Genomic DNA, 56870 nt, shown 5'->3' on the forward strand with positions numbered 1-56870 from the left:
GGTTTATTCAGGGGGGGGCACCGGGCGGGGGGGGTGTGGTCCCCGCGGCGCCCCCCCCCCCCCCCCGGGGGGGGGGGGGCCGGCGGGCCCCCCCCCGGGCGCCCCCGCGCCCGGCCGAACACGCGTCGCGCACCGGTCCGGTCCGTAAAGTCGATCACGCCTGCGCCACCTGTTTCACCGATGATTCACGCCTTCTTCACATCACTCGATATCGTCACCCCACCACGAACCATCCCTGGGGGGACCATGTCGTACAGTCGGCCGCCGCACGAGATCGAGCGGCCACCCGTGACACCCGGATCCGCGCCGGAGCCGGCGAGAACCCGCTGGGCGCGGAAGCGTCATGTGCTGCCGGCGATCGCGGTCGCGGTCCTCTTCGGCGTCACCGCCTGCGGCAGTGACGGCGGTGACCAGAGAAACGGCACCACGAAGGTCGCGGCCGCCAAGGTGCGGCCCACCGTGACCGTCACCGCGACGGCCACCGTCACCGCCACGGTGACCGCGGAGCCTGAACCGGCACCGACGGTGACCGCGACGAAGACGGTCAAGGTGAAGGTCACCGTCACCGCGCGAGCCGCATCGAACAGCGGCTCCGGAGGCGGCGGCAGCGGCGGAACCAGCACGGGCACCTGCTCGATCACGTCCAACGCCGGGAACTGCTACTCGGCGGGCCAGTACTGCCGCAACAGCGACCACGGCGCCGGCACGACCACCGCGGGCGGCACGAGGATCACCTGCGCATACCGGTCCGGCGGGTGGCGCTGGACGTACAGCTGACGGTCTGCCGCAGTACGGGTACGGCAGCGCCCGACAGCAGCGAGCCCTGCCCCGGTGCATCACGCCGGGGCAGGGCTCCAGCAGCATCCCCGACTTGTTCGTCGTTGAATGCCTGATGGGATCAGCGTAGCGGCGGCCACTGACAACGCCTTCGGAACGCCGGTCCGGGCGACGGGCTCGGACTCCGGGCTCGGACTCCGGGACAGGGGTCCCGCGCTCGTCACGGTGATGTCAGCGGCCACGACTCGCACGAGGGATCCGCGACGCAGTCGTCCACGGACTTCCGGTCCCGCGTGGCGCGCTCCAGCTCGGCCTCCGAGAACATCTTCAGCTGATCCGGCAGCCCATCGCACTCACCGGGCCGGGAATCGACGCTGTCGCCCGGGTCGTAGTCATCCGCCGACATGACCCCGACCCAGGCGTCCACGCAAGCCTGGTGGTCCCGTGCGGCCGAGGCCGCGGAGGGTTTCGCCCCGGCGACCGGCCCGCCGGGACCGCTGTCGCCGCCGAGGCCGGAACAGCCGGCGAGCGCGAGCCCGGCGGCGGCGAACAGGGCGGTGACGGAGCAGCGCATGGATCCCCCCGGGGTGACGCGGTGTCGGGGTCCGGACGCTAGCGGCGGTGAGACGGCCGGGTCCGCGTATGGGCCGGGCGTCACTCGGCCGTGTGTCACCCGAACGGGGAAGTTCCCCGGCCGGCAGCGGGTGGCGTCGAGCTGGAGGCGCCCCGACGGCGCAAGCTCTCCCTACCCGTATCTGCGGGCCAGCTCGGCGACGGTCCCGGCGATGCGGGCGCGCAGTTCGGGCGGCTCCAGTACCTCGACGGCGGTCCCGAGCCGCAGGAAGTCGTCGTGGGCCTGGTCCAAGGACTCGACGGGGACGGTGGCCAGGGTCCAACCCCGTTCGTCCGTAAGGCCGTCGGCCTCGACGGCCCGTCCGGCGGGACCGCTCAGGTCGGTTCCGGGCGCGATCCGCACGACCGCCTCCGCCCGGTGCAACCGCTCGTGGAAACCCCGCTGGTAGGCGGTCCAGTACTCCGCCAGGTCGAATCCCTCGGGCCGGGTGAACTCCGCTTCGGACGAGTGGAGTTCAAGGATCTGGTCCACCCGGAAGGTGCGCGGGCCCGGGCCGGCGACGACGTACCAGCGGCCCGCTTTCAGGACCAGGCCGTACGGCTCCAGCCGACGCTCCACGTCGGTGGGTTCGCGCCAGCGGCGGTAGCGGACGTCGAGGACCCGGCCGTTCCAGACGGCGTCGGCGACCGCGGTGAGGTACGGGGTCTCGTCGGCGTCCGCGTACCAGCCCGGCGCGTCCAGGTGGAAGCGGCCGCTCACCCGGTCCGCGTGCTCGCGCAGTTCGCGGGGAAGGGCGGCACGCACCTTGAGCTGGGCCGCGGCGAGCACCGAGCCGAGTCCGAGTTCGGCGGCCGGCCCGGGCACGCCGGCGAGGAACAGGGCCTCGGCCTCCTCGGTGGTGAGGCCGGTGAGACGGGTCCGGTAGCCGTCGAGCAGCCGGTAGCCGCCCGCGTGTCCCGCGTCGCCGTACAGCGGGACGCCCGCCGCGCTCAGCGCCTCGACGTCCCGGTACACGGTCCGGACCGACACCTCCAGTTCTTCGGCGAGCTGGGCGGCGGTGAGCCGGCCGCGGGTCTGGAGCAGCAGCAGGATCGAGATGAGACGGCTGGACTTCACTGACACAGGATGTCAGTGAAGCGGACCTAGCGTCCTGCCATGACTTCAGCCACGTCCACGCCTTCCACGGCCCCCGCGGCGCCTGCGGGCCCGGCGCCTTCCGGGCTCCCCGCGAGCTCCGGCGCACCCCCGGCCCCCGCCGCCTTCCGGGAGAAGTTCCTGACCGTGCCGCCGCCCGTCGAGACGGCGGGACGGCGGATCAAGCGGTACCACGTGACCGCGGACCCCGCCGGAATCGAACCGGAGGTCGAAAGGGCGGCCTACGCGATGCTGCCGCGGCTGCTTCCCGAGCCGGACGGCACCCCGCCCGCCACGTTCGCCGTCCTGCACCGGGGTGGCGACGACAGCGCCTACCTCTGCGCGTACAGCTGGGTCTGGGACAACGTCCTGCACTTCCGGGCCGCCGCCGCGGGCCAGCCGGTGCTGGGCTGTCCCGACCGGGACCCGACGAACTTCGCCGTCACGGAGCTTCCGTGGATCGGCTGCGTCTGGGAGCTGCCGCCGATCCTGCACGAGCGGAACGCCTGGGTACGGCATCTGCTCTCCCCCGAAGTACCCGACCTCGAGGCCTACTTGGCCGACTCGCTGCCCGAAGGAACCACAGGGGACCGCGCATGAACGACGCCCGCGACAACGCTCCGGCCGCGCACGACTTCGACTTCCTCCACGGTGACTGGGACGTCGCCCACCGCCGCCGTACCGACTTCCTCGACCCGGACAGCGACTGGGAGGAGTTCCCCGCGGTCAGCCGCTGCCGGCCCCTGTTCGGCGGTGCGGCGAACCTCGACGAGATCGACGTGCCGAGCCAGGGGTGGACGGGCCTGACGCTGCGGCTCTTCGACGTGGAGACCGGGCTGTGGTCGCTGAACTGGTCGTCCAGTCGCAGCGGTCGGCTGTTCCCTCCGGTGTTCGGGCGGTTCGGGCCGGACGGGCGCGGCGAGTTCCACGGCGACGACACCCATGACGGGAAGGAGGTGCGGGTGCGGTTCGTGTGGTCGGGGATCTCGGAGACGACGGCACGCTGGGAGCAGGCGTTCTCCGTGGACGGGGAGGAGACCTGGCTGACCAACTGGACCATGGACTTCACCCGGAGGAAGGCCGGCTGACGTCCGGGTCCGGCCCCGCTCCCGCACGTTCACCGCCTGCGATAGGCCCGCAGGGTGAAGTCCGGTTCGCGGCGCGGGACATCGGGGCCCGGCAGGGTCTCGACGCGCTCGGCGAGTCGGGGTCCGCCTGCCGCGTAGAGCCGGCCGCTGCGGATGTACTGGGCCACGCGACGCGGGGTGCGGCCCTGGCCGTGGCCGCGGAAGATGGCCGTGCCGCTCGGGACCAGGCCGTGCCCGGCGGCGTACTCCGTGATGCGTTCGGTCCCGTCCTCGGCGTGTTCGGCTCGGCAGTCCGCGGTCAACACGTCGATGTCGCTGCCGACATGATGGGACGCGTCCTTGTCGACGGTGGTGACGAACACACCGCCGGGACGCAGGAGGCGTGCGGCCTCGGCGACGACGGGCCTCGCGTCGTCCAGCAGATGCAGCAGCCAGACGGCGCACACGACGTCGAACGAGCCTGCGGGGAAGGGCAGTCGACGGGCGTCGGCGCGGACGACGGCTCCCGGCAGCCGCTCCGCCGCCCGGCGTGTCATGCCGTGGGCCGCGTCCGCTCCCGTCACCCGCAGCCCCGGCCGCGCGGCGGCGAGCCTGCTCGTCACGATGCCGGTGCCGCAGGCCAGGTCGAGCAGGTCCCGGGCGTCGTCCGGGACCAGCGCGAGCACGGCGGCGGCAGCGGCGACGGCCCGTGGCTCACCGCCCCGCGTCGCGTCGTACCCGTCCGCTTCCCTGTCGTAGTCCAGCACGGCGGTCAGCTCGCCCCGTGCGCCGGCGCGAGTTCCTCCACGCGGCGGGCGAGGTCGAAGTCGAGCGTGGTGACGGCGCCGCCGACGCTGTGGGTGTTCACGGTGAGGGCGATCGTGTTGTAGCCGAGGGTGAGGTCGGAGTGGTGGTCGAGTTCCTCCTGCACCTGGGCGATGTGCACGACCATCGCGGTCGCCGCGAAGTGGGTGCCGAGCCGGTAGGTGCGGGCGAGCCGGTCGCCGTCCAGTGACCAGCCGGGCAGCTCCGCCAGCCGCTCCTCGATCTGCTCGGGCTCCAGCGGTTCGACGGCCATGGACGTGATCCCTTCGTACGGCGGGTGAGGCGTGCGGGGCGGTGGGTCCGAGGTGGAGCGCGGGGTGTCGGACCGGCGGCGAAGGGCGACCGGAGCAGCCCTTCGCCCAGCGTGCCACAGTCGGCATCCCTCGGCAGGACACACACGGCGAGGTGGCTGACCTGCGACGGCCGGACGGGGTGCCCGCCGGTCACCGGCCGGAGGACCGCGCCGGTGACGGGGCCGCCGCCGGCTTCGCCGTGGCGGGCGGCCGACGGGCCGCGGCCCGCGTCCTCGGGTGGGCCGGACGGCGGACTCGGGGGGCGGACGGCGGGCTCGGGGGCAGAGGGCGGACTCGGGGGCAGAGGGCGGGCTCGGGAGACAGAGGGCGGGCTCGGGGGCAGAGGGCGGGCTCGGGAGACAGAGGGCGGGCTCGGGAGACAGAGGGCGGGCTCGGGAGGCAGAGGGCGGGCTCGGTTGCTCCGCCGCCCGGCGAGTCGGCCGCTTCGCGAGCCGGCCTCGGCGCTCCGGGCGCGCCCGGGTGCACTCCGGGCGTACTCCGGGCTCGTTCGAGCTCCGCTCCGGTCCCGCTCCGGGTGCGTTCACCTCCGTGCGGGCTTCCGTCCGGAGCCGTTCGCCCGGACCGTGATCGTGGGGCGGGCCCCGGTCCGTCGCGTCGGCTACGGTCGTCGCATGAGCATCGACCCGTCCGGTCCCGTCACCGCCCCGAGTGCCGCCACCGGCAGCGGTGTCGGACCGCTGTTGCGCGGCTGGCGGGAGCAGCGGCGAGTGAGCCAGCTGGAGCTGGCACTGCGGGCGAACTCCTCGGCACGGCACATCAGTTTCATCGAGACGGGCCGCTCCCGCCCCAGCGAGGAGATGGTGCTGCGGCTCGCCGGACATCTCGACGTACCGGTCCGGGAGCGCAACGCGCTGCTGCTCGCGGCGGGTTACGCCCCGCACTATCCGGAGACCCCGCTCGACGACCCGTCGATGGACGCGCTGCGCGAGGGCATGGAGCGGCTGATCCAGGGCTACGAGCCGTATCCGGCGCTGGTGGTCGACGCGACGTACGACGTTCTCGTCGCGAACCGCGGCATCGCGATGCTGCTGGACGGTGTCCCCGAGCGGCTCCTCGTGCCGCCGCTGAACGCGATACGGCTGACCCTGCACCCGGAGGGCCTGGCGCCGCGCATCCGCAATCTGCGCGCGTGGCGGGACCATCTGCTCGCCCAGATGAACCGGCAGATCGCGCTGCGCCGTTCGGAGCCGCTGCGCGCGCTGTACGAGGAGGTGGCGGCGTTCCCGGTCCCGGACCGGGACGCGGCGGTGGACGACGACGGGCCGCTCGGCCCCGCCTCCCGCTTCGCGCTCCCGTTGCTGATCGAGCACGAGGGCCGGGTGCTGTCGTTCCTCTCGTCCATCTCGACGTTCAACACCCCGATGGACGTGACGGTCTCCGAGCTGGCCATCGAGACGTTCCTCCCGGCGGACCCGGCGACGGCCAAATACCTTCACGCGATGAGGTCATGACGGTTGTCCACCGGCGGCCGGTGGCCGTCGGCGGGCTGATGCGGCAGACGGACGCAATGGCGTACGGTGCATCAAATCGCCCTGGGTGTCGATGTGTTGGGGTCAATCGATGATGGTTCCGCACGGACATGGCACACTGCACGCATACTTCGGCGCGTGGGGAGGCGTGGCGTGAGTGAGCGGCGGCCGGCACCCACGGTGGGGCAGGTGGTGCTGGGGCGGCGGCTGCAGGAACTGCGCGAGGCCGCGGGTCTGAAACGGGAAGAGGCGGCGCGTGTCCTGCGGGTCGCGCCGGCGACCGTGCGGCGGATGGAGACGGCCGAGGTCGCCCTCAAGATCCCTTACGTACAGGTCCTGTTGACGACGTACGGTGTCGCCGACGACGAGGCGGAGACCTTCGTCGCGCTGGCCGAGGAGGCGAACGAACCGGGCTGGTGGCAGCGGTACCACGACGTGCTGCCGGACTGGTTCAGCATGCACGTCAGCCTGGAGGGCGCGGCCCGGCTGATCCGCAGCTACGAACCGCACTTCGTGCCGGGGCTGCTGCAGACGGAGGAGTACGCGCGGGCCGTGCTGGAGGCCGGGACGGTCGGGCAGACGGGCACCGAGGCCATCGACCGGCATGTGGCGCTGCGCATGAAGCGGCAGGCGCTGCTCACCCGCGAGAACCCTCCCCACCTCTGGGTGATCATGGACGAGACGGCGTTGCTGCGTCCGGTGAGCATCCGGGGCGAGGTGATGCGCGACCAGATGGACCGGCTCCTGGAATGGGTCGAGCTCGATCATGTCACCTTGCAGGTCGCCGAGTTCGCGGCCGGTCCGCACCCGGGGACCTACACGTCCTTCGCGCTGTTCCGCTTCGCCGAGCGGGAGCTGCCCGACATCGTCTACAGCGAGTACGTGACCGGCGCGCTCTATCTCGACGCGCGGGAGGAGGTGGCCCTGCACCTGGAGGTGCTGGACCACATGTCCGCCCACGCCGCTTCCGCCGAGCGCACCAAGGACATCCTCCGGGAGTTCCGCGAGCGCTACTGAGCGGCCCCCGGACCACCGGGTCCTCGGCCGTCCTCGCGTTCCTCGTCCACGATCTCCGCGTCCACCACGACGTCGTCCTCGCCCGCGGCCTGCTCGGTGGGCGACCCCGTGGGCGACTCCGTGGGCGGCCGGTCGTGCGGGGCCGACTGCTGCTGGGCCTGGGCGTACATGGCCTGGCCCATCTGCTGGCTGACGGTGGCCAGTTTCTCGATGGCTCCGCGCAGGGCGGCGGTGTCGGTGGAGGAGTCCCCCAGGAGCTGTTTCAGTTCGGCGGCCGCCGATGCGACCTCGGTCTTCGTGTCCGCGGGGATGCGTTCGTCGTTCTCCCGGACGAACTTCTCCGTCTGGTAGACGAGTTGCTCTCCCTGGTTGCGGGCCTCGGCCGCCTCCCTGCCCCGCCGGTCCTCCTCGGCGTACTGCTCGGCCTCGCGCACCATGCGGTCGATGTCGTTCTTGGCCAGGGCGGAGCCGCCGGTCACGGTCATCTTCTGCTCGCGCCCGGTGGCCAGATCCTTCGCGGAGACATGGGTGATCCCGTTGGCGTCGATGTCGAAGGCGACCTCGATCTGCGGGACACCGCGGGGCGCGGGCGGCAGTCCGGTGAGGTCGAAGACCCCGAGCTTCTTGTTGTACGCGGCGATCTCGCGCTCGCCCTGGTAGACCTGGATGCCGACCGAGGGCTGGTTGTCGGCGGCCGTCGTGAAGATCTCCGAACGCCGCGTGGGAATCGTGGTGTTGCGCTCGATGAGCGTGGTCATGATGCCGCCCTTGGTCTCGATGCCGAGGGACAGCGGGGTGACGTCGAGGAGAAGTACGTCCTTCACGTCCCCCCGGATCACACCGGCCTGGAGTCCGGCACCCAGAGCCACGACCTCGTCCGGGTTGACGCCCCTGTGCGGGTCCTTGCCGGTGAGTTCCTTCACCAGGTCGGTGACGGCGGGCATCCGGGTGGATCCACCGACCATGACGACATGGTCGACGGCCGACAGCTTGACACCGGCGTCCTTGACGGCCTGGTGGAAGGGGGTCTTGCAGCGGTCGAGCAGGTCGGCTGTCAGCTCCTGGAACTGGGCGCGCGTCAGTTTCTCGTCGAGGTGCAGCGGGCCTTGGGCGGTGGCGGTGATGTAGGGCAGGTTGACGGTGGTCTCGGTGGACGAGGACAGCTCGATCTTGGCCTTCTCTGCTCCCTCGCGCAGCCGCTGCAGGGCCATCTTGTCGTGTCCGAGATCGATGCCGTGCGCGGCCTTGAAGCGCTGCGCGAGGTGCTCGACGATCCGCTGGTCCCAGTCGTCCCCGCCGAGCCGGGTGTCACCGTTGGTCGCCTTGACCTCGATGACCCCGTCGCCGATCTCCAGGAGCGAGACGTCGAAGGTGCCGCCGCCCAGGTCGAAGACGAGGACGGTCTGTTCCTCCCCGCGGTCGAGCCCGTACGCCAGGGCCGCGGCGGTCGGCTCGTTGATGATCCGCAATACCTTCAGGCCCGCGATCTCGCCCGCCTCCTTGGTGGCCTGGCGCTGCGCGTCGTCGAAGTAGGCGGGCACGGTGATGACGGCGTCCGTGACGTCCTGGCCGAGATAGGCCTCGGCGTCCCGCTTCAGTTTCTGCAGCACCCGCGCCGAGAGTTCCTGGGCGCGGTAGCGGGTGCCGTCGATGCTGCCCTTCTCGGGGAACCGCCAGGTCACATCGCCCATGTACCGTTTCACGGACCGCGCGGTGCGCTCCACGTTCGTCACGGCCTGCCGTTTGGCGACCTCGCCGACCAGCACCTCGCCGTTCTTGGCGAAGGCCACCACCGAGGGCGTGGTGCGCGCTCCCTCGGCATTGGCGACGACGGTCGCCTCACCCCCCTCCAGGACGGCCACCACCGAGTTCGTCGTACCGAGATCGATCCCGACCGCACGTCCCATGTCCGTCCCCTTCCGCCCCGGCTCTGCCCGCCCTCAAGCACAAAACCTGTGTTCTCGCTTGTCAATGGCGCGGACGGCCGCACAGGGGCGGACATGCCGGTGCCGCGCCCCCACGGACAGGACGCGGCACCGGAGTTCGGACGTCAGGCGAGCTTCGCCGACAGGGTGATCGTCGTGCCGGTCAGGGCCTGGCTGACCGGGCAGTTCTTCTTGGCGTCCTCGGCCGCCGCGGCGAAACCGTCGTCGTCGAGGCCCGGCACCGTGCCCTCGACCGTGAGGTGGATGCCGGTGATGCCCTCGCCGGGCTGGAACGTGACGTCGGCGTTGGTGACGAGCTTGGTGGGCGGCGTCCCGGCACCCGCGAGGGCGTGCGACAGCGCCATGGAGAAGCAGCTGGAGTGGGCTGCCGCGATCAGTTCCTCGGGGCTGGTCTTGCCGTTCGCGTCCTGGGCGCGCGAGGCCCAGGTGACCGGCTGGTCGGCGATGGCACCGGAGGAGTCGAAGGTGACGACGCCGTTGCCCTCGAGCAGGTTGCCTTCCCACACGGTGTGTGCGGTGCGCGTGGTTGCCACGATGATTCCTTTCGGGTGTGGTCCCGTTGCCGGGGTCCGTGACTCCCATCCGATCACACCTGGGCCCGGTACACCCCGCGGTTCGGGCGGCGACCTGCCGGTGCGTGTCCGGGATTTCGCCGGCGAGGACCGCGGCGGGCCGACCGGGGCGGCGCGGCAGGAACTCAGGTCACCCGGAAGACCGGCCCGCGGGCGGTGAACGGGAGCCGTGCGCCGTGCGGCACCAGATAGGCGTGCTCGCGCCGCACCCGCAGCACGTCGCAGTATCCGTCCGTGATCACCAGAACGGGCGCACCCGGCGGGAAGTCGTCGGCGCGGTGCAGCAGATCGATGCCCGGCTGCAGCACGGTGCCGCCCCGCCCGTGCACCCGTACGCGTCCGGCGATCTCCGTGACGGGCAGATAGCCGGCGTCGTGCGGGGCCGCGTCGCAGAACACGACCCGGGCGGCCGGTACGTCGCGGGCCTCGGCGTACGAGGCGATGGCTCCCAGTGCCTTGCCGAGCAGGACGCGGTCCATGGAGGCGGAGGTGTCGAGCACGACGCCGAAGGTGCAGCGGGCGATCTCCTCGGGCGGGTACCAGCGGCCCGCGCGCGGGATGTCCGGGGTGGCCGCCTGCCGGCGGGAGGGACGCGCGTACGACCGCAGCGGCTCGGGCCGGGGCACGAACTCGTCGAACCAGCGGGCGAGCCGGGCGTCCCAGGGCAGCGGCGGGTGGCTGAGCGCCCGGATCTCCTCGACCAGGCCGCCGGGCAGGAAGCCGCGCTCCTGCTGCTGGTGCAGATCGAGACCCCGGGCCAGGCCGCGGCGGTAGAACTCGTCGAGGTCGACGTAGTCGCGCGGCGCGCCGAGGGGCCCGCCGAGAATGTCACCCGTCCCCTTGCCGCGCAGGGTGGCCAGGCGGCGCATGCGGCGCATGTCGCCGACGATCCGGTCGTACACCTCCTCGGCCGACAGATCCTTCAACTCCGGCTCGTGGAGCAGCCCTTCGGGCATCGTGCCGACCTGCATCCCGCACAGCCAGCCGTTGATCACATAGTCGGCGGCGACGTTGAAGAGGTACGGGTCCCGGGTACCGCAGCGGTCCCCGTGGCGCAGGGCGGCGTGCAGCATCTCGTGGGCGAGGACGAACCGCCATTCCTCGTCGCTGAACCGCCGCAGCGGGTTGATGTAGATCTCGGCCGCCGCGGTGTCCACGGCGGCGACGGAGATGCCGTGGGCGCGGGCGAGTTCGGCGTCGGCGACGAGGGTGATGCCCGCCGCGAGGCCGCCGAGCAGCGGGTAGGAGGAGACGAACCAGCTCAGCGCCCGCTCCCAGGGCCGGAGCGGGACGGGCCCCTCGCCCATGGAGGCGCGTCTGCCGCCGGCCACGTCCATCGCGGCGGACATGGTGCTGGTCAGCCCGTGGGCGAAGGCCACCTGCCAGTCGGCCGGCGTGGCACCGTTCCAGACGTTCCAGGGCACGAGCACCTGGTCCGGGTCGCCGCCCGCCGTGCCGCAGTGCTCGTACCGGGGCGGGATGCCGTCGCGGCGCCAGACCGCGGCGAGCCGTTCCTCGTCGCCGTCGGGGTAGGCGGCCGGGAGGTCCTCGGGGGCCGGTCCCGGCGAGAAGCCGAGGAGGAAGCGGTTCACCACGACGCAGCGGGCGGCGAGGTCGAAGCGGTCGGGCTGCTCGCGCGTCCCGGCCGCGGCCGGGACATGGCCGAAGCCCAGATGGATGACGGCGTGCGCCAGGGCCCAGGCCCAGGCGGCGGGTTCGGCGCGGCGGGTGGGGTGGACGTGCAGGGTCCCGTTGGAGTCGACGGTCACCAGCCCGCCCCGGGGAGCTCGGGCGCACGTCTCCTCCCGGCAGACCCGGAAGCCGACGGCGTCCAGCGCCGGATTGGCCCGTGCCAGCCGCATCCCCTCGGCGAACGCCTCGGTGGCGGGATCCGGCTTGGCCTTGGTTCCGGCCTTGCGGGAACGGCTCACCGCCGCGCCTCCACCAGGCGCGGCATGTCCCGGGCCGCCTCCACCAGGAACCACGCGGGCAGGACGGGATTGCCGTCGGCGTCCGAGGCGATGACGCTCTGGGCGACCTCGACGGATATCTCGGCGAGCTGGATGAGCAGGGACTTGGCCCGGTACGCGGTCTGGCGGGAGTTGGCCGGGATGTGGTCCCGGCCGGCCGGGAGTTCCTTGATGAGCCGGCCGCGGAAGGACTCCGCCAGGTAGTAGAGGAGATCGCGGTCCTCCATGTGGGAGGGCCAGCGGGCGTCGCCCTTGAGGATGGCCTCGATGCCGAAGCGGCTGCGCACGATCTTGACGTAGCCGCAGAACGCGACCGCGTGCGCGGGCGTCAGCGTGCCGTGGGCGATCACCCTCAGGGTCTGCTCGTCGATCGCGGGACCGAAGGAGCCCAGCGCGTCGGAGAGCATGTGCCAGGAGCGCGGCGTGGAGAAGGGCTCCTCCGTCTTCGGCGGCTTGGACCACAGGTGGTCGGGGCGGTCGGTGAGGTGGTCGAGCACCCAGGGGTGGATGTCGTTCGCGGCGGCCCAGGCCAGCCAGTCCTTCGGAGAGGCCTCCAGATGGACGTGGGTGAGCCGGTTGACCAGCGCGGAGGCGATGGGGCGGGCCAGCGCGTTGTCCGTCGAGCGGTTGCCCGCGCCGATCACGATGGAGCCCTTCGGCAGTTCGTAGTCACCGATGCGGCGGTCCAGGATCAGCGAGTAGAAGGCCTTCTGCACGTCGGGGGTCGCCGCGTTCAGCTCGTCCAGGAACAGGCAGTACGGCTCGTCGCGGGCGATGGCCTGCGGCGGGCAGAAGACGGAACGCCCGTCGCGGATCTGCGGCACGCCGATCAGGTCCTCCGGCGCGAGCTGCGTGCCCAGCAGGCTCACGCACTCCAGCCCCAGAGATTCGGCGAACTCCCTGACCAGGGAGGACTTTCCGATGCCCGGGGCGCCCCAGAGGAAGACCGGCCGCACGGTGGCGAGACCGAGAAGCAGCTCCGGGACGCGGGAGGGAGTGACGGTGACGGCTGCCTGCACAGGCGAACTCCTCGAAGAGGTGCGAGAGGTGGTGGTGACGGTGCGGGTGGCACGCGGGCGGAGGCGCGACGTGCGATGCCCACAGTGTGGGCACGGCGGCCCGTCGGCCGCCTCCCATTTTCCGGCGTGCGCGACCTCGTCGGCCGGCTGCTCCCCCGTCCGCGGTGAAGCCGCCGCTCGGGCGGCCGGCTGCTCTCTCGCGGTGGGGTCGCCGCTCAGGCGGCCTGTTCGTCCGGGCGGGCCGCCGGGAGCGGTACCTGGGGGCCGTCGCACTCGCCCAGCCAGCGCCGCAGTACGTCGTGCACCCGCTCCGCACCGACGAGTCCGGTGTCCGGGCCCGTGGGTTCGGTGGCCGCTCCGGCCGGTGCGGACAGCGTCACCGGGGAGAGCAGGAAGGGGTGACCCTGGGCACCGCCGAGCCCGCCGTGCGAGCCGATCTGCTCCTCGAAGGCGAGGACTTCGCCCTCGACGGGGTCGCACCAGGAGTTGACCATGATGTCGGCGGCGTGCGGGAACGTGTGCGTGCGCCGCACCGCGGCGGCGGCGCCGGGGCCGAAGTCGGCCAGCGGGCCCGGGTGTTCGTCGTCGAGCCGGTCCACCGGCACCTCGGCTCCGTGCGCGCCGAGCACGAGTCCGCCGTGCTCCTCGCTGCGCACCAGGAGGAAGCCGACGCCGGGGTGGTTGGCGAGCGTGGACAGCAGCGCGGGGTGGCGCCGGTCGATCTCCTCCCGGCTCATCCGGTGCGGAACGTCGGGGAAGGAGACGAGCCCGAGGTTGCCGGAGGCCAGGACCAGGGGCTCGGAGCGGCGCCCTGCCGGTCCGCGCAGGTCCTCGCGCTCCTCGACCGGTCTGCGCAGAGCGGCCCGGACGGCGGTCCGCGCCTCGGCACCGCTGTGGGTGCGCCGCACCTTGCGGGGCACGGGCAGCCCGCAGCCCGCCCGGACCAGGTTGCCGAGGCTGAGGCCGTACCGGGTCTGGAAGGTCTCGCCCGGGCTCTGGCCGTGGTCGGAGAGCACCACGATCCGGTACGGCCGCGGGGCGTGCTCGGCGACCTTCTCGATCAGCGCGAGCGACCGGTCGAGCCGCTCCAGGATCCTCTCGGCGTCCCGGCTGCGCGGCCCGGAGTGGTGCGCCACCTCGTCGTAGGCGACCAGGTCCGCGTAGACCGCGTTGCGTCCGGCGAGCATGTCGCCGATCACCGCGGCGACCACGACGTCCCGCTCGACGACGGTCGCGAAGGCGCGGACGAACGGGTACAGCCCGCCGCGTCCGACCCGGGGCCGCCGCCGCTGGAGGCGGGCCCGGGTGGACTGGCCCGTCTCCCTGAAGGCCTCGGCGACGAACGACATCGCCGTACGGACGGCGTTGGCCGGGTCGGAGAAGTACGCGAAGTAGCCCGCCCGCGAGCGGTTGTCGCGTCCCCGGCGCGCGGCCACGGACAGCACGAGGGCGAGTTCGTCGGCGCCACCGCTGAAGAGGTTGCCGCGGCTCGCGCCGCCGACGGTGAGCAGCCCCGCGTCGCCGGTGTGCTCGACGGCCCGCCGCTGGAGTTCGGCGGCGCTGGTCGGCCGGTTGCAGACCATGACCTCCTGGGTGTCCTTCTCGTACCACCGGAAGGCGGGGACGTCGTGGTTGCTGCCGTGCAGGATGCCGAGCTGACTGGCGCCGGTCTGGCTGGACCAGTCGGTTCTCCACCGGGTGAGCCGGTGGGTGGGACGGGTCCCGTGGAGCCATCGGGCGGCGGTCGGCATCAGTTCCCTGTCGATCGCCTCGCGCAGCACGTCGTGTCCGACGCCGTCGAGTTGGAGGAAGACCACGCCGGGTGTCGAGGGGCCGGGCTGCCCGGCGGCGCGTCTGCGGCGGCGGTCGGCGAGGCGGTAGAGCCTGCGGCGGTACGCGTCGTCGTCCCGTACGGCGAGGGCGGCGCCGGTGGCCGAGGCGACGGCCGACATGACGGCGGCCACGACCACTGCGGTCTCGGGGGCCGCCTCACTGCTCCCGGAGGGGTTGAGCCGCAGGGCGATCAGCAGCAGCGAGCCGTTCAGGAAGAAGACGAGCAGGCCGAGCACGAAGGCGGGGACGAGCAGCAGGGCCCGCACGAGCAACGGCCACACCAGCGACGACAGGAGGCCGAAGACGCCCGCGCCGGCCGCCGCGGTGACGGCGATCCGGGTCGCGCTGTCCCCGCTCGGCGACTGCAGCCGGAAGTCGGGAAGCGCACCGGCGAGGACGAGCATCGTGACCGTGGACACGGCCCACACCGTGATGCTGCGTCCCGCCGCGCTGGCGAGGCGCCTCCACCGTCCCTTGTCCACGCCCAGCCCACCTCACGTCCCGGCCCGCCCGGTCCGCGCGGCCTGCTCCCACCCTGTCACAACGGCCGGAGATCCCCAGAAGTCCCCAAAAGCTGCAAGAAGTCCTCAGCAGGCTTCCCGGGTGCCTCAAGCCCGGGGGCACCCCGGGGAGGAGGTCAACGGCCGTCGTAACCGGCCGTCGGCATCGACAGACGGCGGTGGACGCTGGCCTTCATCTGGGCGTCGTAGAAGGGTTCGGCGGTGCCGACGGTCTCGATGCGCACGCCGCGGCGCGCGCACTCGGCGGTGAACTCCTCCACCGAGGCGAGGGCACGCTCCAGCACCCGGCGGCTGGGCGCGACGAACAGGTCCACGAGACCGGCCTCGACATCGGCCCACAGGCTGCGGTGGTCGGGGCGCAGACCCCGCACCAGCAGTTCCCGCGTGACGACATAGCCCTGCTCGGCGGCCCAGCGGGCGCACATCGCGTGCTGGCTGCGGGAGTCGACGAGAAAGGGGTCCTCGTCGAGCTCCTCCAGAGGTGTCAGGCTCGCGATCGCCGTGACGCGGAGCGACGGCGGGCGCGGCACGGAGCCGCTCCGCTCGTGCGGGCGTGCGAGGGCGTGCGCGCCGGAGGCACCGCGTGCGTCTCTCATGGTGTCCCCCTCACCTCCTGGTTTCGCCGCAGACCCTACTCCTGCCCGTAGGCTCGGGGGGAGTCGTGCGAAGGAGGCAAAGAGGTGCCGGTGGAGATCACCTGGTGGGGGCACGCCACCTGCACGCTGGAGGACTCCGGGACACGCGTGCTCACCGATCCCCTCTTCGCGCGCCGGCTCGCGCACCTGCGGCGCAGGCGCGGGGCGCCGCCCCCTCCCCCGGCGGCGGTCGCGGACGTCGCGCTCGTCTCCCATCTGCACGCCGACCATCTGCATCTGCCCTCGCTGGCGCGGCTGGCCCCCGGTACCCGGCTGCTCGTGCCGCGCGGTGCCCCGCGCTCGGTGCCCGGACTGCGCAAGCTGGACCATCTGCGGCTCACGGAGGTCGCGCCCGGTGACCGCACCCGGGTCGGCGACCTGGCCGTACGCACGGTTCCGGCACGGCACGACGGACGCCGGCTGCCGATCGGACCGCACCGCTCCCCCGCCGTGGGGTACGTGATCGAGGGCGAGGCGCGGACGTACTTCGCCGGGGACACGGGGCTGTTCGCGTCGATGGCCGAGGAGGTCGGACCGGTCGACGTGGCCCTGCTGCCGGTCGGCGGCTGGGGCCCGTACCTCGGGGACGGACATCTCGACGCGAGGCGTGCGGCCGAGGCGCTCGCGGCGCTGCGTCCGCGCAGCGCCGTGCCGGTGCACTACGGCACGTTCTGGCCCATCGGAATGGATGCCGTGCGCCCCCATGAATTCCACGCTCCGGGTGAGGAGTTCGTGCGCCTGGCCGCCGAGCGTGCGCCCCAGGTGGCGGTGCATCTGCTGCGGCAGGGCGAGAGCGTTCGTCCGGAGGCCGCTCGGTGATGTCCTGGTCCGCCGCGGGGGCGGTGGCTCCCTCGGTCGTTCTGTCGGTCAAGAGCGCCGTCGTCCTGTCGGTCAAGGGCACCGCTCCGGTCGTGTTCCTGTCCGACACGGCGCCGACCGTCCCGCCGGAGTCCACTCAGCAGGCGATCGGCTATCCGTCGCTGTTCCTCCTGGTGCTGATCGGCGCTCTGGTGCCGGTGGTGCCGACGGGTGCGCTGGTGAGTTCGGCGGCGGTGGTGGCCTTCCACCAGACGTCGCCCTTCGCGCTGTCGATGGTGTTCGCGGTGTCGTCGGTCGCCGCGTTCCTCGGCGACATGTCGCTCTACTGGCTCGGGCAGCGCGGTATGGGCTCGAAGAACGGGTCGCGCTGGCTGGAGACGATCCGGGAACGCGCCCCCGAGGACCGGCTCGCCCAGGCGCAGCGGAAACTCGCCGACCACGGCATCGCCGTCCTCGTCCTGTCCCGCCTCGTACCCGCGGGCCGCATTCCGGTGATGCTGGCGTGTCTGCTGGCGAAGATGCCGCTGCGCGTCTTCGCCCGCGGAGACGTCCCGGCCTGCCTCGCGTGGGCGGCCACCTATCAGATCATCGGCATCCTCGGCGGCTCGCTCTTCCCCGAGCCCTGGGAGGGCGTGGTGGCGGCGGTGGCGCTGACGGTCGCGATCAGCGTGGCGCCGAGCCTGTGGCGCAGGTTCCGCGGGCGGACCCCCTCGTAGCCACGCGGTCGCCGTCCGTACGGGGGCACGATCGCCGCTTCTTCGGGGACACCGTCCGTACGAGGGCACGGTCACCGCCTCTTGCGGGAACACCGTCCGTACGAGGGCACGTCACCGCCTCTCCGGGAGTCGTGGAGGAGGCACAGGTCATTCCAGCACCCGGGAACCCCCCACCGCCAAGTCCCACAGGTTCTCCCGGGCCAGGCCCGCCCGCTCCCACGCGGCCCGCACCCGCCGCAGGGGCTCCAGCACCGGTTCGGCGGAGAGCACGAACGTGCCCCAGTGCATCGGGGCCATGCGCCGCGCCCGCAGGTCGACGGCCGCCTGCACGGCCTCTTCGGGGTCGCAGTGCACATCGCTCAGCCACCAGCGGGGGTCGTACGCGCCGATGGGCAGGAGGGCGAGGTCGATCCCCGGGTGGCGCTGTCCGATGCGAGTGAACCAGTGGCCGTATCCGGTGTCGCCCGCGAAGTACACACGCGTGCCCTCGGGCGCCGTGAGCATCCAGCCACCCCACAGGGAGCGGCAGGTGTCGGTGAGGGTGCGCCTGGACCAGTGATGGGCGGGGACGAAGTCGAAGCGGACGCCGTCGAGTCGGGCCGCCTCCCACCAGTCGAGCTCGGTGACCCGGCTGAACCGGCGTCGCCTGAACCAGCGTCCGAGGCCGGCCGGCACGAACACCGGTGTGTCGCGCGGGAGTCGGCGCAGGGTCGGTGCGTCCAGATGGTCGTAGTGGTTGTGGCTGATGACGACCGCGTCGACGCGCGGCAGCGCGCTCCAGGCCACGCCGGCCGGGGTGATCCGGGCCGGGGTCCCCACGATCCGGCGGGACCAGACCGGGTCGGTGAGGACGGTGAGCCCACCGATCCGGATCACCCAACTCGCGTGCCCCGCCCAGGAGACGGCGACCGTCCGGGCGTCCACACCGGGCAGCGGTCCCGGCTCGAAGGGCAGCAGCGGGACGTCGGCGAGCGCGTCGGCACGCGGCCTCAGGGCACCTTCGCGGGCGAGCCGCGCGAAGGCACGCACCCCCGGCAGCGGCGCGGTCAGCCGGTCCACGAAGGACCGGGGCCAGACACGCCGCTCACCGAGCGGGCGGGGCCCGGTGAGGGGGTGCGGCTCGGTGAGGGGGTGCGGGGGTGAGGGCGGGGGCGGCAGGACGGTGGAGTGCCCCGGTGCCGGGGCAACCGGTGCGGCCGGTGCGGCACGGGGCACGGGATCGCCGGTGTCCTGGGGCGTCGTGCTCGTGGTGGTCGACTCGGACTGCTGCGTCATCGAGGAGACTCCCGTCGCTGAGCTTCGTCGCGGAGATCGTCGAAGGCCGACTCCAACCGGGTCAACGCGCGGTGCACATGCGGCAGTTCCAGGGGCGAGGGGGACGTGAGCGATTCCTGGCGTTCCTCGTCCGTGGAGCCGAGCAGCGGGCCGGTGCCGAGGCGGACCCGGAGCGCCGCGAGGTCGTCGCCGAAGCGGTGTCCGCCCGGCGCGGGCATGCCGAGCCGGACGGAGAGAAAGTCCTCCAGGTCCTGCGCGTCACCGACGCCGTGCGCGCCGAGGGCGGAGCGGAGCGGGCCGAGGTCGACGTACAGGTGCCGGCCGGCCTGCGGGGGGCGCGCGACGGCCCCCGCCGCGCCGAGCAGGCGGTGGGCGGCCTCGGCCACGCGCGCGTGCAGGCGTACGGCGGCCGTGAGCCGTTCGGTGATCGCGGCGGGCTCGCCGAGCGCGTACGCGGCCGCGGCGGCGACCGGTCCGGCGACGCGCGCGCCCAGCACGGTGAGCACGTCGAGGACCCGGGAACGCAGCGCCGCGCCCGCGTCGTCGTCGGGGAAGCGGGCGACGGCGGCCGGCCAGCCCTGCGGCAGGAAGACACCCGCGAGGTCGCTGATCACGGTGACGTCGTGGAGCATCTCGGCGGGGCTGAGCAGCACGGTGTCCTGCGGCCGGTGCAGGCTGTCGCGCCAGGTCTCGTCGCTGACGATGTGCAGCCCCTCGCCCGCCGCGGCCTCCACGGCCTCGTGCACCACCTCCGGGGGCGCGACGGTGGCGGTCGGGTCGTCGGCGACGGACAGCAGGAGCAGCCGCGGGTCGCCGCCCTCCGCGCGGACCCTGCGGACGGTCTCCAGGAGGGCGTAGGGATCGGGGACACCGCCGCACTCCGCGGGTGTCGCCACATGGAACACGGATCTGCCCAGCAGGCGTGCCTGGGGTGCCCACCACGCGGCGCACGGACGGGGCACGAGGATGTCGCCGCCGAGCGCGCCGGTCAGGGCGAGCAGCAGCGCGGGGGCTCCGGGGGCGGCCGCCACCCGGCCGGGGGCGGCGCGCAGTCCGCGCCGGGTCCAGTAGCCCCCGGCGGCGTCGAGGAGCACGGGACCGCCGCCGAAGGGCTCGGCGTCGTCGCGGTCCGCGGCGGCGGCCAGCACCGAGCGGAGTTCCGGCAGCACGGGGAGGCCCTGGCCGGGCAGGGGCGGACCGTACCGGACCGGTCCGTGGCCTTCCGGGTCCGTCCGCCGCATACCTGCCTCCGCACCGTGGATGCCGCCGTTCCCCGTTCCGGACCCTGCCCGTCCGTACGATTCCGGGTGTCCTCGTCCCCTCGTACAGTTCGCCGGGGGCCGCTCGCCGCCCCGTGCCGTGAGCCGGCCGGTGTCCAGAGGCATGCCGTCCCGTGCGTGTTCCCCCGTGCGCACCCGTCACACCATCGGCTGCCGCGGCGTCCTCCCCGCTAGAACCGCCGTCGGCGCAGTCTGCGCAGCTGGTACGCGGCCGCGCCCACGGCCCCGGCGATCAGCACTCCGCCGATGACCAGCGACGGCACGGAGTCGGTGAACACACCGCCCTCGCCGGCGCGTACGCCCCGCTGGACGGCGGGCGGAGGCGTCGCCGCCCCGGAGCCGGAGCCGGTCCCGGTGTCGGGGCCGTGCGTCGCCGTCGCGCTCCGGGCGACGGAGTACGAGGCGGTCCACTGCTTCCCGTGACCGCCCGGGGGCGCGGGGCAGACCCCGCCGACGTTCCACCGTCCGTCGGCACCCCCGGTGTCGGGGGCGCCCGTGTCGGGGGCTCCGGTGTCGGGTCCCGTTCGGTCCGGGCCCACCGTGTCGGGAACCGCGGTGTCGGGGCCCGGGCCGTCCGGGCCCACGGGGTCGGGAACCGTGTCGGGCCCCACCGTGTCGGGGCCCACGTCATCGGGACCTACCGTGTTTGGACCCACCGTGTTTGGACCCACCGTGTCCGGACCCACGGTGTCGGCGGTCAGCGGGTCGGGGGCCAGGGGGTCGCCTGCGCCGGGAGCGGGCGCCGGGGCGTCGGACACGACGGCGTACGGACCCCCGGCAGCGGGGCTCACCGCACCCGCCGCCCCCTCAGCCGCACCCGCTCCACCGGAATTCTTCGCGTCGGAGGCGTCCGAGGCACCGGAGTCGGAGCCGGTGCCGGTACCGAGCGTCCCGGGACTCACCTCGTCGAAACCGCGCCCCGCGTCGGACCCCTCTGTGGCGGAGTCCGCGTCCTGGCCAGGTCCGCCGGAGGAGACGTGGGCCGTTCCGCTGTAGGAGGCGGCACCCGCGGCGCCCGGGCCGGCGCCCTCGACGCGGTGAAGCTGAACCCTGCCCTCCTGGAAACCCTGCGAACTGGCGTCGATGGAGTCCGGCAGGGTTCCCCCGATCGCGTCGCAGCTGACCGTGACGGTGACGGTGCCGCCGGGTTCGACGGAGCCCGGACTGACCTCCGCGGCCGGATCCGCGGACGCGCCCGACGCGGCGGCGCCGAGGGCTGCGCCGGCCAGGGCGGTGGCGTACAGGGCACGGGCGGTGCGGCGCATGAGCGAGGCTCCTTCGGCGGGGCTGCGGTCCGAGAGTCACGGCCGTCGTGTCCCTCGGGGCCATCAGAGCCCCCCGTACCGCCGGGCGCGAACGGCCGGGCACCATTCGCGGGAAAGCGGGGGCCCGAGCGGGTGACATCGTGGCGGCGCGACGACCGGTTTCCCGGGCCCGCCGTCCGACGGTCCCGCACCCGACCCCGGCCCTCGCCCTCGCCCTCGCCCTCGCCCTCGCCCGGAGCCTGTACGGCATCCCCGGCCAGGTCCTGTCCGACGATTCCTGTCTGCCCGGCGGCGTCATGCACGCCCTCTCGCCGCACCGGTTAAAGATCAAGCTAGGCCGCGTCGCGCATGATCTGGTCGCGCAGGCGGGTGCAGCAGCGGTTGATGAGGCGGGAGACGTGCATCTGGGAGATGCCCAGTTCGTCGGCGATGCGACTTTGGGTCATGTCGTTGAAGAAGCGCATGTAGAGGATGGCGCGTTCCCGTTCGGGCAGGGCCTGGAGCCGGGGTTTGACGGCCTCGCGGTCGATGACGGTGTCGAGGGCCGGATCGGGTGAACCGAGGGCGTCGCCGAGGGAGTAGCCGTCCTCGCCGCCGGACAGTTCGGCGTCCAGGGAGAGCGCGGTGAAGCTCTCCAGTGCCTCCAGACCCGTCAGGACGTCCTCCTCGCTCATACGGGCGTGCTCGGCTATCTCCGCGACCGTGGGCCGGCGGCCCGGGATGGTCTGCGACAGGTCCTGTCCGGCGAACCGCACCCGGTTGCGCAGGTCCTGGACCCGGCGCGGCACGTGCAGGGTCCACATGTGGTCCCGGAAGTGGCGCTTGATCTCGCCGGTGATCGTGGGCACCGCGTAGCTCTCGAAGGCGTTGCCGAGCCCGGGGTCGTAGCGGTCGACGGCCTTCACCAGCCCGAGCGCCGCGACCTGGCGCAGATCCTCGTAACTCTCGCCGCGGCTGCGGAAGCGGCCCGCGAGCCGTTCGGCCATCGGCAGCCAGGACTCGACGATCTCCGCGCGGAGCGCCTCGCGCCGCTGCCCCGCGGGGAGCTCGGCGAGCCTGCGGAATGCCTCACCGGTGTCGGGGGCGTCGTCGTGCGGATGGTGCGTCGCGCTCGCTCGAGTTCGCATGGTGCGTCGCAACTCCCTTGATGATGCCAGGTGATGGACGGTCATCGTGGGAACGCACCCGTGCTCCGGACGAGTACACCCATGGCGCGGATAGCCGCTCCCACGGACGTGCCTCCTGTCCGAAGCACTGCAACTGCGTCTGCCCCACGCCCTGCGGGACAAACACCCTCCGATCCTCCCTGACGCCCGGCCGCCCGTCCTCCCGGGGTCCGGTTCTCCGCTCCCCCGGGTCAGGGCCGGCGGCCGACCAGGCAGAGCAGTTTCGTCTGGACGTCGGCGCCGGGCGGCGGCTCCTCCGGGGCCGCGAAGAGCCCGCTCTTCTCCAGCTCCGCCGCGTGCGGGGTGACCTCCCGGACCGCGAAGGACAGGAGGTCCTCGGGGAGTTGTTCGTCGGCGCCGATGGCGCGGGACAGGTCCCAGGCATGGACCGTCAGATCCGTGACCAGCTGCGCGCAGTAGTCACCCGCCGGCATGTCCCCGAACGAGAGGTGGACCGTGCGGTCGAGCGCGCCCGGCTCGGCGAACACCACGCGGGAGGCCTCGGCCACGGACTCCCAGGCGGCGACCGGGTCGGAGCCGAGCAGGTCGCCCTCGACGCTGTCGCCGACCCCGTCGACGGTGGCGCCGTCCCGGACCAGCGCGGGCACCCACGCCTGCTCGGAGACGAGGTGCCCCACGAGGTCGCGCACGCTCCAGCCGGTGCACGGTGTGGGGGCCTCCCACTGGTCGTCGTGGACCGCGTGGACCCGGCGGCCGAAGAACTCCAGGGCCTCCGCCTGCCGGGCCAGGATCGGCTGCGGGTCGCTCATGCCGGCGGCACCCCCGCGGGTCCGCGATCCCGGGCGCCGTCACGGGTGCGGCCCGCCGCGACGGGCCGCCGCGGATGGCGGCGCAGGTACTCGCCCTCCAGCTGTGCCATGCGCACGTTGTGGGTGTGCAGCGCGTCGTTCGAACCGTGCAACAGCGTGTCGTGGCGGGTGCGGTGGATGGCCTCCAGCTCTTTCATCAGCTGCTGGTCGTCCAGCCGGCCCGGGTCGACTCCGGTCATGGTGCTACCCCGCTCGTCGTGGCCGTCGGTGCGGTCCGGGCGCCCGCCCCGGGCAGACACTGCCCCGAGCGGCGTCCGGGAGGAAGCCATGGATCGAGACCCACTCCCTCCACTCTACGAACATCCGGGGTACCGGGCCTCCCCGGGACGTACTCGGCGCCGCCGCGGGCCCGCGCCCGGAAGCCGCCCGGCGCCCCGCCGCAGGCCCGTGCCCGGGCCCTCCTGCCGCTCCCGCTCCCGCTCCCGCCAGCCCTATCGCTCCCGCCGGCCCTACCGCTCCCGCTCCACGCGGCGCTCGTCCCACACCGGCTCCTGCGTCTCCCGTACCCGGCCGTCCGACCCGAAGACCAGGTAGCGGTCGAAGGAGCGGGCGAACCAGCGGTCGTGGGTGACCGACAGCACCGTCCCCTCGTACGCCTCGAGGCCTTCCTGAAGGGCCTCCGCGGACTCCAGGTCGAGGTTGTCGGTCGGCTCGTCCAGCAGCAGGGCCGTCGAGCCCTCCAGTTCCAGGAGCAGGATCTGGAAGCGGGCCTGCTGGCCGCCCGACAGCCTCTCGAAGCGCTGCTCGGCCTGGGCGGTCAGCTCGTAGCGGCGCAGCCTGGACATCGCCGCCCCGCGGTCCTGCGAGTGCTCGCTCCACAGGATGTCCAGGAGCGTACGGCCCTCCAGTTCCGGGTGGGCGTGCGTCTGCGCGAAGTGCCCGGCGACCACGCGGGCGCCGAGCTTCCACTCGCCGGTGTGCGCCACGTCGCCGCCGGCGAGCAGCCGCAGGAAGTGGGACTTGCCCGAGCCGTTGGAGCCGAGGACGGCGACGCGCTCGCCGTAGTAGATCTCCAGGTCGAAGGGTTTCATCAGCCCGGTGAGCTCAAGTCCCTTGCAGGTCACGGCCCTCACCCCGGTGCGCCCGCCGTGCAGCCGCATCTTGATGTCCTGCTCCCGCGGCGGCTCCGGCGGCGGTCCGGCCTCCTCGAACTTGCGCAGCCGGGTCTGCGCCGCCGCGTAGCGGGACGCCATCTCATGGCTGACGGAGGCCGCCTGACGGAGGTTCAGCACCAGCTTCTTGAGCTGCGCGTGCTTCTCGTCCCAGCGCCGGCGCAGCTCCTCGAAGCGCGCGAACCGCTCCCGCCTGGCCTCGTGATAGGTCGCGAAACCGGCGCCGTGCACCCAGGCGTCGGCACCGGCCGGACTCGGCTCGACGCTGATGATCTTCTGGGCGGCGCGGGCGAGGAGTTCGCGGTCGTGGGAGACGAACAGGACGGTCTTGCGGGTCTCCTTGAGCCGCTCCTCCAGCCAGCGCTTGCCGGGCACGTCGAGATAGTTGTCCGGCTCGTCGAGGAGCAGCACCTCGTCGGTGCCGCGCAGCAGCGCCTCCAGCACCAGACGCTTCTGCTCGCCTCCGGACAGGGTCCGGACCAGTCGCCACTGCGCCTTCTCGTAGGGGACGCCGAGGGCGGCCATCGTGCACATGTCCCAGAGGGTCTCGGACTCGTATCCGCGGACCTCGGCCCAGTCGGACAGCGCCTGCGCGTAGTGGAGCTGCGCCGCCTCGTCGTCCACGGTCATCATCGCGTGCTCGGCGGCGTCCACGGCCCTCGCCGCCTCGCGGATGCGGGGCGGGGCCACGGAGACGAGCAGCTCACGCACGGTCGTCTCGTCGCGCACGGACCCCACGAACTGGCGCATCACGCCGAGCCCGCCACCCACGTTCACGGTCCCGCCGTGGGGCTTGATCTCCCCCGAGATCAGCCGCAGCAGCGTCGTCTTGCCGGCGCCGTTCGGTCCCACCAGGGCGACGACGGCCCCTTCCCCCACCCGAAACGACACATCGCCGAGCAGCGCCCTCCCATCGGGAAGGTAGTACTCAAGGTGTGCGGCTTCGAGATGTCCCATGGGCAGGCATTCTCCGGGGAGCGGGGGTGCTGGGCAAACGCGTATCCCACGGAGGGCCCGGGGACGGGGCGGAAAGCGCCTGATCCGGGGTAGACGGACCGGCATGACCACGACCCCGGATGCCGGTCCGACCGCCCTCGTACCGGGCCGCCACGCCCTTCGGGACGGCCTGCTCGCGCTGGACCACCGGCTCTTCGAGGCGGTCGCGGCCCGGCACTGGCCGGGCGGCGACCGCGTGCTGCCGCGGCTGAGCCGGAGCGCGAACCATGGCCTCCTGTGGTTCGCCACGGCCGCCGCCGTGGCGGCGAGCCGCACCCCGCGGGCCCGCCGGGCCGCCGCCCGGGGTGTCGCCTCGCTCACCCTGGCCTCCGCCACGATCAACACCCTCGGCAAGCGCTCGGTGCGCCGCACCCGCCCCGGCCTCGGCCCGGTCCCCGCCGTCCGGCGGCTCAAGCGGCAGCCGGTCACCACGTCGTTCCCGTCGGGGCACGCCGCCTCCGCCGCCGCCTTCGCCACGGGGATGGCGCTGCAGTCCCGCGGCTGGGGCGCCGTCGTGGCACCGCTCGCCGCGGCGGTGGCGCTGTCCCGCGTCTACACCGGCGTCCACTTCCCGAGCGATGTGGTGGCCGGTGCGGCCCTGGGGGCCGGCGCCGCGTACGCCGTGACGGCGCTGGTGCCCACCCGGGACCGGCCGACCCGGCCCACCCGGGACCGGCCGACCCCGCCCGGCCGTCCGTGCGCTGACGTACCCGCGCCGACTCCGGGCGTGTCCACATAGCAAGATGCAGGTCTCATAATTCGACATGACCGCGTACGGTGATGACATCACCTCAGGGAGTGCGCGCACTCCGGGCGAGGTCCGTACGCCGAGAAGGGGACCGGTCATGTCGGAGCCGAAGTCGCAGGAGACCGCCGTCTACACGCACGGCCACCACGAGTCGGTGCTGCGCTCGCACACCTGGCGCACGGCCGCCAACTCGGCGGCCTACCTGCTCGACTCGCTGAAACCGCACATGAGGATCCTCGACATCGGCTGCGGCCCGGGCACCATCACCGCGGACCTGGCCGAACTGGTGCCGGACGGCCGGGTCACCGGCGTCGACCAGGCACCCGGCATCCTGGACCAGGCGCGCCGGGCGGCAGCCGAACGCGGCCTGGACAACGTCGACTTCGAGGTCGCCGACGTCCACGCGCTGGCGTATCCGGACGACACGTTCTGTGTGGTCCACGCCCACCAGGTGCTCCAGCACGTGGGCGATCCGGTGCAGGCGCTGCGGGAGATGCACCGGGTCACCAGGCCCGGCGGGTTCATCGCCGTCCGCGATGCGGACTACTCATCCATGAGCTGGTACCCGTCCACACCGGGTATGGACGAGTGGCTGGACCTGTACCTGCGCGTCGCCCGCGCCAACGGGGGCGAGCCCGACGCCGGCCGCCGTCTCAAGTCATGGGCACTGGTGGCCGGGATCCGGGACATCACGGCCACGTCGAGCACCTGGACCTTCTCCACCGAGGACGAGCGGAAGTGGTGGAGCGGTCTGTGGGCCGACCGCACCCTGGCCTCGGCGTACGCGGACCGGGCCACGGAAGGGGGCCACGCGACCCCCGAGGAGCTGCGGGCGGTGTCGGACGCCTGGCGGCAGTGGGGACGGCAGGAGGACGGCTGGTTCTCCGTACTGCACGGAGAAATTCTCTGCCGAAAGGAAGCGTGATCCCGCGATAACGGGCAACCAGGAACGCAGGAGGTTACACACTATGGTTCCCATTCTGCTGGTTCTGTTGCTCGCGCTGATTCTCTTCGGTGCCGGATTCGCGCTGAAGATTCTGTGGTGGATAGCGCTCGTGGTCCTCGTCCTGTGGCTGCTCGGATTCCTGGTGCGCGGCACGAACGCTTCCGGCGGCCGGGGCCGCTGGTACAGGTGGTAGCTCCTCCCCCTCGATGAGAATTCGGGGAGAAACGGCTTCGCCCGGCCCGAGGTCCAGGACGGTCCTGGACCTCGGGCCGGGCTCCGTGCCGTGCCCCGCAGTGTCCCGCAGCGCCGTGCCGTGCCGCTCAGCCCGTGCAGCTCGTGAGGCCGGTGAACCCGGTGAGGCCCGTGGACCGCGTGAAGGAGTACGCGGCCCACGGCCCCGTGAGCTCCACCCGCATCCCCGGCTCCTCCCCCACCTTTCCGTTCACCCGTTCCACGAATTCCCCCGAGTCCGCGCGCGGCACCAGATAGGCGGCGTCAAAGATTTTCTCCCCCTGTTCTGCGGGAGATGCCTTCCGAGTGGAGTCCGGATTCCGCGGAGTCAGCAGCCGGTTCTCCTCGGCACACTCGGAAAGGCTGTCGTGCAGCCGGCGCGTGAATTCGTCCACGGAGTTTCCGGGGCTTCCGGCCTTGCCGGAGGTTCCGGTGAGGCCGGAGTCCGCCGTGCTTCCGGCATACACGCTCACGTCCCATTCCACTCTCCCGTCGAGCCGGTCGAGGGTCCGCAGGAAATCCTCCCTGCGTTCGTCCATCATCACGCGTACGCCGCTGTCGTCCCTCAGGACGGTGGCGAGCCGGAGCGGCAGCGGGCTGGTGACGGCGGTGAGCGCGTCGATGACGCCCTGGTGGGCGCGGACCGTCGCCTCCAGCCAGTGGACGTCCTCCAGCCGGCGGCGCAGCGGCTCCGCGGCGAACTCCCGCTCCGGGACCGAGCCGACCACGGCGATCAGGCCGCCGTGGCGCAGGAGTCTGGGCGGGATGCCGCCGACCCCGGTCAGCTCGGCCGACAGCGCCGCCGAGAAGGGGCGGCAGATCGCGTAGACATAGCGCAGAGCGCTCATGAGTCACCTCCCGCGCTTCCACTCGCGCCCCCCACGGCGTACTGACCATGGTGCCCTCCGGACTCCGGTCGGCGCACCACGACAGCCCGCCCGGGGCCGCCGGCCCCACCACGACAGCCCGCCCGGGACCCGCTCGGCGCACCACGAGTTTGCCCCGGGGCCGGCCGGCGCACCGCTCCGCGGGTTCCTCCCGTCCGCGGGCCGGTCAGCGCACCACGGCCGTCTCGACCAGCAGCCGGCCCGCCGCCGCGATCGACTCGGCGTCGATGCCCGCGGCGTGCAACTGCTCGTCCGGCCTCGCGGAGCCCGGCATCGTACGGACGGCGAGGCGCACCAGACGGGGCACGGGGCGGCCGTCGGTGAAGGCGTCGAGCACCGCGTCCCCGATGCCGCCCTCCTCCCGGTGGTCCTCCACCGTGACCAGGCAGCCGGTCTCCTCGGCGGCCTCGCGCAGGGTCGCGCGGTCCACGGGCTTCACCGAGTAGAGGTCGATCACCCGGGCCCGGATGCCCTCGCGGTCGAGCGCTTCCGCCGCGGCCAGCGCCTCGTGGACGGTGACCCCCGCGGCGACGAGCGTGAGCCGGTCGTCGGCGGAGGCGCGCAGCACCTTGCTGCCGCCGACCGGGAACTCCTCGGTGGCGCTGTAGATGACGGGGCTCTCGCCGCGCGAGGTGCGCAGATAGCGGATGCCCTCCAGGCCGGCCATCGTGACGACGAGCTTCGCCGTCTGGTTGGCGTCGCACGGGTACAGCACGGTCGAGCCGTACACGGACCGGAACATCGCCAGGTCCTCGAGCCCCATCTGCGAAGGCCCGTCCTGCCCGATGGAGACACCCGCGTGGGAGCCGACCAGGTTGACGCCCGCACCGCTGATGGAGGCCATGCGGACGAAGTCGTGGGCCCGGGTGAGGAAGGCCGCGAACGTCGAGGCGTACGGGACCCAGCCGCGCGTGGCCATGCCGACGGCGGTGGCGACCAGCTGCTGCTCGGCGATGTAGCACTCGAAGTAGCGCTCGGGGTGTTCCTTGGCGAAGAACTCGGCGCGGGTCGAGTCCCCGACCTCGCCGTCCAGGACCACGACGTCGCCGCGGGCGGTGCCGAGCGCGGCGAGCGCCTTTCCGAAGGCGTCGCGGGTGGCGACCTCGTCACCGGTCTCGTACCGGGGGAGGTCGAGGTGCCCGGAGCGTACGGCGTGCAGCATCCTGGCGGCGGGCGGCGGCTGGACCTCCACCCGGCGGTCGTGCACCCCGCCGAGTTCGGCGATCGCCTCCTCGGCGTCCGGCAGCGGTTTGCCGTGCAGTCCCTCGCGGTCCTGGACCGAGGCCACGCCCTTGCCCTTGAGGGTGCGGGCGAGGATCACGGTGGGCTGTCCGCTGGTGGAGTCCGCCTCCAGGAAGGCGCGGTCGATCGCGTCCACGTCGTGTCCGTCGACCTCGACGGTGTGCCAGCCGAACGCGGCGAACCTGCGGGCGTACGCGTCCAGGTCGTGTCCGTGCCGGGTCGGCCCGCGCTGGCCCAGGCGGTTGACGTCGACGATCACGGTGAGGTTGTCGAGGTGCTCGTAGCCCGCGTGCTCGGCGGCCTCCCACACCGAGCCCTCGGCGAGTTCGCTGTCGCCGCACAGCACCCGGACGCGGTATCCGGTGTGGTCGAGCCGCTTCCCGGCGAGCGCGATGCCGACCCCGACGGGCAGTCCCTGGCCGAGCGATCCGGTGGCGGTCTCGACCCACGGGAGCCGCCGGGGCGTGGGATGCCCTTCGAGCCTGCTGCCCGCCTTGCGAAAAGTGAGCAGTTCGGCTTCGTTCAGTGCGCCGGCCGCCTTGTACGCGGAGTACAGGAGCGGCGACGCGTGCCCCTTGGAGAGGACGAAACGGTCGTTGCCGGGATGCTGCGGGCGTTCGAAGTCGTACCGTGTGTGGTTGGCCAGCATGACCGCCATCAGGTCGGCGGCGGACATGGAGGACGTCGGGTGTCCCGAGGCCGCGGCGTCGGCGGCCCGGACGCTGTCGACGCGCAGTTGCTGGGCCAGGTCGATGAGCCGGCGTGTGTTCATGATGCTCCTTCCAGGCGTCCGGCGGCTTCCGGACAGCTCAGTGCTCCGGCCGCCCCTGCCGACGCAGGTGAGGCCGCGTCCCGTCCGCCGTACGGGCTTTCCGCGTCCCCCCGACCAGGGGACCCAAACACGGGTGCACCCGGTATTTCAGGCCCCCGCCGGTGTCCAGGGCTGTTCCACCGCGCCCGGTGCAGCCGTGTCCCGGGGTCGTCGGCGGGAGCCGGGCCCGTGCCGGCGCCGGCACCGGCGCCGGGGCCATCGAGCGTCGCGGATGTCCCCAGTGCCCGATGCGCCTCATCGTCCGCGGGTACCCGCGGAACCGGACCATGACGGACGGCCCCCGGTGCCGGAGGCGATCGTCCGAATCGATCTCCCCCGCCGTACGCGCCCAACTAGGCTCGCCCTCATGGAGATTCTGGGAGCCACGCTGCGCGTCTGCGTCGACGACCTGGAGACTGCGGTCCCCTTCTACGAACGGCTCGCGGGCGGCAGGGCACAGCGCTTCGAGCGCGGCGGTGTGTCGGTCGCCGCGGTCGGCTGCTTCCTGCTGATGAGCGGGCCCGCGTCCGAACTCGACGTGTTGCGCAAGGTCGCGGCGACGATCGCTGTCAAGGACGTCGAGGAGACCGGCCGGGTCCTCACGGACCTCGGCGCGCGTGTCGTCGCGGGCCCGGTGGAGACACCCGGGGGCCGCAACCTCATCGCCGTGCATCCCGACGGGTCGGTGTACGAGTACGCGGACCGCAACGGCTGAGCGGTACCGGGCCCGGGACGCGACGGGGCCTCGGGTGCCCCACCCGGCGGTCGCGGGTCCCCGAGGCCGTGACCGCGAAGGTCCTGGCCTCGGCGGCCCTGGCCTCGGGGACCCGCGACCGCGACCGGCTCAAAAGCCGAGACTCAAGGGCCGAGACTCAGCGGTCGACCGCACGGAGCGGGACGGCTCAGGGCGTGGACGGCGGCCGCATGCGGAAGTCGTAGCGCGCCGGCAGGGGCTCGTCGCCGAGCCGGGACCACAGCCGGTCGATGGTCTCCGCCCCCTCGCGCAGGTCGGCGACCTCGAAGCCCGCGTCGAAGACCGCCCGCGCGTCCTCGCGACGGCCCTCGGCGAGCAGCAGTTCGGCCTCCACGAGGCGGAACCGGCCCCGCTCCCGCGTCGCGGGGTGCAGCCGCTCCCACACGGCACGCGCCTGTACCGGACGGCGGGCCTTCAGCAGCGCCTCGACGGCCTCGCGGCCGAGCGCGGCGGTCACCGCGGTCCACCGTTGCCCGTCGTCGCGCCGCTCCCGGCACAGGTCGTCGAAGGCCTCGGCATAGCGGTCGGCGGCACGCTCGTCGTTGCCCGTCTCCTGGTCGGCGACGGCGAGGCAGCGCAGCAACGGCCAGAGCGACGGGGCGAGTTCGAGCGCCCGCTCCCAGCTCCGCACGGCCTGGGCCACATCTCCGGCATGCCACTGGGCGACTCCGAGGTGGTACTCGGCGATCGGTGCCGCGGGTGCCGTCTCCAACATGTCCCGCCAGTGCGGGGCCACCAGCGTCTCCCCGGGCGGCCCGACCCGCCGGGGCTCGGGAAACGCGCCGGAGCGCAGCAGTTCCAGCCACGGCTCCTGATCGTCGCCGAGCGTGCTCTCGTCGAAGGGCGTGCCGGGAACCTTGTGCGCGGCGCGCAGCACTTCGAGCGCGCCCCAGCCGGATCCGACGGCGAGGACCTCACCGGGCGCGGTGTCGGCGTGCGGCAGCCAGGCGGCGTACGCGGCGTCGACCGCGTCCCGCGGAAGGGCGCTCTCCAGACGGCCCTCGGCCTCCGCCCGCGCGGCCTCCCAGTCCGCCCCGTGCGCGCTCTCGGCGCTCACGGTCAGCGGTCCGTACGCCTCCAGCCAGGAGACGTCGCTCTCGGCCTCGAGCCGTACGTGTTCGAGCTGGGTGCGGGCGAGTCCGGCCTGGATCTCGCAGTACCCGCCGGTCCCCGGCTCGGTGAGCCATTCCTGCCAGCGCCGTCCGCCGGGTCCCGAGCCCCAGACGAAGAGCTTGCGCCCGCGCAGGGCGTCGGTGGACGTCTGGACCAGGCCCTCGCCCGCGTCGTCGACGGCGGCGATCCAGCGGCGCCGTCCGTCGGGCACCTCGTAGAAGTAGTCGGCGGGGAAGGTGCTGTTCAGCGGGTACGTCCGGTCGGTCCCGTCGTACGCCGGCACGGGCACCCGGCGCAGCCGTCGCTCGTAGCCGAAGTGCCAGGCCTCCTCGGCCGGGGCGATCACCCTGCGCTCCTCGGGGACCGCGATGTTGGACCACCAGTACAGCGGGGCGGGCTTCTCGTGCGGGTTGCGGACGCGGACGCCCACGTACAGGAAGTCGGAGCCGTCCGGCAGCCACAGATCGACCTGGAAGGGGAGGTCGCGCAGCCGCTCCCACTCCCACAGGCGGAGCATCTCGCCGCCGTCCGGGGCGGGGACGCGGGCGGCGTGAACGGGTGAGCACGACAGGGTGGTGTGCCCGGTGGCTCCGATGTTCCATTCGATGCCGCCGGAGAACCAGGCGCCGTTGAGGGCGAAGCAGGCCGGCTGGAGCACCGGGTTGGTGTAGAGCAGTTCCCTCGCGGTGGGCTTGTGGAAGAGCGAGACGACGCGGCCGCCGTAGCCGGGCAGCACGGTGGCGCGGAGCCGGTCGTTCTCGATCACTATCGTGTCGAGTTCGCGCGGCTGCCGTTCTCGCCCGTACCCGTCGCGTATGCGCTCCGGCAGTACGCTGCGCAGCGGCTCGTACCCGATCTGCCGGGCCATGTCGCCCGGCAGGCCGACGCGGTCGCGGTCGTCGATACGGTGCATCTCGTCGAGGGTCCGCAGGGGCGGCAGCGGGTTGCTCGGGCCCAGTTCCGCCGCCGGGAGGGCCAGTACGTCACGTCGGATCGTCGTCACGATGACCATGGAACATGCTCATCGGCGTGCTGACCAGGGTGTCCGCTCGACAGAATCAGGTCAGGATTCCGCAAAGGCGTCGCCCGCCGGGTCCCCGGGGCACCGGCCGTCGGGCCCGCGGGGCGCGCGCCGACGCGCTCGCGTGAGGCCCGCGCCGGCCGCCCGAACGCATGCGCACGGGGCGGCCGTCAGGCGGGCTCGACCATCTCCGCGGTGATCGCCCACCGCTCGTGGTCCCGCCAGGCACCGTCGATGTGGATGAAGGCCGGAGAGAAGCCCTCGAGCCGGAAGCCGCAGGTCCGGGCGAGCGCGATCGACGCCACGTTGCCGGGCTGCGCGTTGATCTCCAGCCGGTGCAGTCCCATCTCCCCGAAGGCGTACCGCACGACGAGGCCGAGCGCCTCGGTCATCAGCCCGCGCCCGGCCGCGTGCGCGAAGGCGCCGTAGCCGAGGGCGCCGCACAGGAAACCGCCCATGACGATGTTGTTGATGTTGATGAAGCCGGCGATCCCGCCGCCGTCGCGCTCGCAGACGAGGAACCCGGCCTTGGTCGGGTCCTCGATGAGCCGCCCGGCGTAGGTGGCATAGGCGTCGAGGTCGGCGGGCGGGAAGAGCCAGGGCCGGTGCAGGCTCCGGCTCTCCCTGGCCCGTGCGGTGAACTCCGCGCCGTCCTCGAGGGTGAAGTGGCGGATGCCTGCGCGGGGGCCTTCGGCGAGTAAGTCGATCTTCTCGGGCATCTGGTCACCTTATGCGAGCACGGACCCGGCGGCGGCTTGTCGAAGGTCAGAGCAGCGCGGGCGCCTCCAGGGTCAGTGTCCCCGCGTCCGCGTCGAGCTCGGCGCGGACACCGAACGGCATCGTCAGCGTCCCCTCGGCGTGCCCGAACCCGAAGTGCTCGACGACGGGAACGCCGAGGGGGCCGAGCCGGTCGGCGAACACCGCGCGCAGTTCCTCGTACGGTCCGCAGTCCACCCACGAGCCGAGCGCGACCCCGGCCACGCCGTCGAGCCAGCCGCTGCGCAGCAGTTGGGTCAGGATCCGGTCCAGCCGGTAGGCCTCCTCGCCGATGTCCTCGATCAGGAGCAGCCCGCCCCGGGCGCCGGCGCGGGCGTGCGGGGTGCCGAGTTCCGCGGCCAGGAGGCTGGCGCAGCCGCCGAGCGTGACACCGGCGGCCTTCCCGGGCACGAGCGCGGTGGCCTCGCCGGAGATCATGGTCCGCACCGACTCGGGTTCGAGGAGGGTCGCCCGCAGATGCTCCTGGGACCGCGGGTTCTTCAGGAAGTCGACCGCCGCCACCATCGGCCCGTGCAGGGTCGCGAGCCCCATCCGGGTGGCGAACGCCTCGTGCAGCGCGGTGATGTCGCTGAAGCCGACGAAGACCTTGGGACCGGCGGCCCGGAGGGCGTCCCAGTCGAGCAGGTCGATCATGCGCTGGGCGCCGTAGCCGCCGCGGGCGCACAGCACGGCGGTCACGTCCGGGTCGCACCAGGCCGCCTGGAAGTCGGCGGCCCGGTCCGCGTCCGTCCCCGCCAGGTAGCGGAACTCGCTGTGCCGGTCCAGGACATGGGGTGCGACGACGGGGTCGAGGTCCCAGCCGCGCAGGATGTCGAGTCCGGCTTCGAGCCGTTCCTCGGGGACGGGCCCGCTGGGCGCGACGACCGCGACCCTGGCCCCGGCGGCGAGCCGCGCGGGTCGGGTCAGTGCGGTGATCGGTGCGGTCGTTCGGGTCACTCGTGGTGCTCCAGTGGTCGGTGGTTCAGATGCTGCTGCTCGGTGCCGGCGGTCGGATGCCGGCTGCTGGGGTGCTCAAGCGCCAGCGGCTCGGGTGCTGGTGCTCAGGCCCTGGTGGTTCACGCGCACCCGGCAGCGGGCCGTCTCACTTGGACAGCTCCAGGGTGGGGATGCCGGGCGGATTCAGTCCGAAGACCTGCGCGTACAGGGAGAGTTCGGACTCCAGGGCGCGTTCCATCGTCTCGGCGCGCCGGAACCCGTGCCCCTCCCCCTCGAAGGCGATGTAGGCGTGCGGGACACGGCGGCCCTGCTCCTCCAGACGGGCCAGGAAGCGTTCGCACTGGACGGGCGGGCAGACGGCGTCGTCGAGCCCCTGGAGCAGCAGGAAGGGTGCGGTGATCCGGTCGGCGTGCGTGGACGGCGACCGTTCCGTGTACCGGGCCGGCACCTCGGCGATCGGGCCGACGAGCGATTCCAGGTACTGCGACTCGAAGTCGTGCGTCTCGCCCGACGCCCATTCGGTGAGGTCGATCACGGGATAGAGGATCGTGCCGCAGGCGTAGACGTCGGTCGTGGCCAGTGAGGCGGCCGTGGTCCAGCCTCCCGCACTGCCGCCCCGGATCGCGAGCCGCCGTCGGTCGGCGGTGCCCTCGTCGGCGAGCGCGAGCGCGACGGCGGCGCAGTCCTCGACGTCGACGACACCCCACTGTTCGCGCAGCAGGTTGCGGTACTCCCGTCCGTGGCCGGTCGATCCTCCGTAGTTGACCTCCGCCACTCCGATGCCCCGGGAGGTGAAGTAGGCGATCTCCAGGTCGAGAACGAGGGGCGACCTGCTGGTGGGGCCGCCGTGGACCCATACGACGTACGGCGGGAGTTCGTCCGCGCGGCCGACGTGGCCGGGGTGGTGCGGCGGGTAGATGTGCGCGTGGACCTCGCGTCCGGCGGGTCCCGTGAAGGTACGGATCTGGGGTTCCGGGTAGTACGCGGGGTCGACCGGGTCGTCGTGCGCGGCGCCGATCACCCGGGCCCGCCCGGTGCGGGCGTCCAGTTCGACGACCTCATGGGCGCTGCGGGGGCTGGCTCCGACGCCGACGACCCTGCTGCCGTGCACGGCGAGCGTCGATCCGAACTCGGTCCAGGGGCCCGCCGTGTCGACGACTTCCCCGGTCTCGGGGTCCAGGATCCCGAGCGCGGTGGCACCCCGACCGTGCACGACGGCGATCAGGCCGCTGTCCAGCGGCGCGAACCAGCGGAGCCCGACCTTCCAGAGGGGGCCGCCGAATTCCTCCTCGCGCGGGCAGACGGCGATCGCCCCGCCGTCCGCGCCGAGCCGGTGGAGGTTCCACCAGCCGCTGCGGTCGCTGACGAAGAGCAGCGTTCCGTCGGCCGCCCAGTCGGCCTGGACGACGGACTCCTCCGGGCCCCCCGCGACGGTCCTCGGAGCGGAGAGCGTGCCGTGCCCGGTGACGTCCGCGAGGATCACCTCGGTGCCGTCCCAGGGCATCCTCGGGTGGTCCCAGGCGAGCCAGACCGCCTGGCGTCCGTCGGGCGAGAGCCGGGGCCCGGTGACGAACCGGTGCCGCCCGTCGGACAGTTCGCGCACGGCGTCCCGGTCCCGCGCCGCCGATCCGTCCAGCGGCACCGCGACGAGGGCCCGGCGCACGTCGGTGGGCCCGTCCCCGGTGAACTCCTCCATGACGCACCAGACCTCACCGCGCTCCGGCCGCACCTGCGGGTCCACCCAGCGCAGTCCGCCGCCCACCGGTGAGAGGGGGGTCAACGGGCGGGGTTCGCTTCCGGGTTCACAGCGGTAGAGGCGCTGGTCGGCGAAGTCGACGAAGACGATCAGCGGGCCTTCGGCGCGCATGACGCCCGCCCAGGGGCTGCCGCCGTACTCCATGACCCGGCTGCGGACGTTCCAGGGGGCCGGGAGCACCGGTTCCTCGGTGCCGTCCGCCTTCCGCCGCACCAGCGTGCGCCGCCCGCCCTCGGCCGGCCGGGGCTCGGTCCACCAGGCCTCGTCGCCGACGAAGGCGACGAACTCGGGACTTCCGTCGTGCGCGGCGGCGAGTCTCGCGTCGATCGGCGAGGGCCATGAACCGTATGACGTGGTCTGCATCTCGTCCCCCTAGGCCGTGCGCATAAAGCGGTCGAGAACACGGACACCGAAGTGGAGCGCCTCGACGGGGACGCGCTCGTCGGCTCCGTGGAACATCGCCTGGTAGTCGAAACCCTCCGGGAGCTTGAGCGGCGCGAAGCCGTAGCCGGTGATGCCGAGGCGGGAGAACTGCTTGGCGTCCGTGCCGCCCGACATGCAGTACGGCACGACGTGGCCCTCCGGCGCGAACTCCTCGACGGCCGCTCGCATCCGCGCGTACGTCGGCGAGTCCAGCGGGGCCTGGAGGGCCACCTCGTGATGATGGAACTCCCACTCCACGTCCGGGCCGGTGAGTTCGTCCATGGTCGTGCGGAACTCGTCCTCGCCGCCGGGCAGATACCGGCCGTCCACATGGGCGACGGCCTCGCCCGGAATCACATTGATCTTGTAACCGGCGCTCAGCATCGTCGGGTTGGCGCTGTTGCGGACGGTCGCCTCGACGAGCGCGGCGGCCGGGCCGAGCTTGCTCAGCAGCGCGTCCACGTCGTCCAGGCCGCCGTCCACGCCGTACAGGGCCGCGAGTTCGGTGAGCGCCGCCCGTACGGTCGGGGTGAGGCGCAGCGGCCACTCGTGGGCGCCGATGCGGGTGACCGCGGCGGCGAGGCGGGTCACCGCGTTGCTCCGGTTCACCTTGGAGCCGTGGCCCGCCCGTCCCCGCGCGGTGAGCTTGAGCCAGCCGGTGCCGCGCTCGCCCGCCGCGATGGGATACAGCTGCCGTCCGCTGCCGTCGTGGAAGGTGAACGCCCCCGACTCGCTGATGCCCTCGGTGCAGCCCTCGAAGAGCCCGGGGTGCTCGTCGGCCAGGAAGCCCGAGCCGTCCTCCGCGCTCGCCTCCTCGTCGGCGGTGAAGGCGATGACCAGGTCGCGCCGGGGCCGTACCCCCGTGCGAGCCCAGGACCGGACGACGGAGAGGATCATCGCGTCCATGTTCTTCATGTCGACCGCGCCGCGTCCCCAGACGACACCGTCACGGATCTCCCCCGAGAAGGGGTGGACGCTCCAGTCCTCGACCTGGGCGGGCACCACGTCCAGATGACCGTGGACGAGGAGCGCGTCGGCGGACGGGTCGGTGCCCTCCAGCCGGGCCACGACGTTCGTACGCCCCTTGGTGCGCTCCAGGAGGGTGGGCTCCAGGCCCGCCTCTGCGAGCCGCGCGGCGGCGTACTCGGCGGCGGGGCGCTCCTGGCAGTCCCCGCCGCCCCGGTTGGTCGTGTCGATCCGGATGAGGTCGGAGGTGAACCGGACGACCTCGTCGAGTGCCCGCTCGTCAGCCATACTGCTCCTCCACCGCGGCCGAGACGATCGTGGTGACCGCCTTGAAGGTCCGAATCCCCTCGTACATCGTGTCGCTGGTGTACGCGATCTTCCGCTCACCGACACGACCGACCCCCGGGACGACGGTGGCGGCCATGGCCAGGTGCTCGGCGTCGAACTCCAGGGCGACCGTGAACGGCCCGCCGGCGACCGGCTCGTGCCGCACCGCCAGCGCCGCCGCCTCCTTGGCCGCGGCCCGGATGTCCGCGGCGGTCCTGGCCGGGGTGCGGCACACGGCCGCGTAGCGCGAGACATGGTCCTTCACGGCGACCTTCAGCGCCTCGGGCGCGTACCCCAGCGCGTCCTCGCAGGCCACGTCGTCGCCGGTGACCAGCACGACCGGCACGCCGAACTCGGCGACCACATGGGCGTTGAGCAGTCCTTCACTGGCCCGTACGTCATTGACCCACACGCCGGTGACGGAGTTCGCGAGGTAGGTGTGCGCGAGGACGCCCTCCGTGCCCGCGCCCGCGTGGTACCCGACGAACGCGATGCCGTCCACGTCCCCGTGCTGCACGCCCTCGACCATGGACAGGGCCTTGTGCCGCCCGGTGAGCATCTCCGCTCTCTCGTCGAGCCGCTCGAGCAGCAGGTTCCGCATGGTCCAGTGGGCTTCGTTGATCAGCACCTCGTCGGCGCCGCCGTCGAAGAAGCCGAGCACCGCGGCGTTCACGTCCGAGGTGAACAGCGCGCGGCACCGCTCCCACTGGGGAGTCCCCGGCAACACGTCGGCCGGCCAGGTCACACCCGTGGCGCCTTCCATGTCGGCGCTGATGAGGATCTTCATGCCGAAACCGTACGCGCTTCGGCCCGGACCCGGCAGAGCCTGTGGACAACTCCCGCGGGTCCGGGCCGAGGGTGTCAGCCGGTGCGTCCGGCCACCAGCCACCGCGACGGAAGCTCGATGAGGGTGCCGTCGGGCGTGTACTCGGTCGTGAAGAGCGGGAGTTCACCGCTCGCGAGAACGGTGAGACCGGCCTGGCGCAGATGCTCGGGGACCGCCGCGTCCGCGACCTCGCCCGGCGCGATGCCGTGCCGGAACACCGGGGCCAGCTTGGCCGGAGGGCCGTCCGGGCTCTGGGCCAGCCCGCGCAGGACCGGACCGGCGGCCTCGGCGAGCTCGACCAGGAAGACCCGGCCCCGGTCGCCCGCCAGGGTGGCCAGCCCGTCCGCCAGCGGCTGCCGGTCGTCCGGCTCGGACTGGTGGAGCACTCCTCGCATGTAGACGTTGGTGTCGCCGAGCTCGGCGTGCAGCGCCTCGGTCTCGGTCTTGTCCGCCGCGTCGAGCAGCCGGTAACGGACCCGGCCCGCCGGATCGGCGGCGCGGGCGTGGTCGAGCGCCGCCGGCACGAAGTCGGTGCCGACGACCTGCGGGAACCGGTCGGCCAGGAAGCGGGTCTGGGTGCCGTTGCCGCAGCCGACGTCCACCAGGGGCAGGTCGGGTGCCGTCAGGTGCGGCTCGAAATGGGCGAGGTGGACCGCGGCGGTGAGCGCGGGATCGGCGTCCCACAGGACCCCGCCCTGCCCGCCGGGGGCCTCGCGCCAGAAGCCCTCCCAGGCCCCTCTGTACCGACTGCTCACGCTCATACCCGCTCCCGGGGTCGCGACCGCGCCCGCCGGGACCCGGCGGGCCTGATCGGTCTATCGCGCCCGGCGTGCGGCGACAAGCGGCCGGCGCATTCCTTCACCGCTCATTCGAACCCCGTACGCCCTTCACCCGCCGGAGCCGCGCCGGCGCCCGGGCGGTGCGCGAACGGATCATCCGCGCGGGAGCGTCAGTTCGAACCACACCGTCTTCCCCGCGCCGGTCCGGCTGGCCCCCCACTCGCGGGACAGGACGCTGACGAGCCGCAGTCCGCGCCCGAACTCGTCGCCGGGACCCGCGCTGAGCAGGATCGGAAGCGTGTGGTCGTCGTCGTCCACCTCGCACAGCAGGGTGTCGCCGCGAACGAGCCGCAGCTCGATCCGGCGGCTGTGCGCATGCCGTACGGCATTGGCGACGAGTTCGCCGACCATCAGCTCGGCGTTGTCGGCGAGGCCGTCGAGGCCCCACTCGTGCAGTTGTTCCCGGACCACGGCGCGCGCTCTGCCGGCCTCGGCCGGGTCGAGCGCCAGACGCCATTCGGCGACGTCCTCGGGCTCGATTCCGTTCAGCCTGGCCATCAGAAGGGCGACGTCGTCCTTGCGCCCGCCGCGGGTGTTGAGCGCGCGGATGATGGTGTCGCAGGCGTGGTCCATGGAGGCGGCCGGATGGGCCGCGGACTCGCAGAGGGTGGCGAGGCCGACACCGATGTCCTCGCCGCGCACCTCGACCAGCCCGTCGGTGCACATCACGAGCCGGTCGCCCGGCTCCACCCGCACGCGGACCGCTTCGAAGGGCACTCCGCCGACCCCGATGGGCGCCCCGGTCGGCAGGTCGAGCAGCTCGCTGCGGCCGTCCGCGGCACGGACCAGGACCGGCGGGATGTGGCCCGCGTTGGCGAGGTGCAGCAGTCCGGCGATCGGGTCGTAGACGGCGTACAGGCAGGTGGCGAGGTAGGTGTCGCCGAGACGCTGGGCGAGGTCGTCGAGGTTGCGCAGCAGCTGGGCGGGCGGCAGGTCGAGCGCGGCCATGGTCTGGACGGCGGTGCGCAGCTGGCCCATCATCGCGGCGGAGTTCAGACCGTGGCCCATGACGTCCCCGACGACCAGTGCGGTGCGTGAGCCGGGCAGCTTCACCGAGTCGAACCAGTCGCCGCCGACGCGTCCGAGGAGCGTGCCGGGCAGATAGCGGGTGGCGATGTCGCAGCCGGCCATGCGGGGCGCGATGGTCGGCAGCATGCTGTCCTGGAGGGTCTCGGCGACGCTCTCCTGATAGGTGTACATGCGCGCGTTGTCCAGCACCAGGCCCGCGCGGGCGGCCAGTTCGGCGCCGGTGACCCGGTCCATGTCGTTGAACTCGACGCGCTCGGGGTGACGCAGCAGGATCATGAACCCGAGCACCACGTTACGGGCCTTGAGGGGCACGACCAGCATGGAGCGGCCGGTGATGAGCGGCCTGATGTCGCGCTTCTCGAACTGCGCGGCGATCATGTGCCCCGTCTGCTCGCTGATGCGCGGCACGAGGACGGGCTCACCGGTGGTCATGCACTGGAAGAACGGGGTGTGCGCGGGGAAGGGCATGGCCTCGCCGACCGGTACGACGTCGTCCCAGCGGCCCGGCTCGTCCGTGTGCTCCACGGCGACCCGGTGCCACATCGTGGTCGTGTCGGGCACGCCGTCGGGAAAGCCCTCACCGGCGACGACCTGCTCACGCAGATAGGTGCCCGCCACGTCCGTGAAGCGGGGCACGACCGCCCGGCTGACCTCCTGGATGGTCCGCGACAGGTCGAGGGAGGTTCCGATGCGCCCGCTGACCTCGTTCAGGAACTCCAGGCGCTCCCGTACGGCCGCGTACTCGAGGTCCTCGCCCTCGTCGTCCGGGAGGTTCTGCGTCACGGGCGTGCCGGAGGCCGCCGCCCGCGCGGCCCGCTCGCGGCGCGCCCTGCGTTCCGCACGCCGGGGCACGCCCCAGTCGGGGGTGACGGGCACCCGGTCGTTCTGACTGAACTCCAGGACGGGATAGCCCAGTTCCAGCACCTGCGCGACGATGCGGGCGCTCTCGACGACGCTCATGCTGGGCAGGATGTCGGGGAGCCGACGGGCCAGCTCCGCCGCGCCGGGGAAGTCGGTGTGCAGCGCGAAACCGGGCGCGATGCGCTCGAAGGAGACGTCGTCGTCCTCGTGCCGCATCGCGGCCGCGTCGGCGGCGAGGACGAGCAGCCGCTCCGGGCCGGGGCCGACCAGGGGGTAGGCCCACCACAGGACGTCGATCCGCCCGGGACCCGCCGCGGTGAGCCGGGCGCGTCCGGCGGCCGGGTAGGAGAGCCGTCCGTCCAGGGAGGACTCCAGGCCGGGCCCGAGTCCGTCGTACGTGGCACGGCTTCCGAACGGGACCGCGTCCGCGGCCTCGGGGAGCGCACCGGAGACGGGGAGCAGATCCACCGCGTGGCGGCCCAGCGCCTCTTCCTTGGCGGCGCCGAACAGGTGCCGCGCACCGCGGCTCCAGTGCGAGACGAGCCCGTCGCGGTCCACGACCACCACGGCCAGCGGGATGCGTCCGGCGTCGGCGTGCTCCGCCGCGCCGTTCCCGGGGCTGGGAGCTGCGCCCGCTTCGGTGCCACGGTCCATGGCCCGGCCCTCTCTCCCCACGGCTCCGCAAGATCTGTACCGCCTCCACTACCGTACGGCGGCGCCCCGTCGCGATGTGTGGCAATGCGGGAATTGAGCTCGACGGGGCGGCTCCGGCGCGCGACCTGTCCCTGGGAGCGCCGGTCCGGACCGGGACCGGGCCTCTGTCCGGGCGTGAGGGTGCCGGGCGAGAGGGTGCCGGGCGAGAGGGAGATCCACTCGAAACGGTGAGGGCACGGCACGCCCTCGGGCACGGCCCCGCGGCGGTCGCGGCGGCCACGTCACCGTCCGGCGGACGTACCCGGTCCTCCGGGAAGCACGTGCCTCCCGGAGGAAGGGGTCACTTCTCGGTGTGCGCCGCGAGGTTGGCGAGCAGGGCGTCGTAGATGCGGCCGAGGCCCTTGGGCGCGAAGGTCCGCTCGAAGAAGCCGCCGATGCCGCCCGCACCGTTCCAGACACTGGTGACCACCACGCGCGACTTCCCCTCACCGGCGGGGGTGACGCGCCAGGTGGTGACCATGGAGGAGTTGCGGTCCTTCTCCACGAGTTCGCCGTCGGTGGGCTCGCTCACCTCGAGCAGGCAGTCACGGACGCGCTTGCTGGTGGCCTGCAGCTTCCAGTGGACGAGGGTGCCCTCGCCGTCGCCGCCCTCGCGCACCTCGTACTCGCTGAAGTGCTCGGGCAGCAGCTTCGGCCGCGTGCCGCTGTAGTCGGCCAGGGCGTCGAACACCGCTTCCGCGTCCGCCGCGATGACCCGCTCCGTCGTGGCCTCGACCTGCGCCATGGCACTTCCTCCAGCGTGTGGTTCCTCGGGATGTACGGCCAGCCAACCACCCGGCGCCCCGGCCGCCCAAATCGGGGTCCCCGTGGGCGCGGGCAGCACCGGCGGGGCGACACGGGAAAGGGGTCGCACGATCAAGGGAACATGTGTTCTATTCTCTCTCCAGTGCTACCTAGGAGGCGCCATGCGCTGGGAGAACCTGACAGCGGACCTTGCCGACAACCCCGCCCGCGACGCCGCCCTGTTCGGCGCGGACGCGGTCACGACGAGGACGTTCGACACCCCCGAATTCCAAGGGATCACGTTCCACGAGATCCGGGCGCGGTCGATCGTGAACCGGGTGCCGGGCGCCTCCCGCATGCCGTTCGAGTGGACGGTCAACCCGTACAGGGGTTGCTCACACGCGTGCGTCTACTGCTTCGCCCGCAAGACGCACAGTTATCTGGACCTCGACACCGGACTCGATTTCGACTCGCAGATCGTGGTGAAGGTCAACGCGCCGGAACTGATGCGCCGCCAGCTCGCCTCGCACCGCTGGCACGGCGAGCACATCGCGATGGGCACCAACGTCGACTGCTACCAGCGCGCCGAGGGCCGCTACCGGCTCATGCCGGGCATCATCACGGCCCTGCGCGACCACGCGAACCCCTTCTCGATCCTGACGAAGGGCACGCTCATCCTGCGCGACCTCGACCTGCTGAAGGAGGCCTCCGCGGTCACCGACGTCGGGATCTCGGTCTCCGTGGGCTTCACCGACACCGGACTGTGGCGCACCGTGGAGCCGGGCACACCGGCCCCCGAGCGCCGCCTGGACGTCGTTCGCACCCTGACGGACCACGGCATCGACTGCGGCGTCCTGATGGCCCCCGTGATCCCGTTCCTGGGCGACCACCCCGCCCAGCTGCGCGAGACCGTACGGGCCGTCGCCGCTTCGGGAGCCACCTCGGTGACCCCGCTGGTGCTGCATCTGCGGCCCGGTGCCCGCGAGTGGTTCATGGCCTGGCTGGAGCACCACCACCCCCACCTCGTACGGCGCTACGAGCGGCTGTACGCGGAGGGCGCCTACGCCCCGAAGTGGTATCAGCGGCGGATCACCGGCCAGGTCCACGAGCTGGCACAGGAGTACGGAATAGGCCCCACGCGCGCGGGAATGCCCCGCCGGACCACCGTCCCCGAGCCCACCCCCGCCCCGGCACCCGCCGCTCCCGGACCGACCCAGCTGACGCTGCTCTGAAGGCCGGTGCCCTGAAGGTTCGGTGCCCTGAAGGCCGATGACGAACCGTCACGGCGGCCCGTCGTACGCCTCCGTGAAACCTCCGGACCCCCGAAGGCCCCAGGGGGTGCTCATGGCGGCATCCGAGCGCATCCCGCCATCCAATCGGGTCGACTCTCACCGGAACGCGTTCTTCCAGGACCCCCGTTCGGCACGATACGGCGAAGGCCGTGGCGTGCACGGCTCAGAATCCTCCGTCCTGGGAGGCCTTGTGAAGAAACACGCAGCCGCGCTGTGCGGGGCGGCCGTCGTGCTGGCCGGGATGATCACCTCGATCCCCGCCGACGCGAGCACCGGCTCCGCCGCCGTACCGCGCACCGCCCGGACCGCGAAACCCGTCTGGAAGAAGTGCGGCACCAGCAGCTATCCGACGCTCCAGTGCGCGTCCCTGAAGGTGCCACTGGATCATTCCAACCCGTACAGCGAGCGGATCACCCTCGCCCTGTCCCGTGTCCCGCACACCGCGAAGACCTTCCAGGGGCCGCTGCTGGTGAACCCGGGCGGCCCCGGCGGCAGCGGGCTCACGCTGGCCGGCTTCGTCGCCTCCGCGCTGCCCAAGGCCGTGGCGGCGCAGTACGACGTCATCGGCTTCGACCCGCGCGGTGTCGGCAGGAGCAAGCCGGCCCTCGACTGCGAGCCGGGGCACTTCAAGCCCGTCCGCCCCGACACCGTCCCGAGCACCAGGGCCCTCGAGCGGGCCAACCTCGCCCGCGCCGAGGGCTTCGCGAAGGCGTGCGGCACGAAGTACGCCAAACTGCTGCCGTACATGGACACGGTGAGCGCGGTCCGCGACATGGACGCGATCCGCGCCGCCCTCGGCACCAAGAAGATCAACTACTTCGGTTACTCGTACGGCACGTACCTGGGGGCCGTGTACGCCAAGCTCTACCCGCAGCGGGTCCGCCGGCTGGTCCTCGACTCCATCGTCGACCCCACGGGTGTCTGGTACGACGACAACATCAGCCAGGACTACGCCTTCAACGACCGCCACCTGGCGTTCCTGGCGTGGGTCGCCAAGAACGACGCGGCCTACAAGCTCGGCACGGACCCGGCCGTGGTCGAGGCCAAGTGGTACGCGATGCGCGCGGCACTCGCCAAGAACCCCGCGCAGAAGACGGTCGGCGCCTCCGAACTGGAGGACACCTTCATCCCGGGCGGTTACTACAACGGCTACTGGCCCTACCTCGCCGAGGCGTTCGCGTCCTATGTGAACAGCAAGAACTCGGACGCGCTCGTCGAGGCGTACGAGAACTTCGGCGCCGTCGACGCCTCGGGCGACAACGGCTACAGCATCTACACGTCGGTCCAGTGCCGTGACGCGTCCTGGCCGCGCGACTGGCGGCAGTGGCGCCGGGACAACTGGGCGGTCTACGACAAGGCACCGTTCATGGCCTGGAACAACGCCTGGTACAACGCGCCGTGCGCGTTCTGGCCCACGGACTCGCTCCGGCCGGTGGACATCTCCAACCGCCGGCTGCCGCCGACGCTGCTCTTCCAGGCGACCGACGACGCGGCCACTCCCTACGAGGGAGGGGTGACCGTCCATCACCAGCTGCGCGGCTCCAGCCTGGTGGTCGAACAGGGCGGCGGCAACCACGGCATCACGCTGAGCGGCAACGCCTGCCTGGACAAGTACCTGGCGGCCTATCTGGGCAGCGGCAAGGTGCCGCGCGGCCGCGGCGAGGCCGACGCGGTGTGCCGGACGCTGCCCGACCCGAAGCCGCTGACCGCGAAGGCCGCGTCCTCCTCGTCCCGGGGGTCGACACTGCACGGACTGCTCGGCTACCGGGGCTGAACCTCCCCCGCGCGCACGCCCGTCGGGGGCGATGTCGGACCCATGGTCCACCATGGACCCATGAGTGAGCCGACACGCATCCCCGCCCCCGACGGGGTCGCCCGCGCCGCGCACATCCCCGCGGAGCGTCTTCCCGCCGCCTCGGCGGTCCAGGTCGCCGCGCCGATCCGGCCCGAGTTCCTGATGGAGATCGAGGCGTACGCGGTGGTCGGCGCGTGAGCGGGCTGCGGGTGCGCGAGATGACCCTCGACGACTGTCCGCGCGTGGCCGAGATCCGGGTGCGCGGCTGGCAGAGCGCGTACAAGGGCCTGATACCGCAGTCGTACCTGGACGGGCTCAGTGTGGCCGAGGACGCCGCGCGCCGCCGCCGCACCCTCGAAGAGGGGGACGGCAGTGCGGTGAACCTGGTCGCGGAGCGCGCCGGGGCCGTGGTCGGCTGGGCCTGCCACGGACCGCACCGGGACAGTGAAGTCCGGTCCGGGGAGGTCGAGTTGTACGCGATCTATGTCCATCCCGACATGCAGGGCCAGGGCGTCGGACAGGCGCTGCTGCGGGAGTCCGTGGGCCGCTGCGCGGCGGCCGGGCACGAGCGCATGCTGCTGTGGGTCCTCAAGGAGAACAGCCCGGCCCGGCGTTTCTACGAGAGAGCCGGCTTCCGCCCCGACGGCGCCGAGGAGCCCTTCGAGGCGGCCGGGGTCGCGGTGCCCGAGGTGCGCTACGCGCGCGTGCTGACCGGCGCGGGGCAGGACTGACGAAGGCGGGCCGGCCCGGCACCGGACGATGCGCGCCGCACCGGCCCACATGGGCGGACAGCCGGGTGCAGGAACCCGCTCACGTGCGCACAGGCGCGAGCCGGGCACACCGGCCCACGTGAGCGCACGTGCGGATGGGGCCACTGCCGACGGATCTCCGACTCAGGTCACTGGGCCCGTTCCTCGGGCAGCCGGGTCAGGGCGCGCACGGCCGTCTCGGCGAGCGCGGGGTGGGCGAGCGCCTCGTTCAGGACCCGTCTCGCCCGGGCGTCGCCCAGGACGCCCAGACCTTCCGCGCACGCGAGGGCGACCTTGCGGTAGGGGTCGTGCGGGCGCAGCCTGCGCTCCAGGGTGGTGATCAGCGCGGGTACGGCCTCGGGCGCGCGCAGCCGGACCAGGAGCCGGACCGGCTGGAGCGCGTACGCGACCCGCAGTTCGTTGGTGGCGAGCGCCGCGGCGGCGCGGGCGGTGCGCGGGTCGCCGAGCCGGGCCAGGGCGTGGGCGGCGGACGCGCAGCGCTCGGGATCGCGGTGGTTGAGCAGCAGGACGAGCGCCTCGAAGGCCCGCCGGTCCCCTGCCGTGCCGAGCCGGAAGGCGACCAACTCCCGCGCCCAGAGCGGCTGTCCGGGCTCGGTCAGCGCGGCGGCCAGTACATCGGGGTCCTCCGTCCCCGCCAGCCGTTCGTAGGCCGCCGAGGATCCGGCCCCGGCCTCGGCGCGCAGACGCTCTGTGAGTGATCGCAACGCTTCGTCCATGGACCGAGCTTAGGCAAGCCCGTGAGGTGCGGGGACGTACATCACAAAGTCGGGGGCTGGCGCGCTCGTTACCGGCGGGTTAAGCTCAGACGAGCGAGTTACCCACTCGTGTCTCACCTCTCGGTGGCCTGGTGACGCAGCCACCGCGAGAGCAGTCGGTTCGGTACTTCAGGTACCTCAGTACGACATGGCTCCGGGACAGGGCCGGTCGGCTTTCACCTCCCATGGGCGCCCGTTCCGCGGCGCTCGGGGACGGCACCGGGCGTGTGCGCTCGTCAGCCCGGAAACACCCGCAACCTCCGCACGGTGTGCGCCTGTCGGCGCACCCGCGTGCGCTCCTCAGCCGTCACCACTTTCTGGAGTCCCGCGATGGCCACTCCCCTGTCCGACACCTCTCTGTCCCCGCTGAAGACCGTCGCCGTCGTCGGCCTCGGCACCATGGGCACCGGCATCGCCGAAGTCCTGGTCCGGGCCGGCCGTGACGTGATCGGCATCGACATCAGCGAAGCCGCGGCCACCCAGGCCGTGGCCACCCTCGAAGCCTCCACCGCCCGCGCCGTGCGACGCGAGCACCTGAGCGACGCGGAGCGCACGGACGCCCTCGCCCGCTTCCGCACCTTCACCGACCTCGCGGCCGCCGCCGACGCCGACCTCGTCATCGAGGTGACCCCGGAGTCGTACGACATCAAGCAGCAGGTCTTCCGGGCGCTCGACGGCATCGTGCGCCGCGAGGCGATCCTCGCGACAGGCACCAACGCCCTGTCCGTGACCCGCCTGGCGGCCGACTCGGCCCACCCCGAGCGCGTTCTCGGTCTGCACTTCTTCAACCCGGCGCCCGCGATGAAGCTCGTCGAGGTCGTCTCCTCGGTGCTGACCGCGCCCACCGCCGTGGCCGCGGTGACCGATCTGGCCCTGGAACTCGGCAAGGAGCCGGTCGCGGTGGGCGACCGCCCCGGTTTCGTCGCCGACGGCCTGCTCTTCGGCTACCTCAACCAGGCGGCCGCGATGTACGAGGCGAAGTACGCCTCCCGCGAGGACATCGACGCGGCGATGAAGCTCGGCTGCGGACTGCCCATGGGCCCGCTCGCCCTGCTCGACCTGATCGGCGTGGACACCGCACGGACCGTCCTGGAGGCGATGTACTCCGAGTCGCGCGACCGGCTGCACGCCCCCGCGCCCATCCTCAAGCAGCTCAGCGAGGCGGGCCTGACCGGACGCAAGTCCGGCCGCGGCTTCTACTCGTACGAGGCCCCGGGCAGCGACGCCGTCGTGCGGGACGCGCTGACGCCGCTGGACGGCGCCGTCCTGGCGGAGGGGCGCACGGTCCGCTCGGTGGGTGTCGCCGGCTCCGGCACGATGGCCTCCGGGATCGCCGAGGTCTTCGCCAAGGCCGGGTACGAGGTCGTCCTCGCCGCCCGTACGGAGGAGAAGGCGCAGACCGCGAAGGCCCGGATCGGCAAGTCGCTGTCCCGGTCCGTCGACAAGGGCCGGATGACGGCCGAGGCGGCGGCGAAGACCCTGGACCTGATCACGCCGACCGGCAGCTACGACGACTTCGCCGACGTGGACCTCGCGCTGGAGGCGGTCGCCGAGGACCTGGAGATCAAGCAGCAGCTGTTCGGCACGTTCGACAAGGTCTGCAAGCCCGGCGCGATCCTCGCCACCACCACCTCCTCGCTGCCCGTCGTCGCCTGCGCCCGCGCCACCTCGCGCCCGCAGGACGTCATCGGCATGCACTTCTTCAACCCGGCCCCGGCGATGAAGCTCGTCGAGGTCGTGCGGACCGTGCTGACCGCGGACGACGTCCACGCCACCGTGCGCGAGGTCTGCGCGAAGATCCGCAAGCACCCGGTGGACTGCGGTGACCGGGCCGGCTTCATCGTGAACGCGCTGCTGTTCCCGTACCTGAACAACGCGATCAAGATGGTGCAGGAGCACTACGCCTCGCTGGACGACATCGACGCGGCGATGAAGCTGGGCGGCGGCTACCCGATGGGGCCCTTCGAGCTGCTCGACGTGGTCGGGCTCGATGTCTCGCTGGCCATCGAGAAGGTCCTGCACCGCGAGTTCCGGGACCCGGGACTGGCCCCCGCCCCGCTCCTGGAACACCTGGTGGCCGCGGGCTGCCTCGGCCGCAAGACGGGCCGCGGCTTCCGCGAATATGCCCGCCGCTGAGGGTAAAGGCGACCGGTTCGCGGCCGACGCCGACTGGGGCGGACTGCTGGGCCCCGCCGTACACCCCCCGCCCTTCCGGGGCGGGGGGATCCCCGGACATGCGCGCTCTCCTGCGCACATGCAGTACGTTCGGGGCATGTCCCAGCCCGCCAAGTCCTCACGTACACCAGCCACGCCCGACGCGCCGGAGAGCGCCGCGGGCAGTCGCGCGGCGGCCCAACGCCTCAAGATGCGCCGGGAACTGGCGGCCGCGGCCATGGAGCTGTTCGCCGCCAAGGGGTACGAGGCGACCACCGTCGACGAGATCGCGGCCCGGGCCGGAGTGGCCCGCCGTACGTTCTTCCGCCACTTCCGCTCCAAGGAAGAGGCGATCTTCCCCGATCACGACGACACCCTGATCCGGGCCGAGGCGGTGCTCAACGCGGCCCCCGCGCACGAGCATCCGCTCGACACCGTGTGCCGCGGCATCAAGGAAGTCATGAGGATGTACGCGGCCCAGCCGGAGATCTCCGTCTCGCGCTACAAGCTGACGCGCGAGGTGCCGACGCTGCGCGAGGCCGAGATCGCCTCGGTGGCCCGCTACGAGCGCCTCTTCACCCGCTATCTCCTGGGCCACTTCGACGAGCACGCGCACGACGACGACGCCAACGACGATCCGCTGCTCGCGGAGGTCGCCGCGTCGGCCGTGGTCACGGCCCACAACCACGTCCTGCGGCGGTGGCTGCGGGCCGGCGGCCAGGGCGACGTGGAGTCGCAGCTGGACCACGCCTTCGCCATCGTCCGCAAGACCTTCGGCACCGGGATCGGCGCGGGACGGGAGACCGCGCCGCGACCGGCGCCCGCCTCGTCCTTCACCGAGGGGGACGTCCTGGTGACCGTCGCCCGTGTCGACGCTCCGCTCGACCAGGTGATGCGCACCATCGAGCAGGCACTCAAGGAACGGTCGTAGCGGCCCGCCCCCACGGATCGGCCCGACTTCTCCGACCACGCGCCGGACACGCTCACTTCGAGCGCGTCCGGCGTTTTTTGTGCCCTTGTTTGAGCGTTTTGCCCGCCATCCTGATCGATCATCGCTCACGTGTTACGTAAAGATTTCACCTGAGCGCAACTTCTGGCACTCCGTGCCTTGTCAGGTGACACGGCGTGCCATACGTTGAAGGAGTCCGGGCGGCCGGCGTGCAGAGACCATACGTACGCCGGCTGTCCCCGCAAGCCACATGGCCTGCGCGCCCGGACGCCTGCGTCACAGGCAACCTCCTGCGCCAACCACAGCGCTGCCACAGCACCACCCTCCGCCGGACCGACGGCACACCCCTCAGCAGCACCGACGTACCCCTCAGCGTTCTCCCTCGGAACGCGCATCGCCGGAGGCAACACCGTGAAGGAAATCCTGGACGCGATTCAGTCGCAGACGGCCACGTCCGCCGACTTCGCCGCTCTTCCGCTCCCCGACTCCTACCGCGCGATCACCGTGCACAAGGACGAGACGGAGATGTTCGCCGGGCTCAGCAGCCGCGACAAGGACCCCCGCAAGTCGATCCACCTGGACGACGTGCCGGTGCCGGAGCTGGGACCGGGCGAGGCCCTGGTCGCCGTCATGGCGTCCTCCGTGAACTACAACTCGGTCTGGACGTCGATCTTCGAGCCGGTGTCGACCTTCAACTTCCTGGAGCGCTACGGGCGGCTCAGCGACCTCAGCAAGCGCCACGACCTGCCGTACCACATCATCGGTTCGGACCTCGCGGGCGTCGTCCTGCGCACCGGCCCGGGCGTGAACTCCTGGAAGCCCGGCGACGAGGTCGTCGCGCACTGCCTGTCCGTCGAGCTGGAGTCCTCCGACGGCCACAACGACACGATGCTCGACCCCGAGCAGCGCATCTGGGGCTTCGAGACCAACTTCGGCGGCCTCGCCGAGATCGCGCTCGTCAAGTCCAACCAGCTCATGCCGAAGCCGGACCACCTGAGCTGGGAGGAGGCCGCCGCTCCCGGACTGGTGAACTCCACCGCCTACCGGCAGCTGGTCTCCCGCAACGGCGCCGGCATGAAGCAGGGCGACAACGTCCTGATCTGGGGCGCGAGCGGCGGACTCGGCTCGTACGCCACGCAGTTCGCGCTCGCCGGCGGCGCCAACCCGATCTGTGTCGTCTCCAGCGAGCAGAAGGCGGACATCTGCCGCTCGATGGGCGCCGAGGCGATCATCGACCGCAGCGCCGAGGGCTACAAGTTCTGGAAGGACGAGACCACCCAGGACCCGAAGGAGTGGAAGCGCTTCGGCAAGCGCATCCGCGAGTTCACCGGCGGCGAGGACATCGACATCGTCTTCGAGCACCCGGGCCGCGAGACCTTCGGTGCCTCGGTGTACGTCACCCGCAAGGGCGGCACCATCACCACCTGCGCCTCGACCTCGGGCTACATGCACGAGTACGACAACCGCTACCTGTGGATGTCGCTGAAGCGGATCATCGGCTCGCACTTCGCGAACTACCGCGAGGCCTGGGAGGCCAACCGGCTCGTCGCCAAGGGCAAGATCCACCCGACGCTCTCCAAGGTCTACTCCCTGGAGGAGACCGGGCAGGCCGCCTACGACGTGCACCGCAACCTCCACCAGGGCAAGGTCGGCGTCCTCGCGCTGGCGCCCGAGGAGGGCCTGGGCGTGCGCGACCAGGAGAAGCGCGCCCAGCACATCGACGCCATCAACCGCTTCCGGAACGTCTGAGGTCCATCCATGACAGAGCGTCAGACAGCCGACGGTCAGAGGGTGAAGGACCGGCCGTGGCTCATGCGCACGTACGCCGGCCACTCCACGGCCGAGGCGTCCAACGAGTTGTACCGGCGTAACCTCGCCAAGGGGCAGACAGGGCTCTCCGTGGCCTTCGACCTGCCGACGCAGACGGGCTACGACCCCGACCACATCCTCGCCCGCGGCGAGGTCGGCCGGGTCGGCGTGCCGGTCTCGCACCTCGGTGACATGCGCCGGCTGTTCCAGGACATCCCCCTGGAGCAGATGAACACCTCGATGACCATCAACGCCACCGCCATGTGGCTGCTGGCGCTCTATCAGGTCGTCGCCGAGGAGCAGGGTGCGGACATCACCAAGCTCCAGGGCACGACCCAGAACGACATCGTGAAGGAGTACCTCTCGCGGGGGACGCACGTCTTCCCGCCGGTGCCCTCGCTCCGTCTCACGACGGACATGATCACGTACACGGTCAACCACATCCCCAAGTGGAACCCGATCAACATCTGCAGCTACCACCTGCAGGAGGCGGGCGCCACGCCGGTCCAGGAGATCGCGTACGCGATGTCCACCGCGATCGCCGTCCTGGACGCGGTGTTCGCGTCCGGGCAGATCGCCGAGGACCGCAAGGGCGATGTCGTGGCCCGTATCTCCTTCTTCGTGAACGCGGGTGTCCGCTTCATCGAGGAGATGTGCAAGATGCGGGCGTTCGGGCGGATCTGGGACAAGATCACGCGTGAGCGGTACGGCATCGAGGACCCCAAGCAGCGGCGCTTCCGGTACGGCGTCCAGGTCAACTCCCTCGGCCTGACCGAGGCGCAGCCGGAGAACAACGTCCAGCGGATCGTGCTGGAGATGCTGGCCGTCACCCTGTCCAAGGACGCCCGCGCCCGTGCCGTCCAGCTGCCCGCGTGGAACGAGGCGCTGGGCCTGCCCCGCCCGTGGGACCAGCAGTGGTCGCTGCGCATCCAGCAGGTGCTGGCGCACGAGAGCGACCTGCTGGAGTACGAGGACATCTTCGAGGGCTCGCACGTCATCGAGGCCAAGGTGACCGCCCTCGTCGAGGAGTCGCTGGCCGAGATCGCCCGGATCGAGGAGATGGGCGGCGCGATGGCCGCCGTCGAGTCCGGCTACCTCAAGTCGCAGCTCGTCTCCTCGCACGCCGAGCGCCGGGGCCGTATCGAGGGCGGCACCGACAAGATCGTCGGCGTCAACGTCTTCCAGTCGACCGAGCCGAACCCGCTCACGGCCGACCTGGACGCGGCGATCATGACGGTCGACCCCGCGGTCGAGGCCCGGGTGATCTCGGCGCTGGGGACCTGGCGCGACACGCGGTACCAGCCGCCCTTCAACCACCCGCGTCCGTGCAAGGCGCTGGAACGGTTGAAGGAGGCCGCGAAGGGCACCGCCAACCTCATGGAGGCCACCCTGGAGTGCGCCCGCGCCGGTGTCACCACCGGCGAGTGGGCCGGGGCCCTGCGCGAGGTGTTCGGCGAGTTCCGCGCCCCGACCGGTGTCTCGTCGGCGCCCGTCGCGGTCACCGCCGAGGAGGGCACGGCGCTCGCGCTGGTGCGCCGCAAGGTGGAGCTGACCGCCAAGGACCTCGGCGCCGGCAACCTCCGGTTCCTGGTGGGCAAGCCGGGCCTGGACGGGCACTCCAACGGCGCCGAGCAGATCGCCGTGCGGGCCCGCGACGCCGGCTTCGAGGTCGTCTACCAGGGCATCCGGCTCACCCCGGAGCAGATCGTGGACGCGGCCGTGGCCGAGGACGTGCACGCTGTCGGCCTGTCCATCCTGTCCGGCTCGCACGCCCAGCTGGTGCCGGACGTCCTGGAGAAGATGCGCACGGCCGGCGCGGGCGACATTCCGGTGATCGCGGGCGGGATCATCCCGAACGCGGACGCCGAACAGCTGCGGGCCGCAGGAGTGGCCGCGGTCTTCACCCCGAAGGACTTCGACATCACCGGAATCATCGGCCGTATCGTCGACGAGATCCGGAAAGCGAACAAGCTCGACCCCCTGGAGGTCCCCGCATGACCACGCCCGTCAACCGTCTGCGTCCCAGGCGCTCCTGTCTCGCCGTGCCGGGCAGCAACCCCCGCTTCCTGGAGAAGGCCCAGGGGCTGCCCGCGGACCAGGTCTTCCTGGACCTGGAGGACGCGTGCGCGCCGCTGGCCAAGCCCGACGCCCGGCACACCATCGTCAAGTTCCTCAACGAGGGTGACTGGACCGGCAAGACGCGGGTCGTGCGCGTCAACGACTGGACGACCGAGTGGACGTACCGCGATGTCGTCACGGTCGTCGAGGGCGCGGGGCAGAACCTCGACTGCATCATGCTGCCGAAGGTCCAGACGGCCCAGCAGGTCGTGGCGCTCGACCTCCTGCTGACGCAGATCGAGAAGACGATGGGCTTCGAGGTCGGCAAGATCGGCATCGAGGCGCAGATCGAGAACGCCCAGGGCCTGAACAACGTCAACGAGATCGCCACCGCCTCGCAGCGCGTGGAGACCATCATCTTCGGCCCGGCCGACTTCATGGCGTCGATCAACATGAAGTCGCTGGTCGTCGGTGAGCAGCCGCCCGGCTACCCGGCGGACGCCTACCACTACATCCTGATGAAGATCCTGATGGCCGCCCGCGCCAACAACCTCCAGGCGATCGACGGTCCCTACCTGCAGATCCGCAACATCGACGGCTACCGCGCGGTCGCGCAGCGCGCCGCGGCCCTCGGCTTCGACGGCAAGTGGGTGCTGCACCCGGGTCAGGTGGAGGCCTCGAACGAGATCTTCTCCCCCTCGCAGGAGGACTTCGACCACGCCGAGCTGATCCTGGACGCGTACGACTACTACACGTCCGAGGCCGGCGGCAAGAAGGGCTCCGCGATGCTCGGCGACGAGATGATCGACGAGGCCAGCCGCAAGATGGCCCTCGTCATCTCGGGCAAGGGCCGGGCCGCCGGCATGCAGCGCACCACCTCGTTCGAAGCCCCGGAGGCCTGAGCACCATGCAGTTCGGACGCACCTACGAAGAGTTCGAGGTCGGGGCGGTGTACAAGCACTGGCCCGGAAAGACGGTCACGGAGTACGACGACCACCTCTTCTGCCTGCTGACCATGAACCACCACCCGCTCCACATGGACAGCAACTATGCGGAGAAGACGACCGATTTCGGCAGGAACGTCGTCGTCGGCAACTACATCTACTCGCTGCTGCTGGGCATGTCCGTGCCGGACGTCTCCGGCAAGGCGATCGCCAACCTGGAGATCGAGTCGCTGAAGCACGTGGCGCCGACCTTCCACGGCGACACGATCTACGGCGAGACCACGGTCCTCGACAAGACGCCCTCCCGGTCCAAGTCGGACCGCGGGATCGTCTACGTGGAGACCAAGGGCTACAAGCAGGACGGCACGCTGGTCTGCGTGTTCCGCCGCAAGGTGATGGTCCCCACCGAGACGTACATCAAGGAGCGCGGCGGCGAGCAGCCCGGCCGGCCCGAACTCACCGCCCCGGCGGAGAAGAAGACGGAGAAGTAGTCATGGCGCGACTCGCCCAGACCGCCGGTCTGACCGATGTCCAGCAGGAGATCCTCTCCACGGTCCGCGATTTCGTGGACAAGGAGATCATCCCGGTCGCCACCGAGCTGGAGCACCGCGACGAGTACCCGCAAGCGATCGTCGACGGGCTCAAGGAGCTGGGTCTGTTCGGTCTGATGATCCCCGAGGAGTACGGGGGTCTGGGCGAGTCGCTCCTCACCTACGCGCTGTGCGTGGAGGAGATCGCCCGCGGCTGGATGTCGGTCTCCGGCATCATCAACACCCACTTCATCGTGGCGTACATGCTCAAGCAGCACGGGACGCAGGAGCAGAAGGAGTACTTCCTGCCCCGTATGGCGCTCGGCGAGGTGCGCGGCGCCTTCTCGATGTCGGAGCCGGGACTCGGCTCCGATGTGTCGGCGATCACGTCCAAGGCGGTCAAGGACGGCGACGAGTACGTCCTGAACGGCCAGAAGATGTGGCTGACGAACGGCGGATCGTCGACTCTGGTGGCCGTTCTCGTCAGAAGTGACGAAGGACACCCCGAGGGCACGGCACCCCACAAGTCGATGACGACCTTCCTCGTGGAGAAGGAGCCCGGCTTCGGAGAGGTCCGTCCCGGTCTGACCATCCCCGGCAAGATCGACAAGATGGGTTACAAGGGGGTCGACACCACCGAACTCATCATGGACGGACTGCGCATTCCGGCCAATCGGGTCCTCGGCGGCACCACCGGCCGAGGGTTTTACCAAATGATGGACGGAGTCGAGGTCGGCCGCGTGAACGTGGCG

General features: G+C 72.2%; 49 protein-coding genes and 2 pseudogenes (1 of these 51 cut by a window edge). 22 read left to right on the forward strand and 29 right to left on the reverse strand.

Annotated elements, in window-relative coordinates; genetic code table 11:
• Positions 1-246 precede the first annotated feature (246 nt).
• Positions 247-777, forward strand: a complete 531-nt coding sequence (locus ACH4S8_RS26730; RefSeq protein ID WP_398398290.1) for a hypothetical protein — start codon at positions 247-249, stop codon at positions 775-777.
• 220 nt (positions 778-997) lie between these two features.
• Here the strand turns inward: ACH4S8_RS26730 and ACH4S8_RS26735 are convergent, their stop codons facing one another.
• Positions 998-1351 carry a hypothetical protein gene (locus tag ACH4S8_RS26735; RefSeq protein WP_398398292.1) on the reverse strand — a complete coding sequence of 118 codons (354 nt, stop codon included), beginning with the start codon at positions 1349-1351 and terminating at the stop codon, positions 998-1000.
• Positions 1352-1522: 171 nt separating this feature from the next.
• A complete protein-coding gene (locus ACH4S8_RS26740) occupies positions 1523-2467 on the reverse strand; it encodes a helix-turn-helix transcriptional regulator (RefSeq protein ID WP_398398294.1) in 945 nt (314 codons plus the stop codon).
• 39 nt (positions 2468-2506) lie between these two features.
• On the opposite strand from ACH4S8_RS26740, the gene ACH4S8_RS26745 reads away from it, so the two are divergent.
• Entirely contained in the window at positions 2507-3085 is a 579-nt protein-coding gene (locus ACH4S8_RS26745; protein WP_398398296.1) for a hypothetical protein, read from the forward strand.
• Positions 3082-3573, forward strand: a complete 492-nt coding sequence (locus ACH4S8_RS26750) for a hypothetical protein (RefSeq protein ID WP_398398298.1) — start codon at positions 3082-3084, stop codon at positions 3571-3573. Before ACH4S8_RS26745 ends, ACH4S8_RS26750 begins: the two co-directional genes overlap by 4 nt.
• A gap of 29 nt (positions 3574-3602) precedes the next feature.
• On the opposite strand, the gene ACH4S8_RS26755 is transcribed toward ACH4S8_RS26750, so the two are convergent.
• Both ACH4S8_RS26755 and ACH4S8_RS26760 read right to left on the reverse strand, forming a co-directional pair.
• The gene (locus ACH4S8_RS26755) at positions 3603-4319 is read right to left on the reverse strand and encodes a class I SAM-dependent methyltransferase (protein WP_398398300.1); all 717 of its coding nucleotides are present in this window, start codon (positions 4317-4319) and stop codon (positions 3603-3605) included.
• Between the two features lie 5 nt (positions 4320-4324).
• Entirely contained in the window at positions 4325-4630 is a 306-nt protein-coding gene (locus ACH4S8_RS26760) for a 4a-hydroxytetrahydrobiopterin dehydratase (RefSeq protein WP_398398302.1), read from the reverse strand.
• 672 nt (positions 4631-5302) lie between these two features.
• Between ACH4S8_RS26760 and ACH4S8_RS26765 the strand changes: the two genes are divergently transcribed.
• Positions 5303-6142, forward strand: coding sequence for a helix-turn-helix domain-containing protein (locus ACH4S8_RS26765; protein ID WP_398398304.1), 840 nt, complete (start codon positions 5303-5305; stop codon positions 6140-6142).
• A gap of 171 nt (positions 6143-6313) precedes the next feature.
• Entirely contained in the window at positions 6314-7177 is an 864-nt protein-coding gene (locus ACH4S8_RS26770; RefSeq protein ID WP_398398306.1) for a helix-turn-helix domain-containing protein, read from the forward strand.
• On the opposite strand, the gene dnaK is transcribed toward ACH4S8_RS26770, so the two are convergent.
• The 6 genes from dnaK to ACH4S8_RS26800 form a co-directional block, all read right to left on the reverse strand.
• Positions 7171-9084 (reverse strand): molecular chaperone DnaK, encoded by a 1914-nt coding sequence (gene dnaK, locus ACH4S8_RS26775; protein WP_398398309.1) that lies wholly within the window; start codon positions 9082-9084, stop codon positions 7171-7173. The two genes, ACH4S8_RS26770 and dnaK, sit on opposite strands and share 7 nt — an antisense overlap.
• Before the next feature lie 143 nt (positions 9085-9227).
• Positions 9228-9656 (reverse strand): OsmC family protein, encoded by a 429-nt coding sequence (locus tag ACH4S8_RS26780; RefSeq protein ID WP_398398311.1) that lies wholly within the window; start codon positions 9654-9656, stop codon positions 9228-9230.
• Positions 9657-9820: 164 nt separating this feature from the next.
• Complete coding sequence (locus ACH4S8_RS26785; RefSeq protein WP_398398633.1) at positions 9821-11557, reverse strand: hypothetical protein; 1737 nt, start codon at positions 11555-11557, stop codon at positions 9821-9823.
• A 65-nt stretch (positions 11558-11622) separates the two neighbouring features.
• On the reverse strand, positions 11623-12684 hold the full coding sequence (locus ACH4S8_RS26790; protein ID WP_398398313.1) for an ATP-binding protein: 1062 nt from the start codon (positions 12682-12684) through the stop codon (positions 11623-11625).
• Positions 12685-12899: 215 nt separating this feature from the next.
• Positions 12900-14999, reverse strand: a complete 2100-nt coding sequence (locus tag ACH4S8_RS26795; protein WP_398398315.1) for a phage holin family protein — start codon at positions 14997-14999, stop codon at positions 12900-12902.
• A 155-nt stretch (positions 15000-15154) separates the two neighbouring features.
• Positions 15155-15634, reverse strand: a complete 480-nt coding sequence (locus tag ACH4S8_RS26800) for a hypothetical protein (protein ID WP_398398317.1) — start codon at positions 15632-15634, stop codon at positions 15155-15157.
• 84 nt (positions 15635-15718) lie between these two features.
• Here ACH4S8_RS26800 and ACH4S8_RS26805 point away from each other — a divergent pair, with 84 nt between their 5' ends.
• Both ACH4S8_RS26805 and ACH4S8_RS26810 read left to right on the forward strand, forming a co-directional pair.
• Positions 15719-16492 (forward strand): MBL fold metallo-hydrolase, encoded by a 774-nt coding sequence (locus tag ACH4S8_RS26805; RefSeq protein ID WP_398398319.1) that lies wholly within the window; start codon positions 15719-15721, stop codon positions 16490-16492.
• Positions 16492-17208 carry a DedA family protein gene (locus ACH4S8_RS26810; RefSeq protein WP_398398321.1) on the forward strand — a complete coding sequence of 239 codons (717 nt, stop codon included), beginning with the start codon at positions 16492-16494 and terminating at the stop codon, positions 17206-17208. The genes ACH4S8_RS26805 and ACH4S8_RS26810 overlap by 1 nt, the downstream gene beginning before the upstream one ends.
• A gap of 147 nt (positions 17209-17355) precedes the next feature.
• On the opposite strand, the gene ACH4S8_RS26815 is transcribed toward ACH4S8_RS26810, so the two are convergent.
• From ACH4S8_RS26815 to ACH4S8_RS26845, 7 genes are all read right to left on the reverse strand, one after another.
• Positions 17356-18483 carry an MBL fold metallo-hydrolase gene (locus ACH4S8_RS26815; RefSeq protein WP_398398323.1) on the reverse strand — a complete coding sequence of 376 codons (1128 nt, stop codon included), beginning with the start codon at positions 18481-18483 and terminating at the stop codon, positions 17356-17358.
• The gene (locus tag ACH4S8_RS26820; RefSeq protein WP_398398325.1) at positions 18480-19724 is read right to left on the reverse strand and encodes an aminotransferase class I/II-fold pyridoxal phosphate-dependent enzyme; all 1245 of its coding nucleotides are present in this window, start codon (positions 19722-19724) and stop codon (positions 18480-18482) included. The genes ACH4S8_RS26815 and ACH4S8_RS26820 overlap by 4 nt, the downstream gene beginning before the upstream one ends.
• Before the next feature lie 209 nt (positions 19725-19933).
• Positions 19934-21028, reverse strand: coding sequence for a hypothetical protein (locus ACH4S8_RS26825; RefSeq protein ID WP_398398327.1), 1095 nt, complete (start codon positions 21026-21028; stop codon positions 19934-19936).
• Between the two features lie 332 nt (positions 21029-21360).
• Positions 21361-22155: an RNA polymerase sigma factor SigF gene (locus ACH4S8_RS26830; protein WP_398398329.1), complete on the reverse strand. Its 795-nt coding sequence runs from the start codon at positions 22153-22155 to the stop codon at positions 21361-21363.
• Between the two features lie 230 nt (positions 22156-22385).
• The gene (locus ACH4S8_RS26835) at positions 22386-22964 is read right to left on the reverse strand and encodes a TIGR03086 family metal-binding protein (protein WP_398398331.1); all 579 of its coding nucleotides are present in this window, start codon (positions 22962-22964) and stop codon (positions 22386-22388) included.
• Positions 22961-23203 (reverse strand): DUF6158 family protein, encoded by a 243-nt coding sequence (locus ACH4S8_RS26840; protein ID WP_398398333.1) that lies wholly within the window; start codon positions 23201-23203, stop codon positions 22961-22963. Before ACH4S8_RS26840 ends, ACH4S8_RS26835 begins: the two co-directional genes overlap by 4 nt.
• A gap of 270 nt (positions 23204-23473) precedes the next feature.
• Positions 23474-25093 carry an ABC-F family ATP-binding cassette domain-containing protein gene (locus ACH4S8_RS26845; protein ID WP_398398335.1) on the reverse strand — a complete coding sequence of 540 codons (1620 nt, stop codon included), beginning with the start codon at positions 25091-25093 and terminating at the stop codon, positions 23474-23476.
• Positions 25094-25196: 103 nt separating this feature from the next.
• On the opposite strand from ACH4S8_RS26845, the pseudogene ACH4S8_RS26850 reads away from it, so the two are divergent.
• The 3 genes and pseudogenes from ACH4S8_RS26850 to ACH4S8_RS26860 all read left to right on the forward strand — a co-directional run.
• A pseudogene (locus tag ACH4S8_RS26850) lies at positions 25197-25859 on the forward strand (phosphatase PAP2 family protein); the annotation flags it as partial.
• 118 nt (positions 25860-25977) lie between these two features.
• On the forward strand, positions 25978-26805 hold the full coding sequence (locus ACH4S8_RS26855; RefSeq protein WP_398398337.1) for a class I SAM-dependent methyltransferase: 828 nt from the start codon (positions 25978-25980) through the stop codon (positions 26803-26805).
• 43 nt (positions 26806-26848) lie between these two features.
• Positions 26849-27019, forward strand: a complete 171-nt coding sequence (locus ACH4S8_RS26860) for a hydrophobic protein (RefSeq protein ID WP_339132430.1) — start codon at positions 26849-26851, stop codon at positions 27017-27019.
• Between the two features lie 127 nt (positions 27020-27146).
• On the opposite strand, the gene ACH4S8_RS26865 is transcribed toward ACH4S8_RS26860, so the two are convergent.
• A complete protein-coding gene (locus ACH4S8_RS26865) occupies positions 27147-27905 on the reverse strand; it encodes a GvpL/GvpF family gas vesicle protein (RefSeq protein ID WP_398398340.1) in 759 nt (252 codons plus the stop codon).
• A gap of 205 nt (positions 27906-28110) precedes the next feature.
• Positions 28111-29958: a transketolase gene (locus ACH4S8_RS26870; protein WP_398398342.1), complete on the reverse strand. Its 1848-nt coding sequence runs from the start codon at positions 29956-29958 to the stop codon at positions 28111-28113.
• 406 nt (positions 29959-30364) lie between these two features.
• Between ACH4S8_RS26870 and ACH4S8_RS26875 the strand changes: the two genes are divergently transcribed.
• A complete protein-coding gene (locus tag ACH4S8_RS26875; RefSeq protein ID WP_398398344.1) occupies positions 30365-30712 on the forward strand; it encodes a VOC family protein in 348 nt (115 codons plus the stop codon).
• A 187-nt stretch (positions 30713-30899) separates the two neighbouring features.
• Here ACH4S8_RS26875 and ACH4S8_RS26880 read toward each other — a convergent pair whose 3' ends face one another.
• The 9 genes from ACH4S8_RS26880 to ACH4S8_RS26920 form a co-directional block, all read right to left on the reverse strand.
• The gene (locus ACH4S8_RS26880) at positions 30900-32876 is read right to left on the reverse strand and encodes a DUF5107 domain-containing protein (RefSeq protein WP_398398346.1); all 1977 of its coding nucleotides are present in this window, start codon (positions 32874-32876) and stop codon (positions 30900-30902) included.
• Positions 32877-33055: 179 nt separating this feature from the next.
• Positions 33056-33604, reverse strand: a complete 549-nt coding sequence (locus tag ACH4S8_RS26885; RefSeq protein WP_398398348.1) for a GNAT family N-acetyltransferase — start codon at positions 33602-33604, stop codon at positions 33056-33058.
• A 46-nt stretch (positions 33605-33650) separates the two neighbouring features.
• Positions 33651-34577, reverse strand: a complete 927-nt coding sequence (locus tag ACH4S8_RS26890; RefSeq protein ID WP_398398635.1) for an LD-carboxypeptidase — start codon at positions 34575-34577, stop codon at positions 33651-33653.
• A 166-nt stretch (positions 34578-34743) separates the two neighbouring features.
• Positions 34744-36717, reverse strand: coding sequence for an LpqB family beta-propeller domain-containing protein (locus tag ACH4S8_RS26895; RefSeq protein WP_398398350.1), 1974 nt, complete (start codon positions 36715-36717; stop codon positions 34744-34746).
• A gap of 9 nt (positions 36718-36726) precedes the next feature.
• Positions 36727-38031, reverse strand: coding sequence for a M20/M25/M40 family metallo-hydrolase (locus ACH4S8_RS26900; protein ID WP_398398352.1), 1305 nt, complete (start codon positions 38029-38031; stop codon positions 36727-36729).
• The gene (locus ACH4S8_RS26905; protein ID WP_398398354.1) at positions 38024-38857 is read right to left on the reverse strand and encodes a M55 family metallopeptidase; all 834 of its coding nucleotides are present in this window, start codon (positions 38855-38857) and stop codon (positions 38024-38026) included. Before ACH4S8_RS26905 ends, ACH4S8_RS26900 begins: the two co-directional genes overlap by 8 nt.
• A gap of 74 nt (positions 38858-38931) precedes the next feature.
• Positions 38932-39657, reverse strand: coding sequence for a class I SAM-dependent methyltransferase (locus tag ACH4S8_RS26910; RefSeq protein ID WP_398398356.1), 726 nt, complete (start codon positions 39655-39657; stop codon positions 38932-38934).
• Between the two features lie 171 nt (positions 39658-39828).
• Complete coding sequence (locus ACH4S8_RS26915) at positions 39829-42279, reverse strand: SpoIIE family protein phosphatase (RefSeq protein WP_398398358.1); 2451 nt, start codon at positions 42277-42279, stop codon at positions 39829-39831.
• Positions 42280-42619: 340 nt separating this feature from the next.
• The gene (locus ACH4S8_RS26920; protein ID WP_398398360.1) at positions 42620-43063 is read right to left on the reverse strand and encodes an SRPBCC family protein; all 444 of its coding nucleotides are present in this window, start codon (positions 43061-43063) and stop codon (positions 42620-42622) included.
• 181 nt (positions 43064-43244) lie between these two features.
• Between ACH4S8_RS26920 and ACH4S8_RS26925 the strand changes: the two genes are divergently transcribed.
• The 4 genes and pseudogenes from ACH4S8_RS26925 (at position 43245) to ACH4S8_RS26940 (ending at position 46880) form a co-directional block, all read left to right on the forward strand.
• Positions 43245-44294 (forward strand): Rv2578c family radical SAM protein, encoded by a 1050-nt coding sequence (locus ACH4S8_RS26925; RefSeq protein ID WP_398398362.1) that lies wholly within the window; start codon positions 43245-43247, stop codon positions 44292-44294.
• Between the two features lie 250 nt (positions 44295-44544).
• Positions 44545-46128: an alpha/beta hydrolase gene (locus ACH4S8_RS26930; protein WP_398398364.1), complete on the forward strand. Its 1584-nt coding sequence runs from the start codon at positions 44545-44547 to the stop codon at positions 46126-46128.
• A 99-nt stretch (positions 46129-46227) separates the two neighbouring features.
• Positions 46228-46347: pseudogene (locus ACH4S8_RS26935) on the forward strand (RidA family protein); the annotation flags it as partial.
• Positions 46344-46880: a GNAT family N-acetyltransferase gene (locus tag ACH4S8_RS26940; protein ID WP_398398366.1), complete on the forward strand. Its 537-nt coding sequence runs from the start codon at positions 46344-46346 to the stop codon at positions 46878-46880. The pseudogene ACH4S8_RS26935 and the gene ACH4S8_RS26940, both read left to right, overlap by 4 nt.
• Positions 46881-47047: 167 nt before the next feature.
• Here ACH4S8_RS26940 and ACH4S8_RS26945 read toward each other — a convergent pair whose 3' ends face one another.
• Positions 47048-47635 (reverse strand): adenylosuccinate lyase, encoded by a 588-nt coding sequence (locus ACH4S8_RS26945; protein WP_398398369.1) that lies wholly within the window; start codon positions 47633-47635, stop codon positions 47048-47050.
• Between the two features lie 369 nt (positions 47636-48004).
• Here ACH4S8_RS26945 and ACH4S8_RS26950 point away from each other — a divergent pair, with 369 nt between their 5' ends.
• The 7 genes from ACH4S8_RS26950 to ACH4S8_RS26980 all read left to right on the forward strand — a co-directional run.
• On the forward strand, positions 48005-49810 hold the full coding sequence (locus ACH4S8_RS26950; protein ID WP_398398371.1) for a 3-hydroxyacyl-CoA dehydrogenase family protein: 1806 nt from the start codon (positions 48005-48007) through the stop codon (positions 49808-49810).
• 136 nt (positions 49811-49946) lie between these two features.
• Positions 49947-50759: a TetR family transcriptional regulator gene (locus ACH4S8_RS26955; RefSeq protein WP_398398373.1), complete on the forward strand. Its 813-nt coding sequence runs from the start codon at positions 49947-49949 to the stop codon at positions 50757-50759.
• Positions 50760-51188: 429 nt separating this feature from the next.
• Positions 51189-52526, forward strand: a complete 1338-nt coding sequence (gene ccrA, locus ACH4S8_RS26960; protein ID WP_398398375.1) for a crotonyl-CoA carboxylase/reductase — start codon at positions 51189-51191, stop codon at positions 52524-52526.
• 9 nt (positions 52527-52535) lie between these two features.
• On the forward strand, positions 52536-54584 hold the full coding sequence (locus tag ACH4S8_RS26965) for a protein meaA (protein WP_398398377.1): 2049 nt from the start codon (positions 52536-52538) through the stop codon (positions 54582-54584).
• Positions 54581-55546 (forward strand): CoA ester lyase, encoded by a 966-nt coding sequence (locus ACH4S8_RS26970; RefSeq protein ID WP_326784643.1) that lies wholly within the window; start codon positions 54581-54583, stop codon positions 55544-55546. Before ACH4S8_RS26965 ends, ACH4S8_RS26970 begins: the two co-directional genes overlap by 4 nt.
• 5 nt (positions 55547-55551) lie before the next feature.
• Entirely contained in the window at positions 55552-56079 is a 528-nt protein-coding gene (locus tag ACH4S8_RS26975) for a MaoC family dehydratase (RefSeq protein ID WP_355764065.1), read from the forward strand.
• A gap of 2 nt (positions 56080-56081) precedes the next feature.
• A protein-coding gene (locus ACH4S8_RS26980; RefSeq protein WP_386595378.1) for an acyl-CoA dehydrogenase family protein crosses the window boundary here: on the forward strand, positions 56082-56870 show its 5' portion. The gene runs 417 nt beyond the window's last position; the window shows 789 of its 1206 coding nt (coding positions 1-789); it begins with the start codon at positions 56082-56084; its stop codon lies beyond the right edge, outside the window.

It is taken from the genome of Streptomyces sp. NPDC021080, assembly GCF_044333225.1.
Classification (GTDB): Bacteria; Actinomycetota; Actinomycetes; order Streptomycetales; family Streptomycetaceae; genus Streptomyces.

Bases quoted from the DNA above. Each gene is read 5' to 3' on its own strand.
- ACH4S8_RS26730 (WP_398398290.1), top strand. From the start codon at position 247: ATGTCGTACAGTCGGCCGCCGCACGAGATCGAGCGGCCACCCGTGACA.
- ACH4S8_RS26735 (WP_398398292.1), bottom strand. From the start codon at position 1,351: ATGCGCTGCTCCGTCACCGCCCTGTTCGCCGCCGCCGGGCTCGCGCTC.
- ACH4S8_RS26745 (WP_398398296.1), top strand. From the start codon at position 2,507: ATGACTTCAGCCACGTCCACGCCTTCCACGGCCCCCGCGGCGCCTGCG.
- ACH4S8_RS26750 (WP_398398298.1), top strand. From the start codon at position 3,082: ATGAACGACGCCCGCGACAACGCTCCGGCCGCGCACGACTTCGACTTC.
- ACH4S8_RS26760 (WP_398398302.1), bottom strand. From the start codon at position 4,630: ATGGCCGTCGAACCGCTGGAGCCCGAGCAGATCGAGGAGCGGCTGGCG.
- ACH4S8_RS26765 (WP_398398304.1), top strand. From the start codon at position 5,303: ATGAGCATCGACCCGTCCGGTCCCGTCACCGCCCCGAGTGCCGCCACC.
- dnaK (WP_398398309.1), bottom strand. From the start codon at position 9,084: ATGGGACGTGCGGTCGGGATCGATCTCGGTACGACGAACTCGGTGGTG.
- ACH4S8_RS26785 (WP_398398633.1), bottom strand. From the start codon at position 11,557: ATGCGGCTGGCACGGGCCAATCCGGCGCTGGACGCCGTCGGCTTCCGG.
- ACH4S8_RS26800 (WP_398398317.1), bottom strand. From the start codon at position 15,634: ATGAGAGACGCACGCGGTGCCTCCGGCGCGCACGCCCTCGCACGCCCG.
- ACH4S8_RS26810 (WP_398398321.1), top strand. From the start codon at position 16,492: ATGTCCTGGTCCGCCGCGGGGGCGGTGGCTCCCTCGGTCGTTCTGTCG.
- ACH4S8_RS26815 (WP_398398323.1), bottom strand. From the start codon at position 18,483: ATGACGCAGCAGTCCGAGTCGACCACCACGAGCACGACGCCCCAGGAC.
- ACH4S8_RS26820 (WP_398398325.1), bottom strand. From the start codon at position 19,724: ATGCGGCGGACGGACCCGGAAGGCCACGGACCGGTCCGGTACGGTCCG.
- ACH4S8_RS26825 (WP_398398327.1), bottom strand. From the start codon at position 21,028: ATGCGCCGCACCGCCCGTGCCCTGTACGCCACCGCCCTGGCCGGCGCA.
- ACH4S8_RS26830 (WP_398398329.1), bottom strand. From the start codon at position 22,155: ATGCGAACTCGAGCGAGCGCGACGCACCATCCGCACGACGACGCCCCC.
- ACH4S8_RS26835 (WP_398398331.1), bottom strand. From the start codon at position 22,964: ATGAGCGACCCGCAGCCGATCCTGGCCCGGCAGGCGGAGGCCCTGGAG.
- ACH4S8_RS26840 (WP_398398333.1), bottom strand. From the start codon at position 23,203: ATGACCGGAGTCGACCCGGGCCGGCTGGACGACCAGCAGCTGATGAAA.
- ACH4S8_RS26845 (WP_398398335.1), bottom strand. From the start codon at position 25,093: ATGGGACATCTCGAAGCCGCACACCTTGAGTACTACCTTCCCGATGGG.
- ACH4S8_RS26855 (WP_398398337.1), top strand. From the start codon at position 25,978: ATGTCGGAGCCGAAGTCGCAGGAGACCGCCGTCTACACGCACGGCCAC.
- ACH4S8_RS26860 (WP_339132430.1), top strand. From the start codon at position 26,849: ATGGTTCCCATTCTGCTGGTTCTGTTGCTCGCGCTGATTCTCTTCGGT.
- ACH4S8_RS26865 (WP_398398340.1), bottom strand. From the start codon at position 27,905: ATGAGCGCTCTGCGCTATGTCTACGCGATCTGCCGCCCCTTCTCGGCG.
- ACH4S8_RS26870 (WP_398398342.1), bottom strand. From the start codon at position 29,958: ATGAACACACGCCGGCTCATCGACCTGGCCCAGCAACTGCGCGTCGAC.
- ACH4S8_RS26875 (WP_398398344.1), top strand. From the start codon at position 30,365: ATGGAGATTCTGGGAGCCACGCTGCGCGTCTGCGTCGACGACCTGGAG.
- ACH4S8_RS26880 (WP_398398346.1), bottom strand. From the start codon at position 32,876: ATGGTCATCGTGACGACGATCCGACGTGACGTACTGGCCCTCCCGGCG.
- ACH4S8_RS26885 (WP_398398348.1), bottom strand. From the start codon at position 33,604: ATGCCCGAGAAGATCGACTTACTCGCCGAAGGCCCCCGCGCAGGCATC.
- ACH4S8_RS26895 (WP_398398350.1), bottom strand. From the start codon at position 36,717: ATGCAGACCACGTCATACGGTTCATGGCCCTCGCCGATCGACGCGAGA.
- ACH4S8_RS26900 (WP_398398352.1), bottom strand. From the start codon at position 38,031: ATGGCTGACGAGCGGGCACTCGACGAGGTCGTCCGGTTCACCTCCGAC.
- ACH4S8_RS26905 (WP_398398354.1), bottom strand. From the start codon at position 38,857: ATGAAGATCCTCATCAGCGCCGACATGGAAGGCGCCACGGGTGTGACC.
- ACH4S8_RS26910 (WP_398398356.1), bottom strand. From the start codon at position 39,657: ATGAGCGTGAGCAGTCGGTACAGAGGGGCCTGGGAGGGCTTCTGGCGC.
- ACH4S8_RS26915 (WP_398398358.1), bottom strand. From the start codon at position 42,279: ATGGACCGTGGCACCGAAGCGGGCGCAGCTCCCAGCCCCGGGAACGGC.
- ACH4S8_RS26920 (WP_398398360.1), bottom strand. From the start codon at position 43,063: ATGGCGCAGGTCGAGGCCACGACGGAGCGGGTCATCGCGGCGGACGCG.
- ACH4S8_RS26925 (WP_398398362.1), top strand. From the start codon at position 43,245: ATGCGCTGGGAGAACCTGACAGCGGACCTTGCCGACAACCCCGCCCGC.
- ACH4S8_RS26945 (WP_398398369.1), bottom strand. From the start codon at position 47,635: ATGGACGAAGCGTTGCGATCACTCACAGAGCGTCTGCGCGCCGAGGCC.
- ACH4S8_RS26950 (WP_398398371.1), top strand. From the start codon at position 48,005: ATGGCCACTCCCCTGTCCGACACCTCTCTGTCCCCGCTGAAGACCGTC.
- ACH4S8_RS26955 (WP_398398373.1), top strand. From the start codon at position 49,947: ATGTCCCAGCCCGCCAAGTCCTCACGTACACCAGCCACGCCCGACGCG.
- ACH4S8_RS26965 (WP_398398377.1), top strand. From the start codon at position 52,536: ATGACAGAGCGTCAGACAGCCGACGGTCAGAGGGTGAAGGACCGGCCG.
- ACH4S8_RS26970 (WP_326784643.1), top strand. From the start codon at position 54,581: ATGACCACGCCCGTCAACCGTCTGCGTCCCAGGCGCTCCTGTCTCGCC.
- ACH4S8_RS26975 (WP_355764065.1), top strand. From the start codon at position 55,552: ATGCAGTTCGGACGCACCTACGAAGAGTTCGAGGTCGGGGCGGTGTAC.